The 44,614-nt window shown below is 38.1% G+C and carries 32 protein-coding genes and 2 pseudogenes; 25 read left to right on the top strand and 9 right to left on the bottom strand.

What is annotated here, in order from left to right; translation table 11 throughout:
* Both SAGCYANO_RS40835 and SAGCYANO_RS40830 read right to left on the bottom strand, forming a co-directional pair.
* Positions 1-849 (bottom strand): annotated as a pseudogene (locus tag SAGCYANO_RS40835) (bifunctional metallophosphatase/5'-nucleotidase); the annotation flags it as partial.
* A gap of 239 nt (positions 850-1,088) precedes the next feature.
* Entirely contained in the window at positions 1,089-1,649 is a 561-nt protein-coding gene (locus SAGCYANO_RS40830; protein ID WP_202225226.1) for an SUMF1/EgtB/PvdO family nonheme iron enzyme, read from the bottom strand.
* A gap of 44 nt (positions 1,650-1,693) precedes the next feature.
* Between SAGCYANO_RS40830 and SAGCYANO_RS40825 the strand changes: the two genes are divergently transcribed.
* The 4 genes from SAGCYANO_RS40825 to SAGCYANO_RS40810 all read left to right on the top strand — a co-directional run bounded on the left by SAGCYANO_RS40825 (position 1,694) and on the right by SAGCYANO_RS40810 (position 11,493).
* Positions 1,694-3,022 carry an AAA-like domain-containing protein gene (locus SAGCYANO_RS40825; RefSeq protein ID WP_202225225.1) on the top strand — a complete coding sequence of 443 codons (1,329 nt, stop codon included), beginning with the start codon at positions 1,694-1,696 and terminating at the stop codon, positions 3,020-3,022.
* A gap of 82 nt (positions 3,023-3,104) precedes the next feature.
* Positions 3,105-3,911, top strand: a complete 807-nt coding sequence (locus tag SAGCYANO_RS40820) for a carotenoid oxygenase family protein (RefSeq protein WP_202225224.1) — start codon at positions 3,105-3,107, stop codon at positions 3,909-3,911.
* 40 nt (positions 3,912-3,951) lie between these two features.
* Positions 3,952-5,202 (top strand): carotenoid oxygenase family protein, encoded by a 1,251-nt coding sequence (locus SAGCYANO_RS40815; protein WP_202225223.1) that lies wholly within the window; start codon positions 3,952-3,954, stop codon positions 5,200-5,202.
* Positions 5,203-5,391: 189 nt separating this feature from the next.
* The gene (locus SAGCYANO_RS40810) at positions 5,392-11,493 is read left to right on the top strand and encodes an AAA family ATPase (RefSeq protein WP_202225222.1); all 6,102 of its coding nucleotides are present in this window, start codon (positions 5,392-5,394) and stop codon (positions 11,491-11,493) included.
* Between the two features lie 129 nt (positions 11,494-11,622).
* Here SAGCYANO_RS40810 and SAGCYANO_RS40805 read toward each other — a convergent pair whose 3' ends face one another.
* Complete coding sequence (locus SAGCYANO_RS40805) at positions 11,623-11,964, bottom strand: hypothetical protein (RefSeq protein WP_202225221.1); 342 nt, start codon at positions 11,962-11,964, stop codon at positions 11,623-11,625.
* 524 nt (positions 11,965-12,488) lie between these two features.
* On the opposite strand from SAGCYANO_RS40805, the gene SAGCYANO_RS40800 reads away from it, so the two are divergent.
* From SAGCYANO_RS40800 to SAGCYANO_RS40785, 5 genes and pseudogenes are all read left to right on the top strand, one after another.
* The gene (locus SAGCYANO_RS40800) at positions 12,489-13,412 is read left to right on the top strand and encodes a beta/gamma crystallin domain-containing protein (protein WP_237397173.1); all 924 of its coding nucleotides are present in this window, start codon (positions 12,489-12,491) and stop codon (positions 13,410-13,412) included.
* A gap of 607 nt (positions 13,413-14,019) precedes the next feature.
* Positions 14,020-15,432: a sigma-70 family RNA polymerase sigma factor gene (locus tag SAGCYANO_RS40795; RefSeq protein ID WP_237397172.1), complete on the top strand. Its 1,413-nt coding sequence runs from the start codon at positions 14,020-14,022 to the stop codon at positions 15,430-15,432.
* Between the two features lie 959 nt (positions 15,433-16,391).
* On the top strand, positions 16,392-16,895 hold the full coding sequence (locus tag SAGCYANO_RS40790; protein WP_202225218.1) for a hypothetical protein: 504 nt from the start codon (positions 16,392-16,394) through the stop codon (positions 16,893-16,895).
* A gap of 317 nt (positions 16,896-17,212) precedes the next feature.
* Positions 17,213-17,311: pseudogene (locus SAGCYANO_RS51160) on the top strand (sigma factor-like helix-turn-helix DNA-binding protein); the annotation flags it as partial.
* Positions 17,312-17,359: 48 nt separating this feature from the next.
* Positions 17,360-17,839 (top strand): hypothetical protein, encoded by a 480-nt coding sequence (locus tag SAGCYANO_RS40785; protein WP_237397171.1) that lies wholly within the window; start codon positions 17,360-17,362, stop codon positions 17,837-17,839.
* 554 nt (positions 17,840-18,393) lie between these two features.
* Here SAGCYANO_RS40785 and SAGCYANO_RS40780 read toward each other — a convergent pair.
* Together SAGCYANO_RS40780 and SAGCYANO_RS40775 are read right to left on the bottom strand one after the other, a co-directional pair.
* Entirely contained in the window at positions 18,394-18,615 is a 222-nt protein-coding gene (locus SAGCYANO_RS40780) for a hypothetical protein (protein WP_202225217.1), read from the bottom strand.
* Between the two features lie 30 nt (positions 18,616-18,645).
* Positions 18,646-19,437 carry a sulfotransferase domain-containing protein gene (locus tag SAGCYANO_RS40775; protein ID WP_237397170.1) on the bottom strand — a complete coding sequence of 264 codons (792 nt, stop codon included), beginning with the start codon at positions 19,435-19,437 and terminating at the stop codon, positions 18,646-18,648.
* A gap of 1,133 nt (positions 19,438-20,570) precedes the next feature.
* Between SAGCYANO_RS40775 and SAGCYANO_RS40770 the strand changes: the two genes are divergently transcribed.
* The 6 genes from SAGCYANO_RS40770 to SAGCYANO_RS40745 all read left to right on the top strand — a co-directional run bounded on the left by SAGCYANO_RS40770 (position 20,571) and on the right by SAGCYANO_RS40745 (position 27,907).
* Complete coding sequence (locus tag SAGCYANO_RS40770) at positions 20,571-25,112, top strand: caspase family protein (protein ID WP_202225215.1); 4,542 nt, start codon at positions 20,571-20,573, stop codon at positions 25,110-25,112.
* Between the two features lie 460 nt (positions 25,113-25,572).
* Positions 25,573-25,791, top strand: a complete 219-nt coding sequence (locus SAGCYANO_RS40765; protein ID WP_202225214.1) for a hypothetical protein — start codon at positions 25,573-25,575, stop codon at positions 25,789-25,791.
* A 95-nt stretch (positions 25,792-25,886) separates the two neighbouring features.
* Positions 25,887-26,213: a hypothetical protein gene (locus SAGCYANO_RS40760; RefSeq protein ID WP_202225213.1), complete on the top strand. Its 327-nt coding sequence runs from the start codon at positions 25,887-25,889 to the stop codon at positions 26,211-26,213.
* Positions 26,214-26,227: 14 nt separating this feature from the next.
* Positions 26,228-26,650, top strand: a complete 423-nt coding sequence (locus SAGCYANO_RS40755) for a DUF488 domain-containing protein (protein WP_202225212.1) — start codon at positions 26,228-26,230, stop codon at positions 26,648-26,650.
* A 486-nt stretch (positions 26,651-27,136) separates the two neighbouring features.
* The gene (locus tag SAGCYANO_RS40750) at positions 27,137-27,421 is read left to right on the top strand and encodes a UPF0175 family protein (protein ID WP_202225211.1); all 285 of its coding nucleotides are present in this window, start codon (positions 27,137-27,139) and stop codon (positions 27,419-27,421) included.
* The gene (locus tag SAGCYANO_RS40745) at positions 27,422-27,907 is read left to right on the top strand and encodes a DUF3368 domain-containing protein (protein ID WP_202225210.1); all 486 of its coding nucleotides are present in this window, start codon (positions 27,422-27,424) and stop codon (positions 27,905-27,907) included.
* Between the two features lie 191 nt (positions 27,908-28,098).
* Here SAGCYANO_RS40745 and SAGCYANO_RS40740 read toward each other — a convergent pair whose 3' ends face one another.
* On the bottom strand, positions 28,099-28,926 hold the full coding sequence (locus SAGCYANO_RS40740; RefSeq protein ID WP_237397169.1) for a spondin domain-containing protein: 828 nt from the start codon (positions 28,924-28,926) through the stop codon (positions 28,099-28,101).
* Positions 28,927-29,718: 792 nt separating this feature from the next.
* Between SAGCYANO_RS40740 and SAGCYANO_RS40735 the strand changes: the two genes are divergently transcribed.
* The 8 genes from SAGCYANO_RS40735 (at position 29,719) to SAGCYANO_RS40695 (ending at position 38,062) form a co-directional block, all read left to right on the top strand.
* A complete protein-coding gene (locus SAGCYANO_RS40735; RefSeq protein ID WP_202225209.1) occupies positions 29,719-30,867 on the top strand; it encodes a tetratricopeptide repeat protein in 1,149 nt (382 codons plus the stop codon).
* 757 nt (positions 30,868-31,624) lie between these two features.
* Positions 31,625-31,933: a hypothetical protein gene (locus SAGCYANO_RS40730; protein ID WP_202225241.1), complete on the top strand. Its 309-nt coding sequence runs from the start codon at positions 31,625-31,627 to the stop codon at positions 31,931-31,933.
* 744 nt (positions 31,934-32,677) lie between these two features.
* Entirely contained in the window at positions 32,678-34,405 is a 1,728-nt protein-coding gene (locus tag SAGCYANO_RS40725) for a succinate dehydrogenase/fumarate reductase flavoprotein subunit (RefSeq protein WP_202225208.1), read from the top strand.
* 556 nt (positions 34,406-34,961) lie between these two features.
* Complete coding sequence (locus tag SAGCYANO_RS40720; RefSeq protein ID WP_202225207.1) at positions 34,962-35,276, top strand: DUF433 domain-containing protein; 315 nt, start codon at positions 34,962-34,964, stop codon at positions 35,274-35,276.
* Positions 35,277-35,576: 300 nt separating this feature from the next.
* Positions 35,577-35,873, top strand: coding sequence for a type II toxin-antitoxin system RelE/ParE family toxin (locus SAGCYANO_RS40715; RefSeq protein ID WP_202225206.1), 297 nt, complete (start codon positions 35,577-35,579; stop codon positions 35,871-35,873).
* Positions 35,866-36,192 (top strand): helix-turn-helix domain-containing protein, encoded by a 327-nt coding sequence (locus tag SAGCYANO_RS40710; protein ID WP_202225205.1) that lies wholly within the window; start codon positions 35,866-35,868, stop codon positions 36,190-36,192. The genes SAGCYANO_RS40715 and SAGCYANO_RS40710 overlap by 8 nt, the downstream gene beginning before the upstream one ends.
* Positions 36,193-36,524: 332 nt before the next feature.
* Positions 36,525-37,190 carry an HAD family phosphatase gene (locus SAGCYANO_RS40700; RefSeq protein WP_202225203.1) on the top strand — a complete coding sequence of 222 codons (666 nt, stop codon included), beginning with the start codon at positions 36,525-36,527 and terminating at the stop codon, positions 37,188-37,190.
* Between the two features lie 335 nt (positions 37,191-37,525).
* A complete protein-coding gene (locus tag SAGCYANO_RS40695) occupies positions 37,526-38,062 on the top strand; it encodes a hypothetical protein (protein ID WP_237397168.1) in 537 nt (178 codons plus the stop codon).
* A 24-nt stretch (positions 38,063-38,086) separates the two neighbouring features.
* Here the strand turns inward: SAGCYANO_RS40695 and SAGCYANO_RS40690 are convergent, their stop codons facing one another.
* The 3 genes from SAGCYANO_RS40690 to SAGCYANO_RS40680 form a co-directional block, all read right to left on the bottom strand.
* The gene (locus SAGCYANO_RS40690) at positions 38,087-39,946 is read right to left on the bottom strand and encodes a pentapeptide repeat-containing protein (RefSeq protein ID WP_202225202.1); all 1,860 of its coding nucleotides are present in this window, start codon (positions 39,944-39,946) and stop codon (positions 38,087-38,089) included.
* Between the two features lie 255 nt (positions 39,947-40,201).
* Positions 40,202-40,450 (bottom strand): HEAT repeat domain-containing protein, encoded by a 249-nt coding sequence (locus SAGCYANO_RS40685; RefSeq protein ID WP_202225201.1) that lies wholly within the window; start codon positions 40,448-40,450, stop codon positions 40,202-40,204.
* Positions 40,451-40,494: 44 nt separating this feature from the next.
* On the bottom strand, positions 40,495-41,862 hold the full coding sequence (locus SAGCYANO_RS40680) for a HEAT repeat domain-containing protein (RefSeq protein WP_202225200.1): 1,368 nt from the start codon (positions 41,860-41,862) through the stop codon (positions 40,495-40,497).
* 266 nt (positions 41,863-42,128) lie between these two features.
* Here SAGCYANO_RS40680 and SAGCYANO_RS48665 point away from each other — a divergent pair, with 266 nt between their 5' ends.
* Complete coding sequence (locus tag SAGCYANO_RS48665) at positions 42,129-42,251, top strand: hypothetical protein (RefSeq protein ID WP_255502888.1); 123 nt, start codon at positions 42,129-42,131, stop codon at positions 42,249-42,251.
* Between the two features lie 359 nt (positions 42,252-42,610).
* Positions 42,611-44,143, top strand: coding sequence for a glycoside hydrolase family 10 protein (locus SAGCYANO_RS40675; protein ID WP_202225199.1), 1,533 nt, complete (start codon positions 42,611-42,613; stop codon positions 44,141-44,143).
* Positions 44,144-44,614: the final 471 nt, after the last annotated feature.

Below are 44,614 nucleotides of genomic sequence, written 5' to 3'. Positions count from 1 at the left end.
GGACAAAAGAATCACTTTGTTGATGCCCGTTGCCGTCAACTCGTCTACAGCAGCCTGAATATCAGCAGCCAGTGCATCGTAGTCAGTGTCATTTTCAGGGAGTACGATCACCTCACCTGTGGAGGCGATAGCAGGTAACAATGGTGTGCTTGCACCAACGATGCCGATTTCTTCGCCACCAACAGTTGCGATCGCCGTTCCTGCTAATTCTCCTGCTGCCAGCGTGCTAATCTCTTGTCCGTTTTCCGTCACCCGGTCTGCCAAGTCAGGGTCTGTACTGAAATTTAAGTTCGCGCTCAGATAAGGAAACAACGCTCCACGGTATTCGCCAGAAGGTTGAATGATGTTGCTCACTTCCTTCGTGCCCAGATCGAAATCGTGGTTGCCAAAAGTGGAAGCTTGGACACCCAGTTGGTTATGGATTTCGATATTGGCGTGGCCAATACCCGCTTTACCCACAGGGGTTTCACTCATGGCCGGGTCGCCACTCGCAAATAGGAACGGACTGGGAATGTAGTTATCTCCAGAGGAAAGGAAAAGGGTATTGGGGTAGTCCTCTTTGAGAGCGTTGAGGACGGCTGAAAAACGAGGCGCGTCCTCCAGAGCTTCCAGGCCAGCTTCAAAGTCGGAAGCATGGAGAAGTTGTAGGGTAAAGGTTGTGGCCTCTGAGTCGGCAGCAGTGCTGGTGGGAGCGGGTTCGGATTTACTAAACCAGTCAAACCCTTTGAAGAAGTCCAATAGGTTCCATGCTGTCGCCGGGGGGACAGCGACACTCAAAAAGAAAGTAGTGGCGATCGCAATAACCACTACATTCTTCCACAGATGCTTCCAAATACGATTCAAAATCATTAAGAAAAACCTCTAAACAATAATATTGAACTCTGGACGAAATGTCCGTCGGTTCACTTTTTGTTGCCTTAGCATAGCGAGCCGTAGGTTTATCATAATATCACATCTGCTTGAATACTTACGAAAAGTTGGTATTTTTTTCAACTATAAAACACTAAAACCAATGCCAGTCAATACTTTTAGGATTAATCAGCAAGCCCTAATTATTAATTATTCATTATTAATTATTCATTATTTAGTTAGCCCAAATTTTTGACGAGGCGAAAACCAATGTGAGTGGTTCCAGTATCCGGTGACTGGGACTCCCGTGCAGTTGGACGGTATCGACTGCAATAGTTGGGCGCACAGAGGTGAGAACCTCTCTTAATCACGTGTAACGCACCCTCGACGGGTTTTTTGGGGTCAAAACTTTCGGCTTGGCTGGGGCCTTCTGGGTTAAGGCTATGAGCCATGTCTTTGCGTTCAACCCGATACCAGTCGGCTGTCCATTCCCAAACGTTACCTGTCATGTCATACAAACCGTAACCATTCGACTTGAACGAACCAACGGGAGCAGTTCCCAAGTAACCATCCGCTTTGGTATTGAGAAAGGGAAAAAATCCTTGCCTGGTGTTGGCTTTTTTGGCAGAATATTCTTTACCCCAGGTATAAGTAGATTCTTTTAAACCACCTCTTAGATCTCCTGCATCACCTAAACTAAAAGTTGATGCTGATAACAGTGAGAGGATTATGAGGTTTTGATTTTTCAGCACTTTTCTGTTGTCCAAAGTCCAGTATAATTTGTAACGACAAACAATCAAAGTATTATGTTTGAAATAGTGTAAAACTTACGATAGACCATTGTATGTGTGAAGAAAGAACTAAAGATTTAGACATAGATTTTGTCCTAGAGACCATAAATCTCAGACTGCCTCAGATTTCCTATTCTCCTCTAAGTACCATAGAAACACAAACTCTTAAGGGTATCTGGCGGGATTATACCTATGACCAAATAGCCCTAGAGAAAAACTATAGCTGCGGTTATATTACCAATATTGTTGCCCCTAGTTTATTTAAAAAACTTTCTTGTCTTATTGGTCAAAGGGTGGGCAAAAGAAACTGCATGAAATTAGTTAAAAATTTTTTTATGGTCTGGAAAGAAAAGCCTCTGTTTCCTTCGGGAGTTATATCTTTAGATTCTCAATATTATATCAGACGGTCTGATATTGAAAATAAAATATATGCAGAGATTCAGAAACCTGGAGCCTTGGTAAGAATAAAATCACCTCAAGAAATGGGCAAAACTTCTGTGCTACTCCGTCTTATTAAGCGTGCAAATGAGTCGGGCTATCACACCATTTATTTCAATCTGCAACAGTTAGACGAAGAAGTTTTCAGGGATGTTAGCACCTTCTTGCGCTTTTTTTGTATTAATATTACCCATGAGCTAGACTTAGAGATCAAGTTAGATGACTATTGGGATGAGGAGCTGGGATGTAAGGCTAGTTGCAATTTATACTTCCAAAATTATTTGCTAAAATCAATCAACGCACCCTTACTTCTAGCTCTGGATGAAGTGAATCAGGTTTTTGAGAATCTGAAAATAGCAAAAGAGTTTTTCTCTTTGTTACGTTTGTGGTATGAGAAAGCTAAAACAACTTTGGTGTGGCAGAAGTTGCGCTTAGTGGTGGTTCACTCAACTGAAAGTTATGTCCCTCTGCAACTTAAGCAGTCACCTTTCAATGTAGGATTGCCTATACAGCTAGGTAGTTTGAGTTGGGAAGAAGTTGTAGAATTAGCTAAATGTTACGAATTAAGCTGGATAGATGGGGAAGAAGCAAATCTTTTGATGAGGATGGTAGGAGGACATCCTGCTCTAGTGCATCTTGCTATTTATTATCTTAGTCAGGAGAAAATGACATTGAAAGAACTATTAAAAACGGCTCCTACCTCTACAGGAATTTATGCAAGTCACTTGAATCGTCATCAAGAGAAGTTGTACGAAAACTCAGAATTAGCAAGCGCTTTGAGTAAAGTGGTAGTGGCTACTGAACCTATATTATTAGAACCGATCCAGGCTTACAAGTTAAATAGTATGGGGTTAATTAAATTATCTAATAATAAGGCAGTTATTAGTTGTCAGTTGTATCGAGATTATTTCCAGCAAGCGTTAAAGGAAATGAGCGATCGCTAATTAATCTTGGTCGTAAGCTCTGTATTTTTCTGCTCAATTAAAGTAGACTACTAAATAAATTATAAATCAAAAAGAGAAGGCAATGGTTAAACATCAAGTTACGCAAGTTCCACGATCTATTATGGATGCGAATCGTAAAGAAATTTCAGATGAATTGACAATTTTAGAAGGAGAGCTACCTTCTGGTTTACATGGTCATATGTTTATAGTTGCACCAGTCGGTAATTTTGAGGTTGACGACAAAGGGAGACCTATATTAAAGGACATATATAAAAGGATTAGTCAACGTAATCTGATAGATGATAACGGAAATACATTTATGAATGGTGACGGAATGATTTATCGATTTGATTTTGACGAGGAGGGTAAAGTAAAATGGAAGCAAAAAATTGCCAATTCTCCCGATTACAAAGTTGACAAAAAAATTGAAGAAAGTCCAGATTTAAAATATCGTGAAATATTAAAATTTTATAATTTTGGATTGATCAGATTTTCTCCTGCACTTGGTCTTCGCAATCAATTAAATACAGCATTTGTTCCCTTTAAATTTGGTAAAGATAACCATGAACGCCTGTTAATAACTTATGATGCAGGTATCCCTTACGAAATTAATACAAAGACCCTCGATGTAAAAGCTCCGGTTGGAAGTTTGGATGAATGGATACCAGATCCCAACCAACCAAGACATCTTTTCCCAACAATTTTAAGCACTGCTCATCCGATCTTCGACCACCAGACAGAAGAGATGTTTACTGTTAATTACTCTAGGTCATTATTGAATTTATTGAGAATATTTCCTTGGTCTTTCAGTCTGCTCACTAATATAATAGTAGGAAATAGAACAAAATCCAGAACTGATAAAAAATATTTGGAATCTTTGATTGGTTGATCAATCTAATTCAATATCTTGAATTAATTTGGAGGGTACTTTGTCTAAATATTCAATCTTTTTAAGTCTAGATAATTTTGTCTATGTGATGAAATGGGATGCTACAGAGAATTTGCAAAAGTGGAAGATAGTTGATTTCAGGGGTAAACCAATCAAAATTCGCCAAAGTATGCATCAGATTGGGATAACTGAGAAATATCTAGTTCTAATAGATACATCTTTTGCTATTGGAATTGAGCAGATGATCAATAATTTCCCTTTTCCTCTATCTCTATTCACAAAGCCGTTACGAAAGCTGCTCCGCATTACACCATCACCGGAGAACATGATATATATAGTACCTCGCGAAAACTTAAACGGTTCAGCAGAAGTCGAGGCACATCAAGTAGAAATACATCGTGAAATATCTCACTTTTTAGTGGATTACTCTCATGAGAATAGTGATTCAAAAATTACACTTAATACTGCCCATATTTGTGCTTGGGATATTGCCCAATGGCTCCGTAAGGGAGATAAATTAGCCCAAGGCAATCAGAAGATACCTCCTGAATTGTTAGGGATACAGATAGGTGAAATGGATATTAGCTTAATGGGACGCCATGTCATAGATCTTAGTGAAGAAGCGTCTGTTCAATCTTCGATTAATGATAATTTGGATGAAGGTCTCACTTGGGGAGCAGGATTGTATACTTATAATAGTCCTAATTTTCCAGGTCACACTCCTCTAAATAAGTTGGATAAAATTTACTGGACTTCTCTAGGACTTTGGGAAGAGCTGACAACTAAGTTTATGTATGATCAATACCTAAACTATGAATATAGAACAGTAGAATTGAATCAAGTTATTGAACTAGCCGAAGCAGGTATACCTTCTTGCTTATATCGATTGGATGCTGAGTCAGTGACCTTTGAAGACTATTACAAGTTTCCCCCAGGTTACATAGGGTTTTCACCACAGTTTGTTCCACGCAAGGGTGGAACAGATAGCCCTACCGATGGTTACATTGTATGTGTTGCTTTTACTCCAGATAGGAGTGAAATCTGGATTTTTGATGCTGCTGCTCTCCAAGAAGGACCAGTATGTAAATTGTGGCATGAAGAGCTAAATTTTGGACTGACATTGCACACAGCGTGGTTGAAAAATATATCTGACAGTGGTTCTTCTAGTGATAGTGGAGATGTAACCCATGGTTTAGATACTTGGATAGATAATTGGCGTCTTTCTTCCTTTTCTCGTCAAGACAAAGAGACACTAAAGAGTGAAATTGATCAGGTATGTAACAACCCCTGATTAAATAGGGTTGACTGCGTGATAGTGTAAGCAATACCAGAAGAGGCTTTCAATCATTTTTGTCTCTTCTGGTTAGGCAGCAAAAAAAAATTAAAATTTACACTTTCCCCCTAAATTCCCTCACAATTAGAGCAATGATCACTTGTGTATTGTGGTAGTATTGCCACAATCATTTATCTAAAAACTATTATGGTTGTAGTTCCTGGATTTAAGCTCACAGAAACTCTATTTGTTAATCAAAAAACTATTTTATATAAAGGAATAGACGATACAAGCCAACAACCAGTATTGCTCAAAATACTTCCCCTTGCAGATGCAACCTTGGAAGATATTACCCAATCTAAACAAGAATATCAAATCTCTAAAACTATAGATTGTCCAAGCATCGTTAAACATTATCAATTAGAGAGACAGCAAAATCATTTAGCTTTAATTTTAGAAGACTTTGGCTGTCAACCTTTATCTCAGTTTCTTCAGATCAATCAACTCTCTAGTAAAGATTTCCTCAGAATTGCTATTTCCTTATCATCAACTCTAACTGAAATCCATAAGCGGTCGATTATTCATAATAATATCAAACCTGATAATATTTTTATTAATCCCCAAACCAAAGAAGTAAAACTTACTGGCTTTAGTCGTGCTATTCTTCTGCCCCCAGAGCAACAAACAATTAGTCATCTTGACTGGCAAGAAGGCTCTCTTACCTATATTTCTCCCGAACAAACGGGAAGAATGAATCGTTTACTAGACTATCGCACTGACTTTTATACTTTGGGGATTACTTTTTATAAAATGCTCACTGGCATCGTACCTTTTTACAGTGATGATCCAGTGGAAATGCTATATTGCCACATGGCAAGACAACCCACAAATCCTACAGAAAAAGCAAATATTCCTGAAGCTATTTCAAATATCATCATGAAACTCTTAGCTAAAAATGCTGAGGATAGATACCAAAGTGCTACAGGGTTAAAAATTGACTTAGAAAATTGTTTATGGCAACTAGAAACTGGAGGAAAAATTGAAGATTTTGTCCTGGGTAAGGGGGATGAGGGTAATCAACTTATTATCTCACAAAAACTTTATGGACGAGAACAAGAAGTACAAGTTTTATTAGATAGTTTTTATCGAGTAATTCAAGGAACAACGGCAATAACCTTGGTTTCAGGTTACTCAGGTATTGGCAAAACATCGATTGTTAATGAAGTTTCTCAATCTCTGGTTAAATACAGAGGATATTTTATTAGAGGCAAATTTGACCAGCTTAAACAAAATATTCCTTATAGTGCTTTTATTAGAGCTTTTCAAGAGTTAATTCGTCAGTTATTAATCGAAAGTGAAGCCAAGATTGCTACTTGGAAAGAAAAATTACTGCTGGCTTTAGGGGCTAATGGTCAAATCATTATTGATGTTATACCTGAAGTAGAATTAATTATCGGACCACAACCAGAAGTATTAGCAGTAGGTTTATTGGAAGCGGAAAATAGATTTAATCGTGTATTTCAACAATTTATTCATGTTTTTTGTCAACCAGAACATCCTTTGGTTATCTTTTTAGACGATTTACAGTGGGCAGATGCAGCTTCTCTGAAACTGATGCAGTTAATCAGTACTGATGATAGTAGTAAATATCTATTGATTATTGGAGCCTATCGAAATAATGAAGTAACTGCCAGTCATCGATTATTTCAAACTATAGATAAGGTGAGAGAAACTGGCACGGTTATTAATAATATTGTAGTTGAACCTTTGTCTAAAGTTCAGGTTACGGAATTAATTGGCGACAGCTTAAGCCGAAATATAGATGCCGAGCAATTAAAGATTCTGTCGGAGTTGATTTTTGAAAAAACCAGAGGCAATCCTTTCTTCTTAACTCAGTTACTCAAAACTCTATATACTGAAAAAATACTGGTTTATCAGACTGCTAGTTGTCATTGGAATTTAGATTTAAATCATCATAAATTTACGAAAATTTTAGGTAATAATATTATTGATTTAATTGCCAAAAAAATTCAAGATTTACCATTTATTTCACAAAGACTCCTAAAATTTGCTGCTTGTCTTGGTAATAGTTTTAACCTCAAGCTTCTAGCTGTAATTAATGAAAACTCAGAAATATATGCAGCAAAAAAACTGTTACCTGCACTTATGGCGGGGTTAATTTTACCTCTGTCTGATACCTATAAAATCCCGCTAGTTTTCTCAGAGTCAGAATCACTAAATTTTCAACAGCAAAATGTTGAGGTTAATTATAAGTTTTTGCATGACCGAGTACAGCAAGCTGCTTATTCTTTGATACCTGAATCAGAAATTGCTATAACTCATTATCAAATCGGTCAACTGTTGCTCAAAAATAATCTCCAAGAAGAGCAAGAAGAGCAGATTTTTTTAGTAGTGAATCAATTGAATTTTGGCACTAATTTTTTGCAGACGGAAACTGAAAAATATGAGTTAGCTAAATTAAATCTCATTGCTGGCAAGAAAGCTAAGGCAGCTACAGCTTATGAAGCTGCTGTCAACTATTTTAATGTAGGTCTGCAACTTTTAAATGCGGCCAGTTGGGAAGAGCAATATCAGTTAGCCTTCGATTTGCATTTTGAAGCTTCAGAAACCGAATACCTTAATGCTAATTTAGAACCCGCTTTTCAACTGTGCAATTTAGCTCTAAAAACAGTCAAATATCTACTAGAAAAAGCCCGGCTATATCAGCTAAAAACACAGCTCCTGCTAGCTCAAAATAAAATCAGTTCAGCCCTAGAAACAGGATTAACTGCCTTAAAAGAATTAGGAGTAACCTTATCTGAATTACCACCTCAAGAATTGAAGATTGAGGAGTTAGCACAGCTCCCTAGAATAACCGATAATAATCAACTTGCAGCAATGGAAATTTTAATACTGATATTTCCGCCTGCTTGTTTTGAAGAAAGTACATTAGCTTTACCTATTTTATATACTATGGTGGATATTTCTCGGCAATATGGAAATTCACCACCATCTATTTTTGCTTATGTTACTTATGGTTCTATAACAAGTTGGTTCGTACCTGATATAGATACCGCGTATGAATTAAATAATTTAGCTGAACTGCTCTTAGCTCAGTTGAATGCTAAAGAGCTTCAATCTAAATTTCTTGTAGCAATGTCGATTAATATTAAACACCGTAAGAAGCATTGTAGGGAAACAATTGAACCTCTTTTTCAAGCTATTCAAAGTGGATTAGAAGTCGGTGATATAGAACATGCTTGTCATGCTGCTAATTTTTACTGTGCTCATTTATTTTTTAATGGCAACAACTTAGACGATGTACAAAAAAAATCAAAAAAATATCTTAAATTTATCAAACAATTTCAACAAAAGCATCAATTTAGTATGTGCAGTATAGATAGCCAGTTAGTAGCAAATTTAAGAGGAGAGTCGGCAAATAAGCTATTGTTGATTGGGAATTATCTAGATGAGAACCAAATGCAATCTTATTTAGAAAGTACTAATGATTTAATATCCCTGTTTAGTTTGTATTTTGCTAAATGTCTGCTTTGCTATTTATTTAAAGATTATCAAGATGCTATCAAATATGCGGTGATTGGGTTTAAATATGCTGGTTTTGTCCAAGCAGGAATTATCTTCAGCCAGCATAATTTTTACTATTCTTTAGCTATTTTAGCCTCATATCCCCATGCTTATTTTCCCGGTAATCTAGAGATAGAAAAGGACTCCCCAGAGAGTCTTAACCAAGTAGTAGCAAATCAAGAGAAAATGAAATATTGGGCAGATCATTGTCCAATGAATTATCAACATAAGTATGAGCTGGTTGAAGCAGAAAAAGCTCGGGTGTTGGGAGAAACTCTGCTGGCGATGGAGTATTACGACTGCGCCATTCGCGGTGCCAAAGACCAGGGGTATATTCAAGATGAAGCTCTTGCTTACGAAAGAGCAGCAGAATTCTATCTGTCTTTAGGTAGGGAAGAAATCGCTACAACCTACATGAGCAAAGCATATCATGGTTATCTTGCTTGGGGAGCGTTAGCTAAAGTCAAAGATTTGGAATCAAGATATCCACAACTCCTTGCTCCAGTATCGGCAAGATTTCCACCGCAACCATTAGTATCCGGTACTCAGCCTGTTTTTAAATCTGCCAAGGCTACAGAAGTTATCGATTTAACCACAGTTATTCAAGCTTCCCAAAGCCTAGCTAATGAAATCACTCTTGATAAACTACTCGAGAAATTGATGCAAATCTTAATGAAGAATGCTGGTGCTCAAATCAGTTACTTGATTTTAGAGCAGGAGAATCGGCTTTTTATTGAAGCGATGACATCTCTGGAAAATGACCAGTTAGTTTTGCATAAACCAGCAGTAATCCAAGATGAGTTACAGTTACCTTTATCTATACTTAATTATGTCAAAAGAACCCAAGAAACTATTTTGTTAAACTCGGAAGATGTTCCCGAATCTATTTTTGCTCAAGACTTGTATCTGATTAAAAATCAACCTCAATCGCTTTTATGTAACCCAGTCCTGTATCAAGGAGATTTTATGGGTTGGCTTTACTTAGAAAACAATTTAACCTCTGGAGCTTTTACACCGGAGCGATTAGAACTGTTAAAAATACTGTCTTCTCAAGTGGCTATCTCTATCAAAAATGCCAAGCTTTATGAAGATATGGCTAATATTAATTTATCCTTAAAACAGCAAATTGTCAAACGGCAACAAGCAGAAGAAGTATTGCGTGAAAGTGAAACCAGACTAGCTCAGTTTCTGGAAGCAGTACCCATAGGTATCTTTGTCACAGACGCTAAGGGTAAACCTTACTACGCTAATCAAACTGCTCAACAAATACTAGGTAAAGGCATTATCACCCAAAGCGATTCAACTGAGCTCACCAAAGCTTATCAAGTTTACCTCTCAGGAACGGAGCAATTGTATCCCACCGAGCAACAACCAATTGTGCAAGCTTTAAAAGGTAAAAGTACAACTATTGATAATCTGACAATTCACCAAGGAGATAAATTTATTCCCCTAGAAGTTGCTGCTACTCCGGTTTTCAATGACAAAGGTGAAATAGTTTATGCCATAGCTGCTTTTCAAGACATCACTCAACGCCAACAAGCAGAAAGTGAACGCCTCCAGTTAGAAATCCTCAGAGTCGAAAATGCTCTGTTGCGCAGTGCAGAAGACACTTCCACTTATGACTATCAAGTAGGGGGTAGTTTACCCAGTAATGCTCCCACTTATGTAGTGCGTTCCGCAGACAGAGAACTTTATCAAGCTTTGAAAAAAGGAGAATTTTGTTATATTCTCAACCCGCGTCAGATGGGAAAATCCAGTCTGATGGTGAGCATGGTGCATCAACTACAACGAGAAAATCTGGTTTGTGCAACCATTGATATAACCTCCATTAGTAGTGATAACGTCACACCAGAGCAATGGTACAAAGGATTGATGATCGAATTATTGCAGGGCTTTGATTTGTTAGACAAGGTTAATTTCAAAGCTTGGTGGAATGAACGCAAAGATATTTCTCCCTTACAATGCTTAAGTCAGTTTATTGAAGATATTCTTTTAACTGAAGTCAAGCTTGATAATGAGCTGCCTGCAAAAAAAATAGTAGTCTTCTTAGATGAGATTGATAATATCCTCGCCTTGGATTTTTCAGTGAATGAGTTTTTTGCCCTAATTCGTGCTTGCTATAATAAACGTAGTCTTAATCCCCGATATCAAGGTTTAGTTTTTGTGTTATTGGGAGTAGCTACCCCTTCAGATTTAATCTCTGACTCCAAAAGAACACCATTTAATCTTGGTCAAGCTATTCATTTAAAAGGTTTTCAACTACAAGAAGCTCAACCTCTACTGCAAGGGTTGACAGAAAAGGTGAGTAATCCGCAAATCGTCTTGCAAGAAGTCTTGTCTTGGACAAATGGGCAACCGTTTCTCACTCAAAAGATTTGTAGAATGATCCGGGACTGCTCATCTCCTATTCCCACTGATGAGGAAGCTCAATGGGTGGAGAATTTAGTCCAAGCTCAGGTGATAGAAAATTGGGAAGTACAAGATGAACCCGAACATTTAAGAACTATACGCGATCGGATTCTTGATAGTACCCAGCCTAGTTGTAAGTTGCTAGATTTATACAGACAAATTTTAACTCAAGGTCAGGTGACGGCAGGTGGTACTTTAGAGGAGAAGGAATTGTTGTTGTCGGGTTTGGTGGTGAAGGAAGAGGGAGATATCAAGGTTTATAATCGGATTTATGAGTTGATATTTGATATTGTTTGGGTCGAGTCGCAGGAATAAGGCAGAAGGCAGTTCAGCTATGCTGTTGCCGTAGACTAGAGAGCCGGTCAAGTATTCTCTAGAAACCGGGTTTATCGTGACGACGGCAACGAAATATCAGCAGAGAAGCTTACAGCTTTACTGACCAGATCAGTTCTTTTGGATATCTACGCTCCACATCTTGGAAGTAAACACACCTAAATTTTCATTAACGACCTGATGCGAAGTGCCGTCGGTTACGATCTCTACTTCCATTGATCCACCGCCACTAAAGTTGGCACCGATGATTGAAAGTTTGCCAGATCCTCCAACACCTTGCAGCGCAGGGACGAGATCTACCGTGGCATTTGGAGGTGCTGCGCCTAGTCCGTTAGTAGAGTAGCCGAAGAGTGTCCCGTTAGCTTCCCCGGAGTCGGCATTGAGGTAGACATTCATCAAATTGTCGGCTTTCTTAACACTCAGGATGCATTTGTTTTGGTATTTGATCATCATCGTAATTCTCCTTTTAGATTGCTTATGGGTTGTTTAGACATCCCTTGTTATTGGACTTTGGACAAAATTTGATGTTCTGTCCTCTGTAGCTCTATTTATAAGACGATCTCACAGCGCAATTTTTGACAAACAAAAGGTAACTGTTTAGAGGGTAACGAGAGAATAAGGCTTTCACTCATTTCAAATTGGTGAGTATAGGCAAAGACAGATAAGAGGTATTCACGGATTGACTGACAGCGAACACCTCGAATCGAAGAAAACTGAGTACCAATTATATAGGTTTTATAGGGTTGACTAATAATTATACTTATGCAGATATAGCAGTTGACCTGTTAAGTTAAGGCGTTCTCACTCCTCTCAAATTGAGTCACATAATTTTGCTTCCCACAGTTCCTTCCTTTGCTTCTGACACAAGAGCTCCGAGATAATAGCCAGTGGAACCTCATAGGAAAACAAGCCAAATTATATAGGGTTTTATAGGTCAAATAAAAGCTATCCTTAGATTGTTGATTGAGTTTGTAGTAATGAAAAAAATCTGTAGCTTATTACTTGTCTTGTTTTTCTGTTTCTTGGGAATAACTGTTTTTCCCCACAACGTATTTGCTGATGAGCTTGAGACAGGAGCAGTGTTTTACGAAGATGTCAATTTTGGTGGTTCATCAACGTACTATGAGGATATGGATCCTTATGCGTCGTATATAATAGACTCCACAAAATTCAAATCCGCCGAAGTAGGCAAAAAGTCTCAAGTATGGATATGGTACACTACTCCACCACTGCCAATAGAATATAAATATCCCGATCTCACCTGGGACTTTAACCAACCAGATTTTGTTGACCAGCTAGAGGGGTATAAGTCTTATTTCATGCACGTTGAGCCTATGGAGGCAAAACAGTTACTGAGTGTTCGCCTTCTTAATGAGCAAGCAGATGAAAGTACAGATTGTCTCTCAATTAAAGTTCGTGATGTTGACGACCCAAACGGAGAGCCAATTGTAGCCTGTGTTGGTGAAGGATATCAGATAGTAGGAAGTCTACTACAACAAGATATTGATGAGGGGAAGAAACTTGAAGCTGATATATATCACCCATACCCCCCAACCGGAGCATTCGCCCACATAGTTGGTTATTTCACACCTAGTAATAGTCCAGATGGCGATGTAATAGTAGATTTCGAGATAACACAGACTATCGGCGAAAGCGATATCTGCTGGGAGAAAGGAGAGGAGTTGGATCCTGAATATGGTCATACTTTTGACTTTAAAGTAGTTGATCCTTCTCAAATTGGGTACCTTGGAGAGTGTAAGGGACTTCCTATCTCTTGGACAGGATACCAAGATAAAGGAATCTCAACTAACCCAACAAGCAAAATTAAAGATTTAGAAAAGCGAGTTGAAAAACTCGAGTCTGAGATTTCTAAGCTAAATGTTTTTAATCTAAGTCGCTAGTTAATTGCTCACAGAAAATTGCGTCGTATAATCCCCTCATGGAAAGCTTCCATAAGGGGATTGTACTTGATAAACCTGGGTCTTCCGTACTTAGTGTGCTAAACTATCAATTTGATTCTTGAAAAATCAATAATAATAATGGTTGTAAAAAGAGAAATGACCAAACTCCTAACAAAGAAGATAAACCTTAGCCAAACTCATTAACTCTCAGCCCAAAAAGAAGACTCGGCTATGAAAGTCATAGTCTAAACTCCAGTAAATAATGAACTCCACATAACCCACAGCTTGGGTTATTAGTTTTATAGGGTTGACAAATAATTAGACTTATGGAGGCATGGCAGTTACCCTGTTAATTTAAGCCGTTCCCACCCCTCTCAAATTGAGTCACAGCAATAGTTTTGCCTCCCACAGTGCCTTCCGAACTTCTGGCGCAAGAGGTCATCAGCAATAACCAGTAGAACCTCATAGGAAAACCAGCCAAATTATATAGGGTTTTATAGGTCAAAGAAGTAGTTATCCTTACGTCATTAGTCGATAGTAAGCAATATCCAGGGAACAAATAATGGACTGTGCTTTAACAGAACAAGGCAACTCCGAGCTCACATCTATGTTTTGGCAACAATGGACTGAATATCAGGACCAGCTTTATCGGTGTTGTCTCAAATTTATGAACTCTAACCCAACGGATGCCGAAGATGCTTTGTCTCAGGCAATGCTCAAGGCTTGGGAAAAGATACAGAAATATGCTGGAAAAATCGATAACTTGAAGGCTTGGCTATTCAAACTGACTAGCAACCTCTGTATTGATATCATCAGACAACGTTCTCGAGGGGCTGTGGGTGTAGAAAGTATAGAATGGGTGGGGGATACTGAAGATATTGGTATCGGCTCAACGATTGCGACGCCAGAGAGTTGTCTGGAGAGAGAGGAAAAGTCCACTGAGATACGACAGGCGATCGCTAACTTACCAAAAACCTTGAGGGAAACTTTTATTCTACATTTTTACCAAGAACTGACCCATACAGAAATTGCCCAACGCCAAGGGATAACCTACGAAAATGTGTCCAGGCGAATATCTCGGGCGAGGAAACAGCTCAAAGAGAAGTTGAGTAGCTATTTTCGAGGGACGGGGGAGAAAGTAAAATCATGTCAGGTTGAAGACTGCCAGTTAGGACTGATGCGGGGACGCGGGGACGCGGGGACGCAGGGAAGTTTTTCAAATGGGCAATTATGCCGACATGATATAAGTGTAACAGCAAGGGATCCTCAGATGTCATCTACCTCATGGGAAAATGAGGAAAAGCAACAGACAATAGAGTCGCAAGAAAATATTGGGTTGGAGACAGTCACTGTCTCCCCATCATTTGATACGCAGTTGCTTTCAAAGAATGATGTTGAGACAGACCTGGAGACGCAAAGACACGGGGACGGGTCCAAAATGAATGCGCTACCTCTGAATGCAACTGGGTATGAAGAGGTGAAAAAACCTGAGTGTGTGGATAGTTCAGTGGAGTCTTGGGATAATGTCTATAAACAAGAATTAACCCTGGTAGAGAATACCTCGTTTTATGATACAGAAAACAAACCGGCTGGTCGTTTTATATTAGCAACCAATATCCTTGATTCTCAACAATTAAGAGCAGAGGAAGAGTACTTTGCCTATCAGGAACAACCGACTGCGGAACGCCGATTCGCTTCTCTTATTGACTACCTATTTTTTGCGGATTGTGTTTTTATAAAAACGGCAAAAAGAAAAGAAGAAAGGAGAGGCCAGGAGGCGGGTATGAGTATTATGTTGATTCTACCCCAACAGTATACAAGCACCTCTCTTGTGGAAGCGGGGGAATCAAACCCTTGCTCCTTTAATTCGCTGGTTGGCTTTCCCGTTGAAACAATGTCTCAGGCAATGCTCAAGGCAAGGGATAGCGTGAGAAACTTCGCGGGGCCAATCGATAACTTGAAGGCTTTGCTATTCAAGCTACTGAGTACAGGCGGGCGCAAATTAGCCTACCATTATTAACAGGGAACACTAGCGTTAACGCAGTTGTTTCTCTGTTCAAGACTCGATGGTGATTAAGTACATTTTGCCTAGGTAAGACCCAGTTGTAGTACAACTCTATGAGGTGGAACGCTGTAAACTCAAACAGCTAGTTAACCGCCACACCACCCCACAGCAAATATTTCTGTGAGCGGAAATTTTTCCAGCTTGCAAGTGAGGGGAAGAATCATCGTCAAATTGTCAGGTGAATTATACATTAGCCATTGTATGGCACGCACAAGGCGAGAGCGTTGGTGAGAAACTTCTGAGCGGGAGGAAGGGACGGAGAAACGGTTGCCGGAAGTGGTGCGCAGTGATGCGCCATTGACTTTTAGTGCATAGCTAGTCATCCTACTGTTTGGGAGCGCTTGTGAGAAACCGGCTGAGAGAGAGCGTCCCATTAGCAATTGGACAGCTGGTGAGCTACCACGGGATTAGGTATGACGGAGTTTTGTCTATAGGATATAGCCACTACAGGTTAGTTCTTTGTATTTAGAAGTGCAATTTTTACCTCACAAGATTCGCTACTGGTTAACCCCCGTTTGAGGAACAGTTTCAGGAGAAAGTCAATAATCCGAATCCTTAGTTCGTTTCGTAGCTCAGTAAGAGGGTAACGAGCGTTTATGAGGAATGTATGGTTATTGAGAAAGAGGCATCATCTGTGCTGGTATAAACAGTACGCTATTCTATTAGCTCATCCCTTTTCCCAATTGTGTTTCACTACGTGCGCAAACATATTCTTGGCTCTATCAGATTGAAATTTGGTTCAGCATTCTAGTCATGGGGACTTCCCAAAGCGTGCATGCTTTACCAGGTTATCGTTCCATATGACTAAGCCGGGTAATGAGCGAAAAATACTATTATAGTCGGCGAGAAGAAGCAAATTTGTCATAAATTCCCCGAACAGCCGTCTGATATATGTAGTATTCAAAGTTCGCAAAATGTCAATCAATATCATCACGTCTACCGGCGCAATGACAAGTTCTGTTAAGGATTTCGACGACCACATTCGTGTAAAACTCGAATACCCATCGCAAATCTTTCTGGACCGTAAAGGAAAGAAGATGGTGGCGAAGTTAACTTACACAATATATAATATTGGCAGGGTTAGCTTATCTGATGTCACAGCGGGAATATTTGTTGATGATCACAATGATTACTCAGACGACTCGGTGCGGTACGTTCATCCGGCGATATCCAGGATATCTACTGGCCAATTTGATGATCGGGTGCTTATTTCGCATGGGACGATTGCTCCGAATAGAAATGTGCGGAAAACGTTCTACATGGAAATCCAGTACCTACGTGACGTTGATGCCGCCTATGAGCCACCCAACCGTTATGATGTTGACCTAGCGGTGATACCTACCTACAAGATCAGTTATCAAGAGGCATATGAACAAGAAAAAGCGCTGAAAATCCCAGTGATCAACCTGCAGAGTTAGGCTTATGGGTCGGTGGCGGTGTGCGAGCGCGAATATCATATCGCGTTGCGGCGGAGGCCTGTTGCTGCATCCGTCATACCAAAAAAGGTATAGGTCCCGTGTCCAAAGCTAGCGTTCTTTGGCAGAGAGGCCAATCGTCCTACCGGGGTCTGTGTGTTACAACTTAGATGACCACCAACGCTGATCTGATTTATCAATTTGATCGCTGTTTAGGGAAGCAAAGACCCCAGCTCTAACCCAACTCCACCAATGGCGAAGGAAAGACTCAATGCGGCAAACATCCGCACCCTGCTCATAAAGCTGAGTCACCTTCGCCTATTTTACATTTTTACCAAGAGCTAACCCATACAGAAATTGCCCAACGCCAAGGGATAACCTACGAAAATGTGTCCAGGCGAATATCTCGGGCGAGGAAACAGCTCAAAGAGAAGTTGAGCAGCTATTTTCTAGAGACCCAAGAGAAAGTGAGTGTTACGGCGAGGGCGAGTCGGAAGTCGTCTACCTTAAAGGAAAATGGGAAAAATCAGCAGAGAATCGAGTCGGAAGATCAGATTACGGCGACTGTCTCCCCATCTCCCCATCTCCCCATCCCCCCATCACAACCTGAGGTAGTAGAAGCCGAACAAGCTGAGTCTGTGGATAGTTCTGTGGCAAGGGATAATGTCGGTCAGAAAATTCATGAAATGGCGACGGTATCGGTTGAAAAAGAGGGCGATCGGGTAGTAGAGGCAGAAAAACAAGAGTGTGTTGATAGCTCAGTCGAGTCAAGAGAGCTAGTTGGTCAGATGATTTTGGAAACCGCTACAGAATTAACAGAAATAGGGTGTGTCGAGGTAGTTGAGGTAGAAAAAGATGGGTGTGTCGAAAGTTCGGTGGAGTCATATCAAATCAGGATAATTACTATATCCAAGTCATTGCGACTTACACTCCGTGGAAGGAAGTAATCTCAGGAGTTTAGGAAATTCCTTCCTATCGTGGCCATGACAAATGTTCAACTGGATTCTATATCAAAGGATAATAGATATTTCGAGAAAATCAGTAATTTTATTAAACCTTTTCTGGGAACTGGAAGCAAAATTTCTCAGAAAAATCTTTTTTTGTACCGCTCATTATCTGAAAAAATCTCTTCCTTTTTGTCTGTTGTTTGTTGCCTATCAACTGCTAGCAAAAGTTGCCAGAAAAAATCTGTTCCTTGTTGCTTATCAAGGGAGCAGATGCGATGGTTGAGACCGTATGTTATGTGGCGGAGTTTGACAGGGGATAATACTAAATCTGGGTGAAGCTCTCGGTTAATGGGAGAGATGCAACTTTTCCTTGATGTTTGGGTTCATTGAAGGATGTTCAGTAAATGTGGGATAGGGCGTTGATGGATACAGGGGCTTATAGAACCCCTAACCGTATCTTTTCCGTCCAAGGTTATACTAAGTAGCGATATAGCTGCCGCACTTGCTCCGCCAACGCCAATTATATAAACAAGAGTTAAGTAAGGGTTCCGATTCTAATCACACCCACATCTTTTTTGAACTGGAATTCCGTTAATATAATACTCTGTAGTATATGTTTCTTGCTTCCGATGTGTTTTATACCAATTGGCCAATCGGTCGCAGAGTTGTGATTCGACAAAATTAGGAACTTTAATTGCTAGAACTTGACTGTTAATTAGTGCCATTAACGACTCTGTGGTGAGAAAATCACAGCATTCTAACTGTTGAAAAGACATATTGAAAGTTTGCTCCTATTGAAAAATACTCTAACTTCTGCTTAACTCAAATTCAAACTCTAGACCAGATTGTACCATTCTTGATTGATATAGAGCATCAATGATCGTATTCTCTTCTGAGGATAAATGGTTTTTCCAATCTCCAACTATTCCCTTTCGCATATGTTTGGGAATACCTTCTCGCTGGGGAACCCAATCAAGATTAGCCTTCGGATTGATGGCCATTGCCGAAAATTTACTTGCAGCAACCACAGCATCCAGTAAATCCGAAGTTAAGGGGATATCTATAAAGCTAGCAACATCGGTAACTACTTGAGCTAAATCCTTTTTCATATCTTCGTACTTGACAAACATCACATTATCTGAATTTTGGCTAGCTTTCCACCACTCCCAAACATGATCGAATATCAAGCCATAGGCAACTTTGCCTTCAACATATAGCTGAAAAAATTCCTTCCAACTACCCTCGTATCCCATTTTGCTGCAAGCATGATAATAATAGGAGACAGCATTGTCCTTGGGATTGCGAGCAACATAAATATATTTGGCCTTGGTTTCTCCAAACATTGGCATCAGAGACAAGGGTAAATGACTATGAAAATAACGGCGATCGCCACTATTTACGATCAAATTATCCAAACCTCCATAACGAGTTGCAGCACCTTCTAGCCAAGGAACTGCTTCACTTAATACTTTATCGCCTTGCTCTCCATTGCTAGCAAGCAAGTGAACAATTTGCTCCATCCATGTCGTACCAGATTTAGGATAGGCTACTACAAATGTATCCCGATCGCCGACTCTAAAATCCTTAAGCGCATCCATTTCCTTCTGGGTAATGAACGCAGGAAAGACAATTAGACCTTCTGGGTTTTTTACCATCCTTAACCAGTGCTTGCTTATATTGTGCCATGTATTAAATCCTACTACTTGTTACCAAATCCCAACAACTTTGGGTAGTTGATATAACTAATCTTATCCCAAACGGGTTGAGTTGGTTAACGCTGAGACGTTTTGATAATTTGATAATTTTATTTATTGGCGGGCTTTGTTATATCATGTCCGGTTGAACAGTTATAAATAAACGACTAAGGAGTCAGGAGACAACCCACCCCTCGCCCCTCCCCTCCCAACCCACCCCTAGCCCCTCCCAGGAGGGGAGGGGAAGACAGGAGACAGGAGGGTAGAAAGAAGGAGAAAGAAGGAGAAAGTTTTTTTGATCGCGCTCTTATCCGGATATGATATTACACAAAAGAGGATTAGACGGTATAAATAGCATCAAGAATAGTACAAATTAGTAGATACTCGTGAAGTCCAATCAGGAAAACCTCTGTAAGCTAGAGTTGTAAAAGTGTAAGCATTCAGCCGTTAGCCATCAGCTATCAGCATTTTTCGGTAATGATTAAATGATAATTTTCAACAGTTTAAATAGTGCTTATAGGTCTGATGCTGTAGAGGATAAAAATTTATCTAACACCGTAAGTATTCAGCTATTAGCAGTCAGCTAGCCTCCTCCGGAGGAACTACGTTAACAGCAATTAGTAATTATTCATTACTTCTCAGGTTTAGGAAGGAGACTTTAACAGTAACTTTTATTCTGTCTCAAGTTCTCAATTCTTTTTACCTTCTCCCAAATTAATAGCTGATAGCTAATAGCTGACGGCTGAATGCTTACGTAAAAGTCACGAACAAAATCATTTCTTTTAACATTTCTTAAATCTTAAAACAAAGGAACTAGAATCCCAATCGTGAATTTGATAATTCTGTACAGCCTCACATCAAATTGCTATTATTTTAACTCTCATTAATTAGAGATAATAAAAATGTGTTCTCTGATAAATTTCTCCCTATTCCCTATTCCCTATTCCCTAGTTCCCTAAAATTTTCATTGTCGATGTTTAAAGAGACATGATATTATAATAAGTTGGCTAGTTGTTGACTAAAATGGGCTACCGTGCATGAACCGAAAAGCATTAGTAGTAGGCATCAATCATTATCCTTTGCTGAAAGATAGCTCTGCTCAACCCCGAAATTTGATTAAACCAGCGGCAGATGCAGAGGCGATCGCTCAACTATTAGAGACCTATGGGAATTTTCAAGTGCAGCGCTTTCCAGGGGCTAATATAGAGGGTTCTTGGCAAGTAGATCCTCATCCTAAGATTAAAAATTGTGAAATAAATGCTTTGAAAGAGGCTATTTCTAAATTATTTAATCCTCTAGATAATATTCCTGAAACTGCTTTATTGTTTTTTGTGGGAAATAGTTTATTAGATGAACAAGGGGGGGTACAAGAAGGATTTTTAGCAACCAGTGATACGAACCCTCAAAAAGGAAAATGGGGAATTTCACTACATTGGTTAAGTCAACTATTACAAAAATCTCCTGTCAAACAACAAATAGTATGGTTAGACTGTTACCATCAGGGAAAAAAAATTGATTTCTTACAAACAAGTCTTAGTAATATAGAGTCAACTTATAATGATAGGTGTTATATTTTTGTTTCTCAAGAAATAGAAGTTTATACAACACAAATAAATTCAGAATATAGCTTTCTCACAAGTTGTTTATTAGAAGCATTAGAACCAGAAAATTATCCAAATTTTTGTGTAACAAATTATAATTTAATAGACTATATAAATCGAAAAATAAGTCTTTCTAATCTACATCCAGTATTTAATAATTCTGGGAATGAAATTATTTTGACAGGGGAAAAAGAAGTAACAGAAAATCCAGATTTGACGGCCGGAGTTTGCCCTTATAAAGGATTAGCTGGATTTGAGTTTAACGATAAAGATTCTAAATATTTTTATGGTCGGAAAACTTTAACAAATGTACTTTTAGAAAAGGTTCGTTCTCGGAATTTTTTAGCGGTAGTCGGAGCTAGTGGAATTGGTAAGTCAAGTCTAGTAAAAGCAGGGTTATTATATCAACTTAAGCTGGGGCAAAGATTGTCGGGAAGTAACACTTGGCCAATTTTAATTATTAGACCAGGGGAACATCCTTTAAAAAATTTAGCAGCAGCATTTGTAGATTATCAACTACAGACATTGTTAACGCCGACAACAGAAGAAATAACAACTCCAGAGGAAGAATCATTACAACTTTACGCTACTAAAGATCGAGAATTATCATCAACTTCTCAGCAGGATGGACAACAAAAGCGACTGCCAAAATCATCTATTCCCGCTCCACCTCCACCACTAAAACAAGAAACAAAACGACCTCGTAGGCGATCGCCAGAAAAAAGAAAGTCCGGTCTCGTAGCACCACTGAAAACAGAAAATTCTGACAATGAAAACCTAGAGCAAGGGGTAAAAAAGACCGATCCTGAACGTATAATTCATTTGCCCATAGAAATCGAAGAATTAATGGAACAGGGTGCTAGTGGGTTTAGACAAGTGCTGCAAAATATTCAAGTACCGAGAATAGTGATGGTAGTAGACCAATTTGAGGAAGTTTTTACCCTGTGTTTAGACAAAATTGAAAGAAAGCAATTTTTTGAATGTTTGATGGGAGCAATAGACAGAAATTACCAAGATAGTAATACTTTTCTGTTAATTATAACTATGGGGGCTGAATTTTTGGGTAAATGCTTTGAGCAGGAATATTCTGGATTAGCTAGACAAATTCAATCTCATTTAGTGACAGTAACACCGATGACTCGACTGGAGTTGCAACAAGCGATCGCCGAACCAGTCAAACAAGTAGGTATAGAAATTCAGCCAGAATTAGTGGAACAAATGATTGTAGATACAGAAAGTAACGCTAATTTACCATTATTACAATATACTCTAACGGAACTATGGCGACAGCGTCGAACAGACCAATTTACTCTGAATCAATATATTAATTTAGGTGGTGTAAAAGGTTGTCTAGAAAAACAAGCTTATGCAATTTATCACTCCCTCAATGCTAGAGAACGTCAAGTTGCCAAGCAGATATTTCTCAAACTGGTACAAATAAATGAAGATACAGTAGTAAGCTGCAAACAAGTATTAAAAACCGATCTAATTACCCCTCAACAGTCATTAGCAGTTGTGAGTAAGGTACTGAAAAAATTGGCAAAAGCAAGATTAATTATTACTACTAAATTCACAAACTATCAAAACAATAATCAAACAGTAACAGTAGTAGAATTAGCCCATAATACTATTATTAATCATTGGTCTCAGTTAAATTTTTGGATAGAGTCAAACCGGGAGGCAATTAAACAAAAACCTGGTATGGAAGCTGATGCTCAAAGGTGGCTGAAAAAAAATAGATCGGGTAAATATTTACTAACTGGGCGCAAGTTAAGTTTAGCTGAAAACTTATTAGAAAGTGATGCTGATAGTGCTTTTGTGTCTGTATTAGCAAAAGAATTTCTGGAAAAAAGTATCAACCAAAAACGTTTTCAAAACCATTTTCGCACCAGGAGTATAATAGGATTAATTTTAATTTTAGGTTGGTTAAGTGGATTTTCTTTTGTTAATTGGCAAGTTGCAGAAAAGGAGAAATTAAACTCCCAACTTAATGCTTTGAGCTTATTGGCAAAAAATCAGTTTACTGCTAACCAAAGGTTTGATGCTTTACTTACTGCTATCAAAGCTGGCACGAGATTAGGCAATAATTCAGAAGTAGCAGCAGATGTAAGAATGCGAGTTTTAATTGCTTTGGGCAAAACTGTTTATGGTGTGAGTACGCGCAGAACACTAGCAGAACATACACAACCTGTCAATAGCATTAGCTTGAGCAAGGATAGAAAAATAATTGCTTCTGCTAGCGATGATGGTACGATAAAACTCTGGAGTAACTCTGGGGAAGAATTAGCTACCTTAACAGGACATCAGGGCGCGGTTTACAGTGTTGACTTTAGTCCTAATAGTAGAATGTTAGCTTCTGCTGGTGATGATGGTACTGTGAAACTCTGGAGTCAAAATGGTACAGTATTAGTAACAATGAAAGGACATAAAGGAGCAGTTAATAGTGTGAGTTTTAGTCCTGATGGAAAGACGATCGCTTCTGGTGGTGTAGATGGAACGATTAAATTATGGAATCTTCAAGGGAAACTATTGAAGTCTATTCAAGCACATCAGGATAAAATTTACAGTGTCAGTTATGGTAAAGTATTAGCTTCTGCTAGTGAAGACAAAACGGTGAAGTTATGGAACTCTCAAGGCAAACAATTGGCTATTCTCGAAGGTTTTCAAGACAGAGTTTTGAGTGTGAGTGTGAGTCAGGATGGTAAAACTATTGCCACTGCAAGTTGGGATAGTACTGTGAGAGTATGGAGTATAGATGGTAAAAAACTAGGTACTCTCAGAGGTCATAAGAGTCCAGTTGTCAGTGTTAATTTTAGTGCTGATAGCAAAACTATTGTTTCTGGAAGTTCTGATGGCACGATTAAACTCTGGACTCATTATGGTCGAGAAATAGCTACTCTCAAGGGTCATGGTACCTGGGTTAGTAGTCTCAGTTTGAGTAACGATCGATTAACTCTTGTTTCTGCTAGTGCTGACAATACCATTAAACTTTGGAATCTTCAAGAACAAAAACTGCCTACCCTCAAAGGTCATACCAGTTATATTACAGCTATTAGTTTTAGTCCTGATGGAAAAGCGATCGCTACTGGTGGTTACGACCGAAATGTGAAAATTTGGAGTCGAGATGGGGAGGAGTTAGCCAGTTTAAAAGGACATAAACGGGGTATTTATAGCTTGAGCTTTAGTCCGGATAGTCAAACTGTGGCTTCTGCAAGTGCCGATGGAATGGGAATAGTTTGGAATTTGGCTGGTTTGGGTAATGCGACTCTTTTAGGACATAAGGACCGGGTTTATAGTATTAGCTATAGTCCGGATGGTAAAATGTTGGCAACTGCTAGCTTGGATGGAACGATTAAATTATGGAATATTCGCGGTCAACAATTATTGACTATTCCAGGGGGTATTTCTGAACTCAGAAGTGTGACTTTTAGACCGGATGGGAGGGCGATCGCTGCTGTTGGTGTTGGGGGTAAGAGTCAGGTTGTGCTGAAAATATGGAGCATAGAGGGTGAGGAACTAGGAAAGGTTGAAAGGTTGTGTAATGTTGCGAAGAAGGTGACTTTTAGTGCAAATGGAAAAATTCTTGCTGTAGCTTGTTCTGATAATACAGTTAAATTATTAACTCCTGAAGGTCAAGCGATCGCTACTCTCAGAGGTCATCAGGGTCAAGTGAATAGTCTGAGTTTTACTCCTGATGGCAAAATTATTGCTAGTGGTAGTGATGACGGGACGGTGAAAATTTGGACTATTGATGGTGAAGAGTTGGTGAGTCTAGCAGGTATTCGAGAAGGGGTAATGGATGTTAGCTTTAGTCCAGATGGTAAAATTCTCGGTGCAGTTGGTAGAGACCGGGTAGCAATATTATGGAACTTTGATTTAGATAATTTATTGGCACGGGGTTGTGATATTGTTCACGACTATTTGCAGAATAGTCCCGATGTTAAAGAGAGCGATCGGCTTCTTTGTGAAGGGAGATAGTTATACCATTTCATGGAAGTCAAAATTCAAAAGTCAAAAGTCAAAAGTAAGATTTTACAGGCTCAAATACCGTTTCACGGAAGTCGTAGGGGCGAATGGCATTCGCCCTAAAAGTAAAATTTTACACGCTCAAACGTACAGGAGGAAAGAGAATTTAGAAAGATTTGCTAATAGCTGAAGATGGCAAATTTGTTTATATCGAATTAAGTGAATTTGATATAATTAGTGAACAGGATTTTTTTCCTTATTTCTTCTTTAAAGGAGAGGGTTTAAACTTTAATTATTCGGTAATAAATCAAGATTGTATAATATGGAATCAAAAAAAATACTAATTGCTACTAAAACATACCCTTCAATTAGTCAAAAATATCAATAAACTGTCTGCACAGCAGGAATATTGCTGAGTGAAGACGAAAAGCCTCTTGAGTGGATTAGAATTTATCCTATTCGCTTTTGACAATTGGATTTTGATCAGCGCTATCCTAGATGGTCTATTATTAGGGCTTTAATTGAAAAAAATGATAAAGATTATAGAGCAGAAAGTTTTCGTATAGATGATTCTTCTATAGAGGTTTTAAGAAAGATCAAAACAAGTAATAACTGGGAGGAACGAAAAAAACTTTTACTGCCATTACAATTTAAGTCAATTAAAGAAATAAAAATCAAGATAAATCATTAGGAATAATCAAGCCGAAGATAATTAAAAAATATTTTTGTCAGGAAACTGAACGTAATTGGAAACCAAAACAGCAAGCTGTATTAGATCAGTTAGATTTGTTTGAACCAACAGTAGAACTTGAGAAAATACCTTATAAGTTTGGATATGAGTTTATTGATGAAGATGGAGATAAACATTGCTATAGTATTAGTGATTGGGAAATTCAAGAGCTTTATCGAAAATGTCGAGATAAATCTTTGAGTTCGACTCAAATAGGAAAGGAAAAAGAAGCTGTAGAAAAAGTAAGACAAAAGCTAGAGGTTGAATTTATGAACAAGAAAGACTTATACTTTATAGTAGGTAATTTAAAAAACTACAAAAATTATTTTATGATTATAGGCGTAGTTTATCCTACGATTATTACTCAATTAAGCTTGTTCTAAATAGAGAAAAAACAATGAATATTTCAGAGACATTTTCAAATAAATATATACTGACATTTGGCTACGGAAATCGTAAAGATTACAGTCAATTTTTAGAATATCTACAAAATTTTGATGTTAAGTGTGTGATTGATGTGAGGAAAAGTCCTCGTGCTTGGAGTCGTAGATGGTATGGAGACAAAATAGAAAATCTTTGCCAATCCAAAAATATTCAATATATATCTAAAGTTTCTTTAGGAAATACATCAGGTAAAGCAAATTGGGTTTCACCTACCCCTGAAAAAGTAGATGCAGATTTGTGTGAAATTGCAGAAATTGTTGCTCAAGGAAATATTCTATTACTATGTGCTGAACTAGACCCAGCTAGATGTCATCGAGTTGAAGTTGCTAATTGTTTGAATAAATTAATTTCAGCTCAAGTAAAGCATTTGAAATAATTAGATGTTATCTAAGCATTCAGCCGTCAGCCATCAGCTAGCCTCATCTGGAGGAACTGCGTTAACAGCTATTGCTTTTAGTTTTGGATAAAAGATTTATTAATTGTCTTACTACAAAAGTTAGCTCCCTTGCCCTTAAAGTCTATATTAATTTAAACACTTTCCTATATGAGAGAGTCTTGTTACTGATAGCTGACAGCTAATAGCTGTTTGCGCAGCATTCCGCAGGAAATGCTTACTATATTATATCATTTCCGGTTAAATAGTTATAAATAATAGAGAAGTTACTAGGGAAGAATAGGGAGTTTTTTTGTCACTCATAGACATCTCCAAAAATCAAAAATAAAATAAATTTTTATCTATAAATTATCAATTATTTCTCCCTGTTCCCTATTGCCTCTTTTCTGGAGATGTCTAATACTATGGTAATGTTGAGTTAACTGGTTTAAAGATAAAATAAAACTGTAGAGTTAGGAGATTTTGAAAATGGCTTTAACAATTTCCGATGAAGGGTTGGAAAATATTCAGGTTTCAGCTGAAGTTCGAGAAAAAGCTTTACAAAAAGCGAAAGAGGGATATGTAATGGCTTTATTAGAAGTAGGAGAAATTAGTAGTGGCCGAGCTGCACAAATTCTTGGTGTAAATCGTTTTGAAATAATTGAAATGATGAATAAATGGGGGATTTCTATTTTTGATGATTCGCAAGATTTGGAGGAATTACGTCAAGAAGTCGAAGAAGCCGAATTAATTTTAAATCAGCAAGTTTCTTAAATGATTATTGTTTCTGATACTACACCAATTAGTGAGCTAGCTAAGGTTAAACATCTTGATTTATTGCCTCAAATTTTTGGTAAAGTTGTGATTCCGCAAGGTGTTTTTAATGAATTACAAAAAGGAACGCATCCAGTCGCGAAATTTGTACAAAACTTGTCTTGGTTGGAGGTTGTAACAGTAAATAATCAGCAGCTAGTTGAGGAGTTACAAAAGTCTTTTAATTTACATTTAGGAGAATCTGAAGCTATTGCTTTAGCTGAAGAGATTGGAGCTTCTCAGTTGTTGATTGATGAAAAGGCAGCGCGTAAAGTTGCTATGGCTAGAAAGTTACCTTTAATTGGTACTGTGGGAATTTTATTGTTAGCAAAGCGTCGGGGTTTGTTGGAAAGTGTTAAGGATATTTTGAATGAGATGCAGGTAAAGGGGACGAGAATTTCAGTAAAGCTTTATGAGCAGGTTTTGACTTTAGCAGGGGAAAATTAGGGAGAAGAATGAACTTGAAAGGAATACCTATCGGGATTTACTTAGGGAATAGCAGAAAATAGATTATCCCAATTTTTGTACTTAGATCGTTAACTAGCTACTCTCTACTCCCTTGCTTTTTCAATTTCTTCCCTACTCCCTACTCCCTACTCCCTACTCCCTCTTTTCCGGAGATGTCTAATACAAACCCTCTATTTAAAAGATTTCTGGAACAAATTTCCCAGTAATAAAAACCCACCAAAAGCAAATAATCCTAAAGTAGTTGTAGGTTCAGGTACTGATTCAATAGTTATCCGTGCGATCTCATAATCTGGAGCAGTAAAATCACCATTAGGTGCTGCTGCTAGAATATTACCACCTTCGAGAAAACCAGGGTGAAATTTAACAACTCCATTTTCATCAACACCTGTGTTAGGAGCTGCTTGAGCAAGAGCTGCAGTATTTCCTGGAACTTCATCATTGACCTCTGTACCTGCATCCCACACTCGATCGCCAGTAACAATAAAATCAGCACCCAAGAAGTTGCCCTCTTCATCAAAAACTCTTATCCCTAGTGGGTTTTCGTTAGCAATAAAAGCATCGTTACTTGGCAAACCCATTGCTCCATAACTGAAATAGCGACTGCTAGCTAGACTGCCATCTAGAGTAAATGTCATAGAAGCGCGATCGCCAGCAGTAAGCACCTGAAATGGGCCTGTTGGGCCTAATATTGTAGCTTGAGTCTGGCCTGCGCCACTATTAGCAAAAGCAGTGGTGATGGGTCCTGTATTAGCATCTTCTGCTAATGCTTCGAGATATGCGGGTGCTGGTTGGTCTAAGTCAAAAATGTCGAAGTTGCCATCGTGAAAACCTACCCATAATGGAGAGAAAAAGAAACCATTAGTGGGGGCAACATTTTCTACTGTAACTTTTAATCTTGCTGCTGTTGCTGTAGATGTCATAGCAAAGGTAGAAGTTACCGCTATTGCTGTAGCGATCGCTCCACGAATATTTAGCCAAGTCTTACTATTTATATTCATTATTTTTTCCCAATCAAATTATTTATCTCTCCGTTAAATTTCGGATGAGAGCTTAAATTAGATAGTAAGTGCTAAATATTTGTTTGTATTTCTAATTCTTGCGGTTTGTATTGCATTCTTGCTGAGAATTATCTTAAATTTTCTAACTTCTTAATTTATTTTGCAATTCCCATAAATAGCAGAATATAGGGGTGACTGTATTTGTATTTTGAAAAAAATATAGCGTTTTTATCTGGAATTTGGAAATCAAGTGTGATGAAAAAAGTATGGAGGGAATAATAGTGGCGTATCTACCAAGAGAAGAAAAATTTTCATGATTAGTCAATCCTATCCGTTTTAAAGGAGAGGTAATTATTAATTATTAATTATTAATTATTAATTGTTGAACTGATACCGATAGTCGGTGGGTCTGTATATTCAATCCTCAGTGTATGGTCCTAAAAATTTAGCCCTCCCTATTCTTAAAGATATTCAAGCAGAAGTAGACATTCAGAAGATTTTCATTGTCACTAGCAATATGGGGGGATGGGGGAACCACCCTAGCCCCTCCCCTCCCAGGAGGGGAATGTGGGGAGATGGGGGACCCACCCTAGCCCCTCCCAGGAGGGGAATGTGGGGGAGAAAGAGGGGTGGGTGCAGTACCCAGTATTAGCGGAAGCTCTGAACCCGCAAAACATCAACCCGTCGAGGAACTAAGGTTCGGTTTTTTCTCCGCCCCTTTAGGCCGGAGAAGATGTCAAAGCGGTGCTATGATTAATAATTTCTACGAACACTTAATATTTCAGACTGGCCGTGTACAAAAAAACAGTATCAATATTTAGTAGTTTAGTAGTGGCCACAATAACGGCCACTATTCCTTCTATTGCCTATGGGGTTACTTGTCAAGAAACATCTAGGATAAATATAGGTATTTTTCCTGGTTGTGGAGTCAAATTATTGGCTCAAAATCAATCTGTCAATTCCAACTTAGACAAACTACTACGCCAAGGAAGAGCGCTAGCGGATGCGGGTAAATACCAACAAGCGGTAATAATATATCAACAGGCCGCACGTTTAGACCCAAAAAATGCAAAAATATATTCTGGTATTGCTTATTTAGAGGCAGTCCAAGGAAATTTTCAAGCTGCAAGTCAGTTTTATCAACAGGCGATCGCTATTGAACCTCATAAAGCAGATTTTCAATATGGTTTGGGGTATAGTATGGCTAAGTTAGAAAACTATCCAGCTGCAGTTGAAGCTTATCGCCGTGCTTCTTTACTGGACCGCAATAACGTTAATGCTCATTTAGGATTAGGTGCTGCATTGTTTCGCCTAGAAAGATACAATGAGGCGATCGTTGCATATCAAGTAGCAATTCAGTCTGATTCTAATAATGCTGAAGCTTATGCTTCAATGGGTTTAGCATTATTAAAACAAGAACGTTTTCCTGAAGCATTACAAGCACTTCGAGAAGCGGTTAGATTATCTCCGAGAAATGCAGGAATGCAAATCAAGTTAGGAACTGCTTTATTATCTACTGGAGATATTAATGGTGGTTTAGCTGCCCTGGAATTAGCTTCTCGTCTAGGACCTCGAAATGGAGAGATTCAGTTTCAAATTGCGGAAATTTATCAAGCACAAAATAATCCCCAAGCTGCTTTGAAATTTTATCAAAGAGCTGCTTATGCTAATCCCGATCTAGTAGAAGCTAGGTTTGCTGCAGCAGAGATACTTTTAGAAAGTCAGGATTATTTACAAGCAATAATTATGTATCGGCAAGTAATTAAGAAAAATCCCGATAATGCAGATGCTCATTATAAAATGGGGTTAGCTCTTCACCGTCGAGAGCGCGATCGAGAAGCCAGAAAGTCTTTTGAAACGGCTTTAAAATTGTTTGAGAAACAGAATAATTATGAAGGTAAAGAAAAAGTGGAAACTATTATGACGGAATTGGAAGATTAATTAATATCAGCGTAAGCATTTCCTCCGGAATGCTCCGCAAACAGCCGTCAGCCATCCTCCTATGGTCGGAACTGCGGACTTCAGCTAGCCTCCTATGGTCGGAACTATGTTAACAGCTATTGCTTTTAGTTTACGATAAAAGCAATATTTAATTGTCTTACTACAAAAGTTGCTTCCCTTGACCTTAAAGTCAGTTGTTAATTTAAACACTGCTCTTAAAGAGTAAGTCTTTTGGCTGATAGCTGATAGCTAATAGCTGAATGCTTACATATCAGCTTTGGAAGAAGGAAGATGGTAGAAAGAAAAAGATCATAAATAGAATATTTAAATCTAAAATAACCTCTTCCTTCTTCTAACTTTAGATATTCTTTTCCTGGCATTGGTGAATCAACATAAGAATTAAGATATTTGGGCGAGCCGTAAACGAAATAATCTGTAGGGACGTTATATACAACGTCCCTACCTATTCCCTATTCCCTGTTACCTAAGCACGAAAATCATACCTGTTTTCACCAACCCCTCATACCTCTTTTCACCAACGCCGAAAAATGTAGATAAAAAAGATAAAAAAGATTTAATTGTTACTTTTGTAACAACTATATTATTTTACAGTGAAAAACTGTAAAGTGTTGTAACAATTACGATTTTGATCGTAATAAATTTTACTCTAGTTTGACAGTTGGTCTAACCTATAAATTACTGTGGTTTGACAATACGTCTAACCTAAAAATTGAAGTAATGTAACGAAGTAAAAATGATGAATAATCTCCAAAAATATCGTATCCAATGCACACTCACTTTCGGCGACATTTATGGCCAAATTATTGTTTGGTTAATAGTGGTATTCTTGAGTATAGCTGGAGGAATTGCCCTTTGGACTAGCAGTAGCCAAGTCTATGCTCTAGGAGCTATTGCTTTAATCGTGGTTTTGTCTCTACCCTTCCTAGTTTTTGCTTTTGTAACGACCTTATTAAATCATATTGAAGTACTTTCAGTAGAACCTAACGAAGAAGAAGAGTCTCAAACGTCAATGTCTGGTCAGCAACCAGCAACTTCTCTAGGCTAAATGTTTTGACTTTGGTAAGCAAACAGCGGTCAGCAGTCAGCTATCAGCTAGCCTCATAAGGTCGGAACTGCGGACTTCAGCTTCATTACCTTTAGTAGACAATTTAGGCTTGTTGTTCTTGTGCTTCAATTCTTTGTTCAAAAATGTAGTAGAAGTTAAGCAAATACTTGGTTAATTCATTAAAAAGCTAAGAGCTGACTGCTAATAGCTGTTTGCGCAGCAGTCCGCAGGAAATGCTTACTGACATTGAATTGAGCAACACCGAAAACTAAAGTCCTCATTTAATTCGAGGTACTTAAAAAGTTAAAAACCTGCCTGCTTAATGACACAGGTGGGTTTTTTATCTCAGAAAAAGGTACTGATAAATGATAAATGAAATGACCCGTCAGAAAATGATATAAATACCTTTTTTAAACTAGACATCTCTAATAATAAATAAAAAATAAAATCAATTATCGAACTAGATATATCAATTATATCAAATCCGTTTAATTCGGCACGTAAAAAATGTTCCATCTTCAACGATTACCAAATATTTCTCCCCTCCAGGGAGGGTTAGGGTGGGTCCCCATCCCCACATTCCCCTCCAGGGAGGGGTTAGGGGTGGGTCCCCCATCTCCCCATCTAATTACACCGATGCTACCGGATTTGATATTATTTTCCCCTACTCCCTACTCCCTTTTTTCTGGAGATGTCTATTTGGTATAAAATAATAAAAGCATAAAACTATTAGAGATTTACTTAATGTTAGAACACGACGTAATAATAGTAGGTGGCGGTCTAGCAGGTAGCCGCGCTGCTGTAGAAATAGCTCGCAAAAATCCTAGCTTAAATGTGGCAGTTGTTGCCAAAACTCACCCCATTCGTTCCCACTCGGTAGCAGCTCAAGGTGGAATAGCAGCTTCTCTCCAAAATGTAGACCCTGAAGATAGTTGGAAAGCTCATGCTTTTGATACAGTCAAAGGTTCCGACTATCTAGCTGACCAGGATGCAGTAGAAATTTTGGCAAAAGAAGCACCAGATGTAATTATTGACCTCGAACATTTAGGGGTATTATTTTCTCGGTTGCCAGATGGTCGCATTGCTCAACGTGCTTTTGGCGGTCACTCCCACAACCGGACTTGTTACGCTGCGGATAAAACTGGTCACGCTATTTTGCATGAATTGGTAAATAACCTCCGACGTTATGGGGTGCATATTTATCAGGAATGGTATGTAATGCGCCTGATACTCGAAGATGGTCAGGCAAAAGGCGTGGTTATGTACCATATTCTGGATGGTGAAATTGTTGTCCTGCGAGCAAAAGCAGTAATGTTTGCCACTGGTGGTTATGGTCGGGTATTTAATACCACTTCCAATGATTATGCTTCTACTGGGGACGGTTTGGCAATGGCAGCAATGATTGGCCTTCCTCTGCAAGATATGGAGTTTGTACAGTTTCACCCAACAGGTTTATATCCAGCAGGAGTTTTGATTTCTGAAGCGGTGCGCGGTGAGGGTGCTTATCTGATTAATAGTGAAGGCGATCGCTTTATGAAAAATTATGCTCCTAGTCGCATGGAGTTGGCACCCCGCGATATTACCTCCCGTGCTATTACTTTGGAAATTAGTGCTGGTCGCGGAATTAATATGGATGGTACTGCGGGTGGTCCGTTTGTTTATCTCGATCTGAGTCACATGGGGCGGGAAAAAATTATGAGTCGAGTACCGTTTGCTTGGGAAGAAGCACATCGTCTTGTAGGTATTGATGCGGTGAACGAACCGATGCCAGTTCGTCCCACTGCTCATTATTCTATGGGCGGCATTCCTACTAATACTGATGGTAGAGTTTTTGCTAGTGCTGATGTTTTGGTGGATGGGTTGTTTGCTGCGGGTGAATGTGCTTGTGTTTCGGTGCATGGGGCGAACCGTTTGGGAAGTAATTCTTTGTTGGAATGTGTGGTTTATGGGCGACGGACTGGGGCAGCGATCGCGGAGTTTGTGGAAGGTCGCAAATTGCCGAATATTGAGGAAGAACCTTATATTCAGGAGGCACGAGAACAAATTAAAGGGTTGTTGGACCGTTCGGGAGAATATCGTATTGATTTTTTACGGCAGCAGTTTCAGGATACGATGACTGAGCATTGCGGTGTATTTCGTTCTCAGAATGTGATGCAGGAAGGGTTGGAAAAATTGAAGCAATTGCAGGAGCAATATCAGGAGGTTTATTTGGATGATAAGGGTAAGTTGTGGAATACGGAGGTTATTGAGGCGTTGGAGTTGCGGAGTATTATTGTGGTGGGGGAAACAATTTTAAGTTCGGCGTTGAGTCGTCAGGAAAGTCGGGGTGCTCACAGTCGGGAAGATTTTCCGCAACGAAATGATGAGAGGTTTTTACAGCATACTTTGGCATATTATTCGTTAGCAGGAATTGATATTGGTTATCGACCTGTGGCAGTTACAATGTTTGAGCCACAGGAACGGAAGTATTAACTAGGATTTTAGGAGTCAGGAGTCAGGAGGACCGAGTCAGAATGAATGGCTTTAATACCATTTTTTAGAAAGTCTTTTAACCAGACTTACTGTTTGTAAAATTGTTTTTTCAAAATGGTATTACCAATGGATAATGGATAATTGATAATTGATAATTAGAGATAGTTTTCATTATCCATTGTTCATTATTCATTATCCACTAATGAATTCTGGCGTTCCTGAATTGAAGTATGAATGCGCTATTGTTTGGTTCTGCTCAAGCCCCTAAATCCCCCATTTAACAAAAAGCGCAGCATCCTCTGGCTTCCCCCGTTCAACAAAAAGCGAAGCAACATCTGGCTTCCCCCGATCCTGCGGGGGACGGGAGGGGGATAAAAAAGGGGGACGGGAGGGGGATAAAACGGGGGACTTTTAGAGTTTTATTCCCCCCAAAATTGGGGGGTTAGGGGGGCTTGCATCATACCCAGAATCAGCAACGCCTGAATTCTTCTTACTTATTACTTCTTCCTTCTTGCTTCTTGCTTCTTCCTTCTTACTTATTAGTAACAAAAATATTATGACAATTTCAATTGCAGCAGAACCTATTCCTTTGACTATAAATACGGATGGTGTAGCTCTAGTTGCCGGAACACGAGTTACCCTAGATACAGTTGTTTATGTTTTTCAACAAGGAGCAACAGCAGAAGAAATTTGTTTGGCATATCCATCATTAAATTTAGCAGATGTTTATGCAGTTATTGTCTATTATTTAAGGCATCAAGAAGAAGTAGAAAAGTATTTACAGGAACGACAAAAAATAGCACAAGAAGTACGTCGAAAAAATGAGGCGAAATTTCACCCTCAAAGAGTACGCGATCGCTTAATTAATTAAGATTTTTTCCAGCTCTAAAATATCTATAAAAATATGTCACAATACTTATATTGTGGCTAGTGACGAAAAAATTAAACCCCTGTTTTGGATTGGGGATTCATTGAAAAATTTAAGAGAGTTTCCTGAATCCTTCAAAGATGAGATTGGATTTGCTTTGTATTAAGCACAAGTAGGTAGTAAATACATAAGTGTTAAACATCTCATATCATGTTCGGATAATCAGTTATAAAAAAACTTTATCCCTTTTAACCTTTTCTTCCCTTCTGCCTTCCCTCCCAGGAGGGAGGGGCGAGGGGTGGGTTGCCTTCTGCCTTCCTTCCTCCAAAGTGTAAGTATTCAACCGAACATGATATCAAAGGTTTAGGCGGAGGAATACTTGAAATAGTAGAAGACTTTGATGGAGATACTTATAGAGCTGTTTATACAGTAAAATTAAAAGGTGTTATTTATGTTCCTCATGCTTTTCAGAAAAAATCAAAAAAAGGGATAAAAACACCTCAAAAAGATATTGAACTAATTAAGCAACGACTGAAAATAGCCGAACAACATTTTAATGAATCGTTTATAAATAATCAAGAGGATAATAATAATGAGTGATAAAACTTTAATAACTGCAAGTAGTGGTAATGTATTTGCTGATTTAGGTATTAATAATGCTGAAAAAACTCTAGCCAAGGCCAAAATTGCTAACCGTATATGTGAACTAATTAATGAACGTCAATTAACTCTTTCTACAGCATCAGAGTTATTAGGTATTAGTGAGGAAAAAATTTCGAGACTTATCAGTGGTCTATTGCAAGAATTTGATTCTGACCAATTATTTCAGTTTCTCAATTATCTAGATCAAGATATTGAAATAGTGATTAAACCTAAATCACCAAAAAGTAAGTATGGAGAGATAAAAATTGTATATTAAATTATTTTGATGCCTTATTTTATTCAGATATTAGAATTAAGGGTAGTCCTGCATAGTAATGGTGAAAGCATATATGTTTTGTAATTTCTTCCCACACTCCTCACATCTCCCACATTCTCTCTACCATTGGTATGCACCACCACCGAATTAAGTTGATACAATGATAGTATCATTTTGTTAAATAACTGTTCAGTAAGAGGGCTAAAATTTATATAAATCAATACTTTTAAGCTTTAATTGTCCCTCATTGCACGAGCTTTCGATCTAGACCTTCTCTGAAACATTCAATTTTCAGTTCAGACCTCATAAAGTAAACACTATCTATATAAGAGATGCTAAAAGCAATTTTATTTGACCTCGATGGCACCATAGTCAATACAGACCCCTTACATTTCCAGCTATGGAAAGAAATTTTAAATAATTACGGAATAGTAATTGACCATAACTCTTATAAGGAAAAAATTAGTGGTGGAAGCAATCCCACAATTCTGAAAAAATTACTACCACACCTATCAACTACAGAAGTAGAAGAACTAGCAGATTATAAAGAAGCTAAATTTCGAGAAATGGCTACAAGCTTAGAACCAATGACAGGATTATTAGAATTTATTGCATGGGTTAAAAAACAAAAACTTCAGAAAGCGGTCGTGACAAATGCACCTCCAGAAAATGCTGAATTTATGTTAGATGTTTTGCAGTTAACAGAGACTTTTCCATTAGTAATATTAGGTGGGGTAATGACTGTGGAAAAACCCGATCCTGCACCTTATAAATTATGTTTAGAAAAATTGGAAATTTCCCCGGAAGAGGCAATTGTTTTTGAAGATTCTCGTTCGGGAATTAAGTCAGCAGTCGGAGCAGGAATTTACACAGTAGGAGTTGCTTCTACCCATGAACCTGAATCTTTATTAGAGGTAGGAGCGAGTATTGTTATTAATGATTTTAGTGATGAAAAATTACAGAAACTTTTAGATAGTTGGAAGATTTCTGGTATTTAGGAATGAGGTTTTAAGCTTCAGGAGCTGGACAAATTTATGATTTTGCTTATCAGTTAGGACTTAATAGTATTACGATTGCAGGAATACCTCAAGATTTAATTCCTCAGAGGATATCTGAAAAGTTTTTTGATACTGAATTTTGCCCCCCTAGCCCCCCAACTTTGGGGGGAACAAGAGTCAATTTGCTATCTTTAAGTCCCCCTTTATTAATCCCCCTCCCGTCCCCCTTTTTATCCCCCTCCCGTCCCCCTTGGAAAGAGGGAAACCAGAAGATGCTTCGCTTTTTATTGAATGGGGAATAAAGAGTCAATTTGCTATCTTTAAGTCCCCCAAAATTGGGGGATTTAGGGGGCTTAGATGTAGCAAATGGGACTTCTCAGACAACCTCTCAGTGGTATACTAGAAATAGGGAAAATTCAATTGCTAAAACTGGGACTTTTATACCTAGTAATAAATCTAATTTTAACACTTCTAATCAAGGAGATAAAACAATGACTGGCGAACGTAATATACAAATGGGAAGTGGTGATTATCATGAGACAAATATTAATGACCAAGGAAGTTATGTTGAAGGAGATTACTATCATAATTCCGCAGAAAAACAAAACCTGGCTGATGCTGCTAATGAAATTCAACAATTGCTAGAACAACTAAGTCAAAATAATCCTACTAATACGATGACTGGAAACATAAAAATAGCAGGGGAAGTAATTGAACAAATTGAAACTAATCCTGCTTTAATGAATCGAGTCTTTAGTGCATTAAAAGCTGGTGGTGTGAGTGCTTTTAAGCAAATTTTAAATCATCCGGCAGCGAGTTTTGTGATTGATGCTTTGGAAGAGTGGCAAAATACCAAAATTCAAGGCAAATAAAAACAAATTCTCACAGAAAGGTTGCTAGTTTATGTCCCTTTCCTTCTCTGGGGAGTTATTATGAGTATCGCCTTCAACATAACTCCCTCGATCGTTAATAGAAGTCTCTCGATAATCACCTTTCTGGACTTCAATATTCTGGGTTTTTTGATAGGTTTGAACATAAAATCTGTTCTGCTTTAAGGCGGTTTCTAATAAGTTTCTCAACTCGACAATATATTTATCTTTTTCGCTAACTCCGGCTAAAAGTGCTAATAAATCTTGATAACTTCCTGATTTTATTTGATGATAAATTTCATTATATTCTTGACTGAGGAGTGAGCGGTTAATTTCATCAGTAACTTGTGCTTGAAAGTGAATTTTATCATTACCTCGCCCTTCAATTGAAAGAACTTGTAATCCTGATTCTGGATATTTTTCTATTAATCTTTGAAAAGCTATTGCTGCTGCACTGGGGTCTACTCCTTCATGGTGAAATATATCTAAAATTGAATAATTTTCTGCTACTTCCCGTAGGTCTACATTTTGGGTTTGATAAAGTTGTTGAGTTTTGATAATAGGAGCGATAAAACTGCTAAAGTCTCCATCTTTAAAAATTTCATTGCGGTTGTCTGGTTTACGCCAAGGATCGGGGTTTTCCTCTGTACCTAAACGCATATAAACATAATCGCATTTAATTCCCTCAAAATTGGTATCCAGGGAAATTGCCCAATCCTGAATATAAGCACCTGTTAATATTGTATTTCTCAGATTAGTGCCATACAGTTGAGCTTTAACAAGTTTTGCTCCAGTTAGGTTTGCCCCTTCTAAAGTAGCTTCGCTCAATTTTGTCCCGATAAAACTAGCATTGGTTAAGTCAGCGCATCGTAAGTTACATCCCCGTAAGTCTAAATTGTCAAAATTCTGATCTCGTCCGTTGCCTGTTACAACCAATTGACGAATTATTTTATTTTCTAAGTAAGTTCCTTCAAGTCTAGCTTTATCTAAATTTTTAGCATTTAACCAACAAGTGCGAGTGAGAATAGCTTTTCTCAAGTCAGTGTTTTTGAGACTAGCGCCAGAAAAGTTGGCATCAGTTAAATTTGCTTCGTAAAAGCTCGTTCCTCCATAGTTGCATAGAACAATTGCAATATTTCTAACCAAAGCATATTTGCGATCGCCAACCACAGCACGCCAACCAATAAAAATACTTAGAGTGAGCAAACTTATCGTGGCAGGAATTACAATTACCAAAATTGTGACAAAAGCTGGACTCTCGATCAAACGCTTACCCCCACTCCCTGCTATTATTCCCAATATTGCTGCGGTTAGAGTTACAAATTGAATCAATAATACTAACATTCTGTTTGGGAAAGAAATTCTCATCACTGCGATCGCAATTGCTTCTAACAATACCCCTGAAATATTAACACCAATAAAAAATGCTAGTAACAATGCGTTTGTTCTGGCATAAGTTGTGCCTGGAAGAGCTATAAATATAGTAATAGAGGTAAGTATAATTAAACCAAAAAGCCATAAAGCTTTACCTATACCTCTAAAAATTGTGATGAAAATAAAACCCAAAAATAAAACTAATGCAAAAACAGCAAGGAATAATAGTGCAATCCAAGGTTGCTTGTCGAATATCAATATACTAGCTATAAAAGCCCCTGCATAGGCACAGATAAATCCACCTAGCATTGCTAAAAATAATAAAATTATTCCTAAAACCAGCAACCAACTTATTTTTAGCCCAGCTTGAGCATAACGAAAATTTCCACCAACAAGTATATTTCTAGAAAAGTCTTTTCCTTGAATCTTTTTATGGCTATAGCTAAAATTAAGACCATCTTGGCTTTTGGAAGTACCACCTTGGAAGTTTTGCTGTTGGGAATCTTTAAACATTCTTTTTAAATACAATACATTCAATACCAAGAAAAAGGGCGTTGCTGAATCAAGGTACGAAAAAAAAATTGAACAATTTGAAATAGTTGTTATTCAATAGTTTAGTAATTACCAAAAATGCCCACACATCAGTAACGTCATAAAAAGTGCTAGTAAAATTGGGTTTGTTCTTGCATCATCTGTGCCTAAAAAAAGCTAGAAATATAGTAATAGAGGTGAGTATAATTATAGAAAAAAACATCAAGCTTTACCTAATTACTTATTCCCCATCATCTCTCGAATTCTTTTTGCCACCTCATCACCCGTGCCGTCGCCCCAACCACCAAATCTTTTATCTGGTGAGTGTATGTTTCCTAATGCTCTAATTGCACTATAACGAATATCTCTATCCGTATCAGTATTTTTTATTATGTTAATTAAAGGTTCAACAGCCTCTTTTGATTTTATCAATCCTAATGAGCGCATTGCATCAGTACGAAGACTATTATCCGTATCAGTATTCATGATTTCAATTAAAGGTTGAACAGTCTCTTCTGATTGTATGTCTCCTAATGCATAAATTGCGCTAGAACGAATATTTCTATCCGTATCAGTATTTTTATGATGTTAATTAAAGGTTGAACAGCCTCTTTTGATTGTATGTCTCCTAATACTCCAATTGCACTAGAACTAACATCATTATCAGTATTTTTTATGATGTTAATTAAACCTTGAACAGCCTCTTTTGATTGTATGTTTCCTAATGCTTGAATTGCAAATATACGAATATCTATATCCGTATCATTATTCATGATTTCAATTAAAGATTGAACAGCCTCTTTTTCTTGGATTAATCCTAATACTTTAATTGCAAATATACGAACATATTTATCAGTATATTTTATGAGTTTAATTAAATTTAAATCTTTTATGATATTAATGAAAGCTTGAAGAGCCTCTTTTGATTTTATCCTTTCTAATTGGTTAATTACAGACATACAAATATCTCTATCGTTACCAGTATCTGTGATGATGTTAATTAAAGCTTGAACAGCCTCTTTTGATTCTATGTTTCCTAATGCGTAAATTGCACTATCACGAACATCACTATTCTTACCAGTATCTGTAATGATATTAATTAAAGGTTGAACAGCCTCTTTGGGTTCTATGTACCCTAATGCTCTAATTGCATCCATACGAACATCACTATCCTTACCAGTATCTGTGATGATGTTAATTAAAGATTGAACAGCTTCTTTTGATTCTATGTTTCTTAATGCTTCAATTAAAATATTTAGAACATCTATATTCATCTCATCAGTAATGTTTCTTAATGCTTCATTTGCAATCTTTAGAACATTTGTCTTCGTATCAGTATCTGTGATGATGTTAATTAAAGGTTGAATAATGTTAATTAAAAGTGGAATACCCTCTTTTGATTTTATGTTTTTTAATACGCAAATTGCCAATAGACGAACAGAAGTATCCGTATCAGTATTTGTGATGATGTTAATTAAAGGTTGAACAGCCTCTTCTGATTGTATTTTTCCTAATACATCAATTGCAATCTCTAGAACATCATTATTAGTACCAGTATCTGTTATAATGTCTATTAAAGATTGAAAAGTTTCTCTTAGTTCAACAATAATTGGTTGTTGAATACCAAGGGTGTTCGTTGGATTTTCTTCTAATTGTATCCTTCCTAATTCCTGAATTGCACTAACTAGAACATCTCTATCCGTAAAAACTTTATTTGTTTTTGGACCAACAATTCCATCTGGATTCAGCCCCTCAGATTCCTGAAAACGAATAACTGCAGCACGAGTTTCAGGGCCAAATATTCCATCTACCCCGACTGGAAATCCCCAGTTATTTAATTGTTCTTGAAGCTGAATAACTTGATCCCCTCGACTTCCTATTCTTATTAAAGTATCCATCTGAAAGTTATTTCTTTAGTATTTTTCTACCATCCTAACAAATAAAAAAAACTACAGTTGTACTAAGAGCTAAGTTTACAAATTAGCTGTTTGCGCAGCATGACCAAGGAAAAGTCTTATATTACCTAGCTTTTAGTAATTTGGGTTTGACTAGACAATAAATCGCAAAGCCTAAGTACAGTAAAGAATTCAGTTTCTGAATATTTACTTGATAAATCATATCAAATCCGGTAGCATCGGTATAAATTAGATGGGGAGATGGGGAGATGGGGAGATGGGGGGATGGGGGATGGGGGGATGGGGGGATGGTTGAAGATGGAACATTTTTTTATACCGAATTAAACGGATTTGATATCAGCTATAACTTCAAAAAATTTAAAGAATATTAACAAATCATAAAATTGATCATTAATTTCCAAAGGTTGAAAGCCTCTCCTTTTTAGGAGAATTAGATTTACTATAAAGTTAAATTATCCTGCCTTGCTGAAATGTAATGGTAAGTAGCTGAAGATAAAATTGAAAAACTTATGTTTTGCGTTGATACTTAATCTACAGGACTTACGCAGAGACTCTACTTATGGGGAGGGCGAATACCATTCGCCCCTACAGATGGGGAGGTTAAATGCCATTTCCTAAGGTCATGCTCCGCAAACGCCCCTACAGATGGGGTCTAATTTGATATTTTGCGTAAGTCCCGATCTAAAAATTATTACCATTCAACAACGTCAATTATCCAAATTGTCCAAAAATGAACTTAATCAGCAAACTATTTTCCAAAATTAACATCCCTCCGAATATTCGCTTTCGACCCAAAAACCTCCTATGGACTTGCCTAATAATATTTGGACTAACCCTCACTCAAATCTACACCTATCTACCAACCGCCACTGCTCAACAACCCTCCTCCTTTTCCCCCAGAGAATTTCGAGGAGTATGGGTAGCATCCGTTGCCAATATTGACTGGCCTTCCCAACGTGGTCTATCTGTCGCGCAACAAAAATCAGAATTACTCAACATCCTCAACCGGATGCAAGAACTTAACCTCAATGCTTTAGTATTGCAAGTTCGACCCAATGGAGACGCTCTCTATGATTCTCCCATTGAACCCTGGAGTGGTTGGATGACAGGTAAACAGGGAACCCCACCACAACCATATTACGACCCACTAGAATTTGCGATCGCCGAAAGTCATAAACGCAATATCGAACTCCATGCTTGGTTTAACCCATACCGCGCTCAACTTAGTCCCAATGATGGTTCCTTTGATGGAAATCACATGGCGGTCAAATATCCCCAATATGCTTATAGATACGGCAACAATGTTTGGATGGACCCAGGGGCGAAAGTTATTCAAGACCAAACTTTCAACACCATAATGGATGTAGTCCGTCGTTATGATGTTGATGCCATTCACTTTGACGATTATTTCTACCCCTATCCTCAAAGGGGACAAGACTTCCCCGACTACCAAACTTATAACGCATACAAAGCATCTGGCGGTACTCTCTCTGTATCTAACTGGCGACGACAGAATGTAAATAATATGGTGCAACGTCTTTACCAAGGTATTCACGCTGAGAAACCTTATGTAAAATTTGGCATTAGTCCATTTGGCATTTATCGCCCAGGGACTCCTCCTGGTATTGTCGGGTTCGATCAATATGAAGGTTTATATGCTGACGTGAAATTATGGATGGAGCAGGGTTGGGTAGATTATTTAGCACCGCAACTTTATTGGCGAATCGACCCCCCTCAACAAAGTTATCCAGTTTTGTTAAATTGGTGGTTACAACAAAACCCACAACGCCGTCATATTTATGCGGGAAACTATTTAAGTCAGTTGCAAGTTTCGGGTTGGTCAGTATCTGAGTTTGAGAGACAAGTTGCAATTTCTCGTCAGAGAGCAAGTCAACTTTCTTTAGGAAATATCTTTTTTAGTATGAAGATGTTTCGAGATAATTTTGCAGGTGTGAATAATGTGTTCAAAAGTTCAGTTTATCCAACTCCCGCATTACCCCCCGCGATGCCGTGGTTAGATAACCAACCTCCCGCACCACCTACAGGAATACAAGTTAATTCTGATGTTATTAGTTGGAGTGCTGATAATACTGGAGATGTTCGTTCTTGGACGTTGTATCAGCAAACAGGTAATCAATGGACACTTGTACAAGTATTAAATTCTGCTACTAATGCGGTGAGAGTTACGCCAGGAACTTATGCTTTACGAGCAGTCGATCGCTTGGCAAATGAAAGTGTAGAAGAAGTGGTAACGGTGCAGTAAGTTAGAATTTAGAATTTAGAATTCAGAATTCAGAATTTAGAAGTTGTTTTTGTAATGGGAATTTTGAGAAACCCTCCAAAAACATTTCGCCTTAAAAAGTAGGGATGTTCATACAAAGTCTCTACCATTGAGAATTGAGAATTCTGACTCCTGAGTCCTGACTCCTAAAAACCCCTATAGCATTACCCTTTGTGAGGTACAGCGCTGGAGATCCCCCCTAACCCCCGTTTAACAAAAAGCGCAGCATCCTCTGGCTTCCCCTTCCCAAGGGGGACGGGAGGGGGATTAAGGGGGAACTGGAAGTCCCCCTTTTAAGGGGGATTTAGGGGGATCGTTGATGTAGCTCACCAGACTGAAAACCGCTATATCTATTTATAGCAAACATTTATAAAACTGCTATTAAATATGGCTTTCAGTGATTTTAAAACAATCTCGGATGTACAAAAAAAGTATAGAGTTAAATATTCAGAA

Origin of the sequence: Okeania sp. KiyG1 (assembly GCF_014132355.1) — a bacterium.
In the GTDB taxonomy this organism is placed as follows: Bacteria; Cyanobacteriota; Cyanobacteriia; order Cyanobacteriales; family Microcoleaceae; genus Okeania.
This window is presented reverse-complemented; position numbering and strand designations above follow the sequence as displayed.

Bases quoted from the DNA above. Each gene is read 5' to 3' on its own strand.
- SAGCYANO_RS40825 (WP_202225225.1), top strand. From the start codon at position 1,694: ATGTGTGAAGAAAGAACTAAAGATTTAGACATAGATTTTGTCCTAGAG.
- SAGCYANO_RS40805 (WP_202225221.1), bottom strand. From the start codon at position 11,964: ATGATGATCAAATACCAAAACAAATGCATCCTGAGTGTTAAGAAAGCC.
- SAGCYANO_RS40780 (WP_202225217.1), bottom strand. From the start codon at position 18,615: ATGTCTTTTCAACAGTTAGAATGCTGTGATTTTCTCACCACAGAGTCG.
- SAGCYANO_RS40710 (WP_202225205.1), top strand. From the start codon at position 35,866: ATGAGTGATAAAACTTTAATAACTGCAAGTAGTGGTAATGTATTTGCT.
- SAGCYANO_RS40700 (WP_202225203.1), top strand. From the start codon at position 36,525: ATGCTAAAAGCAATTTTATTTGACCTCGATGGCACCATAGTCAATACA.
- SAGCYANO_RS40775 (WP_237397170.1), bottom strand. From the start codon at position 19,437: ATGGATGCGCTTAAGGATTTTAGAGTCGGCGATCGGGATACATTTGTA.
- SAGCYANO_RS40740 (WP_237397169.1), bottom strand. From the start codon at position 28,926: ATGAATATAAATAGTAAGACTTGGCTAAATATTCGTGGAGCGATCGCT.
- SAGCYANO_RS40750 (WP_202225211.1), top strand. From the start codon at position 27,137: ATGGCTTTAACAATTTCCGATGAAGGGTTGGAAAATATTCAGGTTTCA.
- SAGCYANO_RS40800 (WP_237397173.1), top strand. From the start codon at position 12,489: ATGAAAAAAATCTGTAGCTTATTACTTGTCTTGTTTTTCTGTTTCTTG.
- SAGCYANO_RS40745 (WP_202225210.1), top strand. From the start codon at position 27,422: ATGATTATTGTTTCTGATACTACACCAATTAGTGAGCTAGCTAAGGTT.
- SAGCYANO_RS40755 (WP_202225212.1), top strand. From the start codon at position 26,228: ATGAATATTTCAGAGACATTTTCAAATAAATATATACTGACATTTGGC.
- SAGCYANO_RS40720 (WP_202225207.1), top strand. From the start codon at position 34,962: ATGACAATTTCAATTGCAGCAGAACCTATTCCTTTGACTATAAATACG.
- SAGCYANO_RS48665 (WP_255502888.1), top strand. From the start codon at position 42,129: ATGGGGAGATGGGGGGATGGGGGATGGGGGGATGGGGGGATGGTTGAA.
- SAGCYANO_RS40680 (WP_202225200.1), bottom strand. From the start codon at position 41,862: ATGGATACTTTAATAAGAATAGGAAGTCGAGGGGATCAAGTTATTCAG.
- SAGCYANO_RS40690 (WP_202225202.1), bottom strand. From the start codon at position 39,946: ATGTTTAAAGATTCCCAACAGCAAAACTTCCAAGGTGGTACTTCCAAA.
- SAGCYANO_RS40675 (WP_202225199.1), top strand. From the start codon at position 42,611: ATGAACTTAATCAGCAAACTATTTTCCAAAATTAACATCCCTCCGAAT.
- SAGCYANO_RS40685 (WP_202225201.1), bottom strand. From the start codon at position 40,450: ATGAATACTGATACGGATAATAGTCTTCGTACTGATGCAATGCGCTCA.
- SAGCYANO_RS40820 (WP_202225224.1), top strand. From the start codon at position 3,105: ATGGTTAAACATCAAGTTACGCAAGTTCCACGATCTATTATGGATGCG.
- SAGCYANO_RS40770 (WP_202225215.1), top strand. From the start codon at position 20,571: ATGAACCGAAAAGCATTAGTAGTAGGCATCAATCATTATCCTTTGCTG.
- SAGCYANO_RS40810 (WP_202225222.1), top strand. From the start codon at position 5,392: ATGGTTGTAGTTCCTGGATTTAAGCTCACAGAAACTCTATTTGTTAAT.
- SAGCYANO_RS40795 (WP_237397172.1), top strand. From the start codon at position 14,020: ATGTTTTGGCAACAATGGACTGAATATCAGGACCAGCTTTATCGGTGT.
- SAGCYANO_RS40725 (WP_202225208.1), top strand. From the start codon at position 32,678: ATGTTAGAACACGACGTAATAATAGTAGGTGGCGGTCTAGCAGGTAGC.
- SAGCYANO_RS40730 (WP_202225241.1), top strand. From the start codon at position 31,625: ATGAATAATCTCCAAAAATATCGTATCCAATGCACACTCACTTTCGGC.
- SAGCYANO_RS40790 (WP_202225218.1), top strand. From the start codon at position 16,392: ATGTCAATCAATATCATCACGTCTACCGGCGCAATGACAAGTTCTGTT.